Here is a 57671-nt window from a genome sequence, read left to right as displayed (position 1 = left end):
GCTACGCAATTGCTAAAGGCTTTCTCAACGCTGGAGCGAACGTAGTACTGAATGGTAGAACATTCTCAAAGCTCGAAATTGCAGCCCAGAAACTGAATCAGGTGGATCGCGTCCAGGTTATCGCAGGTGACATAACCGAGCCTGCATTTGCGTCTGAGCTTGTTGCTAAGACCGTTGCTAGATTTGGTAGAGTCGATGTCCTGGTTAATAATGCAGGTATATTCGCCAGCAAGCACTTTACTGACTATACGATCGATGAACTCGATCAATTCCTGACCTACGTTCGTGGCACCTATGCACTGACTCAGGAAACCGTCAAACAGATGCGATTAGCGCAAAGCGCAACTCCGAAGGAACCGCAAGGTGAGGGGGGAGCCATTATCAACATCAGTACCATTCTTGCTTTCAATGGAATCAAGGCTCTGCCTTCTTCTGCACCAATCATGGCGAAAGCAGCAATCACAGCGATGGTCAAAAACTTAGCGATCGAGCTAGCCGCAGACAATATCCGAATCAATGCTGTCGCTCCTGGCATTGTTCTGACTCCCTTATTGGGTGATGTGGATGATGCAGCACTGGCTCGCTTGAAACAGCAACAACCGCTTGGAAGGGTGGGCACACCCAAAGATATTGCTGATGCCGTCTTATATCTAGCGAATGCGAACTGGGTGACTGGCGTAGTTCTTCCGGTTGATGGTGGCGTTGCTGCGGGTGGTGATGGAACTAGCAACCTTAAGCTTGTCACAAGACTTGACACAGCCCACAATGCTCTTTCGCCTGAATCAATGCTTTCGAGTTTACGCAGTTAGAAATGAGGCGTTTTGTTGATTACCCAAGCGCCTGCCATAAATTCTTTACGCACAGGAGAAAAACAATGTATCGATCGAGAAAGTTTTTTGCTCTCGGTGGCTCTGCTATTACCGCATCCATCTTAGCGATCACAGTCGCATCTAGTGCTGCTCCCGCTACCAAGACGTACAAGAATGTTTCAACCGGATTCTGTCTGGATAGCAATACAAATCGTCGAGTTTACACAAATGCTTGCGGCCCTAACAATAATTTTCAGAAGTGGCGTTGACACAAGCATCTGTGGTGGACGAAGTAGGTCAATTTGCGAATGTTGGCATTTTTTGAAAGAAGGAGAAAATCAATGGCTGCATCTAATCCTAATCAACTAACATTTGGCGATAAATTTAATGCTTTTAAGGCTTGGAAGAACGGGCTTTCGCTCTGCCTACTTCTCAGTCTGACGCTGCTTGAAACGACACCAGCCGCGAGAGCCGACTCAGCAGCCTGTAACCGCCCATTCGCAGACATCCCCCGCGAAGTGCTTTACAAGGGTAATGGGCGAGACCACAACTATCCCGCTCGTCTGCATGGGAAAACAGTTCGCCTCATCAACGGAGCGCGCTTTCACCAATCTTACGCACTTGTAGAGCGACCGAGCAAAGGTGATATTGTCTCTATTGACCGCACTACTGACCCGGACAAGCTCAACACCAAGCAAAAGTGGTGGGATGGCTCCAAAATCCGTAATTGGGAGTTTTGCCAGTCAAAAGTGACGATTAATAATGCACCTCGGTGGACTTCTCCAACAATATATAATTTGCATGTGCCCGTGCGCGTTTGTTTGCGGCATAATGGTGCGCTTCAGTGTGCTAATACGTGGTACGCCGATCTATCCTGACGTGATTAGGTTACAGGCTGTTCAACAAAGGCGAAACTCTACCGCAGGCAACCGCATTTTAGTTTCGATTTTGTAGGAAGAATTTGAAGCAAATGAATGAAATTATCACTCATCTTTAGCTATTGAGGTGAAACTATGTTCAGAATCGTCTTTTGTTCAATGCAACAAGGCTTAGGAGTACAGATTGCGTTTCTGAGTCTACTACTGGGAGCGATCTCAATTCCGAATGCTGCGGCTGAACTGCCACAAGATGCGATTAGCGCAGAGCGCAAGTCCGAAAGAATCGCAGTAACACTGATGGATGGTAGAACCGCTTTCACAAATCCCCCTTCTTTAGTCAAGGCTTCAGCAAGTTATTCTCAGCAGGCGATGCCATCTCAATACACCTTCACCATCCGCATCTCCGCGAATGCAGGCGCTCCTTTACAAGCAGTCAAGCTGTCTTCAGATGATCAGATTCCGGTTCAGTTTGATGTCAACAGTATTCACGCTTATGCAGGAGATCGAGCGAAAGGGCAAGCACTAACACTGGCAAAAGTTGGAGGAAACCAGGCTGCGAATGCTAAAGATACTGTGGTTGCCTTTGATCCACCGATTCAGCCAGGAAACACAGTGACGATCGCGATCGATGTTCCCCGCAATCCCAGCCAAGGTATTTACCTCATCGGTGTTACCGCCTATCCGACTGGAAGTAATCCGATGGGACAGTTTCTAGGATTTGGTCGCTTCAGCTTCTACTCGAATCAGTGAAATGTTCTGGACAAAACTCGATGTCGATCGACATCGCCTGAACCTAGAATAGATCAACGCTCTAGAGTCGGTGACGCAGGAGGTAAAACTGACATGAATGACAATCTTCTTCGCAAGGCATACAGCAGATTTCTAGTTAGTGAAGCACAGTTAAATTGGCAAGAGATCCTGTTCCCCGAAAGTTTCAATCACTTGTTTTTGTACTTCATCTATTTGCAAGGTGCTGTATCAAGCCTTTAACACTCGTGATATTGATACCGTTCTAGCTGTTCTGCATCCGGATGTTGCCTGGGCAAATGGCATGGAAGGTGGGTATGTGCATGGACATGCTGAAGTGCGTGATTACTGGAATCGTCAGTGAAGTTTGATTGATCCACACATTGAGCCGCGACGCTTCACGGCCGATGAGACAGGGCAAACGGTGGTTGATGTTCATCAAGTGGTGTGTGATTTGGACGGCAATGTGATTGTGGATCAAAGGGTTCAGCATGTGTATGTGATCGAACAGGGTTTAATCAAGCGCATGGAAATCCAGTCAATTGACCAGTAGATTGAGTGGCGAACTTGCAGCTTAACAAAAGGCAAAAGGAACCAAGTTGATTTAGTACAATTGCACTGCTATTATATGATCGTCTCCCAGCCAAGCTGAATTAAAGTACCGCTCTAAATCTAATCTGCCCGCTTTCAAATCAACTTATGGAGGGTTCAGACATGGACAACAATCCCAGTATTCTCTCCCACGTTTCGCTCGGCACCAACGACTTTGAACGAGCGATCGCGTTTTACGATGCTGTTTTGTCCCCACTCGGTTGCAAGCGACTGATGGAACATCCAGGTGCGATTGCGTATGGCAAACAATACCCCGAATTTTGGGTGGGAACCCCGTTTGATGGACAGCCCGCAACCGTTGGCAATGGCACTCATATCGGCTTCATCGCTCCCACGAAAGAAGCTGTCCATGCCTTCTACGAAGCAGCACTCGCAGCAGGTGGCAGAGACGAAGGTGCGCCCGGTAGCAGACCCGACTACAGTGAGCCATACTACGGTTGCTTTGTGCGCGATCCAGATGGACATAAGGTAGAAGCTGCTTTTTGGGATGAACAACTTGAGCAAGAACTGAACTCCAGCAAATCTGCGTAAGCTGAACCACTAAACAATTCCATTCAACTTGTAAAAGAGGAATTAACTATGACCAAATTCATTCCTGATGGTTTTCATACCGTGACTCCTTATCTCACCGTCCAAGGCGCGAATCAACTGCTTGAATTTATGAAGACTGCCTTTGATGCTGAGGAAATTCTCTGCATGAAACAACCGGATGGCACGATCAGACATGCAGCAGTGAAGATCGGTGATTCGATGATTGAACTATCCGAGGCAAAGGCAGAATGGACACCGATGCCTGGAGCGATCCACCTTTATGTAAGCGACACTGATGCGGTTTATCAGCGCTCACTTCGAGCAGGTGCAACTTCACTACAAGAACCAACGGATATGTACTACGGTGAGCGGGGCGCTGCTGTGAAAGATGCTGTCGGCAATCACTGGTATATTGCCACTCATTTGGAAGATTTATCTTCAGAGGAATTGGCAAGGCGAGAAGCAGTTTTCGCACATCAGTCACACTAAACTCTTTTCGTCATTTCAGTCAGTCTTGGAGGTTGTATGTCTGACGTTCCCAACATTATCCACATGAACGCTCTGGAATGGAAGGAGGAAAATTACTCTGAACATTACACGGGTTGGTCAAAGCGACTATCTTCGCCTGCGATGGATCGCGATCGAGGTCACATTGGGGTGAGAGTCGATCGGCTGCGTCCTAAAACGCTCTCCTGTCCTTTTCATTACCATATGCACGAAGACGAATTTTGTCTAATTCTCAAAGGCAAAGCGACACTTCGGTATGGTGATCGAACGATCGAAGTCAAAGAAGGGGATGCGATTTCATTTCCACGCGGAGAACGAGTGGCTCATCAGTTCTACAATCACACCGATGAGCCTGTAGACATTCTTATGGTGGGCGAAAATCTGCCGCACGAGGTGTGTTATTACCCAGACTCGGACAAATGGATGGTGAGTTCGATCGAGAAAGTCGGCAAGTTCGAGAACACCGACTACTGGACGGATGAACCTGATCCCCCTATCTTGAAATCTCAGCCATGACTGTTCAACGAAGTATGGCAACGGTGTCACTTGAAGCGTGGATCGATGACTAATTTTTTTATCTTTTCGCTGCTGCTAGTCGCGAGGATTTTTGGAGAAGAAAAGATGTTAGTCGAAGAATTAGAAGGGTACGAAGCGTACAAAACCAAAGTGAAGTGTAGACTTCTTCCTCTAGTCTGGTAATTCGATCGAGCATCAAGGGAACTGTGACTGACTCTACTCAAAACATGGTAGACAAAATTGTTGGAGAATGATCAACGTGACAAACCCAAACGCTTTCATCTTACGAGCCGAGCAAATTGCTGCCGATCAACAAAGCTTTTCTCACCCCTGGAACTCCAACTCTGAACTATCAGGAACTCAACTGGGGCATAAAGTCGGGCTACAGCGCACAGGAGTCAATTTCATCCGAGTGCCGCCTGGTAAAGAATCGTTTATCTATCATTCCCATCATCGCGAAGAAGAATGGATTTTCATACTGTCAGGAAATGGCATCGCGGAAATTGACGAAGCAGAGTTCGAGGTCGGTGCAGGCGATTTTATGGGATTTCCAACGCCCTCCGTGGCTCATTATCTAAGAAACACAGGCAGCGAAGATTTAGTGTATTTAGCAGGAGGAGAAAATCTGGATGTCGAAATTGCTGATTTTCCTCGGCTGAAAAAACGAATGCTTCGACAGGGAGAAACCGTCGAAATTTATGATTTCTCCGATGCGAAACCCTTTGAACCAATAGAAACATAACCCCAGAATGCAGGGAGCCTGCGACCTTTTGTGATAGCTAATCTGTTTCTAGGGTGCATTGCTATGTTGATCGTTTGGCAAGGCAGAGCAACTCATAAAGTGGTTGGGCGAACACCCTTCGCGTGAGCCGCAGGCACCGATGCAAAGTTGATTTATCTGTACCCAGTTGCATCCGCAGGTTTGCCCATTGCTTCTACTTCTTGGATATAGCGCCATGCATCCGGCTGAGAGCCATCAATGTCAGTAAAGTCATAAACCTGCGCCAGTTGACCACTGGAAAGCGCTTGTTCATTCCAGCGATCGACCCTTGGATCACCTGCGAGATGGGCAACCGCCCGCCCAATATAATGCGGCGTTTCCGAAATCACAAAATGCGGTTCCTTTGCGGTTGCCTCCTGCCAATTCGCTTCACTCACGCCAAAATGGTCGAGCATCAGTTCCGATCGTAGCCATCCTGGTGTTAACGCCACTGCCGTACCCTGATAGGGTCGAAGTTCTTGCGATAATCCCCATGCCATCCGAATAATCGAAGTTTTGGCAAGATCATAGAACAGCGATAGCCGATAGTTCTGCTGGTTATAGTCTGCCGTTCCGTCTGTTACTTCAACCACCAAGCCGCCAGGCTTCTGGATTAAGAGCGGCAGAGCAAAATGACTTGTGATCAAATGGGTGTCGATCGCGGTTTTTAGCAGGCGCAATCCCTTCTCTAGAGAAAGCTCCCACATGGGCTGGTTAAACTCTGTCCAATGTTCTCCACCAATATCGTTCACGAGAATGTCGAGACAACCTTGTTCTTGTTCGATGCGTGTAATGAGCGATCGCACTTGTTCAGGGTCGAGATGATCCACCTGAATTGCGATTCCTGTTCCACCTGCCTGATTCACCAACTCTGCGGTTTCTTCAATGGTTTCAGGGCGATTATATTCCGATCGCTGTGTGGAGGTGCTGCGTCCGGTAACATAAACGGTTGCTCCGGCTGCACCGAGTTCTACCGCAATACCTCGACCTGCGCCGCGAGTGCCACCAGCGACGATCGCAATCTTATCTTTTAATGGTTGCATAATGCCTCCTCAAAATTGTTCTGGACAATGACACTTGCTTGTCCGCTGATACTGACAGCATAAAGGTCATTTCATGACACCCTTTGTCATATTTCAGCAATAGAGTAGAAAGTAGTTGCGAGCGTTTGGAGAATTGTGATGCGCGCCGATCGACTCCTCTCTATCTTGATGTTGCTGCAAGTTCATTCTCGGTTAACCACACGCGAACTAGCAGAACGATTGGAAGTGTCTGAGCGCACTATTCACCGGGATATGGATGCGCTCAGCAGTTCGGGGGTTCCAGTGGTAGCAGAACGCGGCAAGAGCGGAGGTTGGGGCTTGATGGAACACTATCAAACTACATTAACCGGACTCAACCTGGCAGAAATTCAGGCGTTGTTTTTGCCGAAACCCACACATTTATTAGCCGATTTAGGCTGGAGTCAGGCGTTTGAAGCCGCATTACTCAAACTTCTAGCCGCATTGCCTGCCGCTAATCGTCAGCAAGCAGAAGTGGTGAGCCAACGGATTCATGTTGACCCAACCGGATGGCATCACTGGGAAGAAGAGATGTCAGCCTTTCCGGTTCTGCAATCTGCAATTTGGCAAGAACGACAAGTTTACTTGAGCTATGAGCGCGGCAATGGTAAGCAAGTTGAACGATTAGTCAATCCTCTTGGATTAGTTGCCAAAGGGAGCATCTGGTATTTAGTCGCAGCGGTAGAGGAAGAAGTGCGCTCTTACCGGATTTCACGAGTGCAAAATGCTGCCTTGACAGACTTTCACTGTGTACGTCCAACAGAATTCAATTTAGCCGACTATTGGCAGCGATCGATGGTGGAATTCCAGGCAAATCTTCCTGCCTACCGTGTGACAGTGCGGGTTGCTCCAGAAGCAATGTCTTGGTTGCGGTATGGGGGTTACTTTGCTCGAATTGAACGGATTGATGCTCCCGATGCTGAAGGCTGGATTCCTGTCTTGCTGCGGTTTGATATCGAAAAAGCAGCTTGTGCGTATGTATTGGGGTTTGGCGCACAAATGGAAGTGATCGAACCTTTAGAGTTACGCGATCGCGTTTTGCAAGCCGCTAAGGAAGCGATCGCGTTCTACACCGAACGTTGAATCAACTCGGATCAATGATGCTATCTGTTTGCAAGATTGGCATAGAATTTAAGCAGACGAACACGTACCCGTGTAGCAAAGCGATCGAGCATCAAGGGAACGATGACTGACTCTGCTCAAAACAAGCTACCTCTCGTTCTTCCTCAGCCGCCAATTCTGGCAAGTGATGGCGCGAACTGGAAAAACATTCAATTCGCCCATTTTCGGCAATCTCCTTGTCAGGTGCCGGAGCAGGTGTTGCCTTTTCATGTCATTTGTATGAATGCGGGTAAACCCGTTCGACTGGAACAAGCCGTCGATGGACAAAAAGAAACCGTTGACTCAGTGCTAGGAGATTTAGCGATTTATCCAGCTTATGCAACTCAGGCGTTCGGCTGGGACACAGAAACTGAGTTTTTCAATCTGTTTTTAGAGCCAACATTCCTGACTCAAGTTGGGTATGACGTATTTGGGAACGATCGCATCGAACTCATTCCTCACCTCGCAGCATTGTTCGATCCATTTCTTCAACAAATGGGGTTTGCGTTAAAAACATCTTTGGAAATTGACGGAGAAAACAGCAATCTTTATGCTGATTCAATGGCACAGGCACTCGTTGTTCATCTTTTATGCCGATATTCAAGCAGTTCCCGTCAAATCAAACCCATCATAGGTGGCTTTACTCAGCAGCAATGGAGGCAAATTTCTAGTTTTATTGATGCAAACCTGGATCAGAATATTAGCCTAACTGAGTTAGCTGCGATCGTACAGTTAAGTCCTTATCATTTCGCGCATTTGTTTAAGAAATCAACCCATACATCGCCTCATCAATATTTGATTCAGCAACGAATCGAACGAGCTAAACAATTGATGCAGATGGGAGATTTATCACTTGCAATGATTGCTCAGACGGTTGGTTTTGCCAGTCAAGGACATTTCACCTACCACTTCAAACGTTTGATGGGCATTACTCCTAAAGTGTTTCGACAGCAAGAACGTTGAAAACGATCGCAAGAACCTTGAAGAAAAGCATTGGTACATTGCCGCATACTGGCTGCATAAGCAGATTTCAAGGTTCACTGATGCAACACATTCTTCACATTGACGCTAGCTACAGCGGTGAACGATCAATATCACGAGTTTTGTCTCATGACTTCATTACGACCTGGAAGAAGTTCCACCCTGAAGCTGCCGTTCTCTACCGAGATTTAGGGCGTTTTCCAGTTCCCTACATTAACGAAGCCTGGATTGCCGCCACTCATTCGTCACCCGAAATTTGTACACCAGAGATGATTGCAGCTTTGGAGGTGTCTAATCCACTGCTAGAAGAGTTTTTGTCGGTTGATGGTTATGTTTTTGGAGTGCCAATGTATGGCTTTACAATTCCGGCAACTTTAAAAGCCTACTTTGAACATTTGATTCGGCTTGGACGAACTTATGAGGTCACTAAAGCAGGGGTTAAAGGGCTGGTGCATGGAAAGAAGGCGCTGTTTATTACAAGCTGCGCTGGTAATTATGCTCCGGGTTCTACTTTTGGTGAGGATCATCAGGAACCGTATCTTCGGACGCTGTTTAAATCGTTTGGAATCAAGGATGTTCAGTTTGTCAATGCAGGTAATCTGATTTTCAAAGATCGAGAACAGTCTATTTCAGCAGCTCAAGCAAGTCTTCAATCCCTTGCAACTCAATGGTAAGGAACGACAACATTCTTTAGGCGATCGTGCCTGTTGTAAAACATGACTACTAACACTTGTACGAAAGGAAGGAATTATCATGTCTCATGAGAATATTGAAACCGCTCGTCGTCTATTCAAAGCTGTTGAAACACGCGATGTCGCTGGAGTGCTTGCCACTTATGATCCTGAGATTGTCATCCACGATGCTGCTTCACTCCCGTATGGTGGCATTCATCATGGTTTAGAAGGCGCAAAACAACACGTTGAAGGGGCGGCTCTAGCCTGGAATCATCTCCAACCAGAAGCCGCTAGAAAAATGAATGGTGTGTTTCTGGATGCAGGCGAGTACGTCGTCGTGCTTTGGCGGCTCAAAGGATTAGAAGCGAGTAGCGGCAGAACGCTGGATTCGCCAGTGGTTAGCGTCTATAAAATGCGAGATGCAAAAATCATTGAGTCCCAAATGTTTTACTCGGATACAGTTGCGATTAGCGCTTTTTTGTGCAACTCCGAAGGAACCGCGCAATTTTTAGCAGGCAAACCCTAAATTGGCAGATTGGGAGAGAAGCAGAATTAATCTTTTCTCTCGCAACCTCAGCATCAACTGATTCAACAGTGCCAACTGCTCGCAGTCTTGTTTTCTTCTGGAGTTCTCCAAATTGAATTGAGTCGCGATTGCTCAACACCAATATTAAAGTAGGATGCAATTACAACGGGTAGAAAGATCACGCGATGTGCAACTTTTTCTTAGCCCCCTTTTGAGGGGAGTTGGGGGATCACACCGCCGGAGGCACAGCCAGAGATCCCCCCTCAATCCCCCTTCAAAATTGGGGGACGTTGACTAGAAAGGGCGTTGCTGAATCAGGGGATGAATTGCCCCAAAGCGGCGGGAAACCCAAGGTTCAAAGTCCCCCAAAATTGGGGGATTTAGGGGGCGAAAAGATGGACACTTCCCACAGAATTCATTCCTCCAATCAGCAACGTCCTAGAAAGTTGCCCGTCGCGTAGGATCTTCAAATGATAACGATTCGACTAGCACAACTCATTGATGCGAAGGCTGTATTGACCCTTGCTCAAGGATTAGCGACAACATTTGTGATTGACCCGCAGGCATTTATTTGACCTCACTTTCCCAGACCTTCTCGCTGATCCGTCAAGCTATTTGGCAGTGGCGATCCATGATGCTTCCATTCGCAACAACAGAGCAGGCGAACCACAGGAACCGAGTAGCGTCGCTCCGGAAATTGTGGGCTATGGAATACGGCGTTTGTTGAATCTGACGATAAACGGCTACAAGCGTCTACAGTTAGGAAATTTCTCCAAACAATTTCTGATTGATTTGAGCAGTTTCTGCATAAAAATTTATCGCAGTACCCATTAGATAGATGAGTCGTGCCGACACTATTGGAACGAGAGGAATAAATTGATGAATCATTCAGATAGAAATTGGAACAACCTGTTCGGAGAATATACGACCGATGAGACTGCTTGGTATGGGCAGTGGAATTCGTACTCGCCTGAGCAGGAGTTGATCAAGAGCAAACAGGTAATCAGAAGTTTTCGATCGAATGTAGATAATACGGTCATTACTCACACCAACCGCTATCTGGATGATGATGGAAATGTTGTGGATAAAACAAGCTGGCAAATCGATCGAGAAACCTGTAACCAGCCGAATGGAGTCAGCCATCCTGCCGCATCCTCAATGCGAACGTTGTCATTTGGAGCAGGTGCGACGGCTTGGCTTTCACAGAAACTCAGCCTCGGAAACGCCTGTGGTCTAGAATTTTTCTTTGGAAATCACGACTGGCGATCGAGTGTTGTGATCGTCTATGGAGAAAATGGTCAGCTTGATCGGATTACACACATTCGAGAACACCGGGGCGACTTCTCTGATCAATTCCTGAGCAAAGAGCTATCAGAACTTTCAGGAAATTGGATTGGAAAGAAACGCTGCATGACTCCTGACCTAAGCATTTCATCTGAAGAAGAGACTCAAGTCTCCTTTGATCAAACCAGTGACCCTGACAAAATCATTCGCCTTCCCGGCAACACGATCGTCAAGTTTTCTGAGAGCGTCGATGTGAATCAACCGATTCAGCTTGCAGCAGGTCACCAAATAGCAGACGATCAATTACAGTTTCTTGCGGCTCACTATGATACTACAGGTTCGTTCACGCAGTTGGTTTCTGCAACGTTACAATCTTAGTCTCGACTGAGGTAGCTGGTCTAATAAACTAGCTGCTTGAGTCGTAAAATGTACCCACGAAGCAATTCTGTCGAAACTGTGTAACACACGATAAATTTGTGGGAGAACACAGCCTTGTCTATCCTCAAACCTATTCAGAATTCGTCAACTCCTCAATCTCTCAGCTAACATCGATCGCAGGATTGATACTATCGGTAAACTGAGCGGTTGGCTGGTGATGCTGACGATCGCAGTTGGCTTCTACTTACTCAAACCGCAGCTTGAGTTCCAGATTTCGTCCCAGGGTTGTCCTCCGGTTTCGAGTCCGCACTGGCTGCTGGTGGCTTTGAGAATTAATTCGTTGTTCCAGCGATGTCTCAGTTCTAACGTTAGATTTCCTAACATGGTGTCGCGGCAGGCAAAGCGCAAGCCCGTGGCAGTGGGGGCGCGTAGCGGCGTTCCGGGTAGGTCGGTGGTGCCCGTGAGGGTGACTGTGTACTGGGCGTTTTTTGCCTCCATTTTCCAGTAGCCCCAGGGTTGAATGTCCCAACTGACTTGAGAATTCCAGGGCACAAATTCGTAAAATTTTCCTTTGTGATGAATGCCGATCATCGCCACCGATTCCATCCACCACAATACGCCCCGTCTGCCGCCGCCAGCGGTTAGCGCCAAATCAGACTCATTCTCAAAACTGTTGCAGTTGAGCCAAAACCACTTTTGCGGAAAGGCTCCACCCCAATTCTTTTCACTATACGCCGGGGCGTTCACAAATTCATATCGCTTCCCATTCCAATCAATCCAACCAGTGGCTAATCCATGCGCCATGAGAATTTGCCAGCCCGGTTCAAAGATTTGCAGCGACGACAGAAAACCCGCCGTTGACTGCTGCGGACTGCCCGTACTCGCCCACCCATACACAGGCTGAATTTCATACTGCCATTCCGCAGACTTGCCGTTGGGTTCGTGCAGTTTGCCTTGATGCCAGGTGGCCGTCGCCTGATAGCCTTCCTGAACGTGACGATCGAACCCTTCCCGCTCCAAATATTCAGGCTGACCCAAATCTGTTTTGCCCCAGTGACCCAACCCCAGCGCGTCTTTCCAGGCCCAAAAGCGACTCACATCGGGAAAGGTACGACAGAGGTATTCATCATCAGCACCGAGAATTTGCGCTGCACCGCCACTGTATGGTTGCTTGCCTGTGGGGTCTTCGATCGAATACATAAATGCAAACGTCTGACCCTGTGGCACCGTCACTCGGTAATACCAACCTTCAAAAAAATTGCGGCTGCTTCCATTCCAGTGATAGCCGCTATGAGGGGTCTGTAAAGGATGAAATTGGTTCATAGTAGGTGCATTCTTTGCAAGGGCCAAACGGATTAACAGCACAGCGAATATGAGTCGATCGCGCGTTAAATCGACAGGTAAAGTCTCCAATCAGAGACCCCATGCCTTCAACGTAGCGCTGATCAGAGGGGAGCGCCAAAAGCCGCTGAAGTTGACGGTGTTCCGCCGCTCTCATGGCAGATCGTAGACGAATCTGTGCCCGCGCCTCGGCTCGACGCAAGAAAATAAAAGACATTAAAGGGGGAGCCAGCCCGATCGTCAGAACCAAAATGATCTCAAGCATAAGGCGACTTCCGGCAATGATTTTACTCGTTTAGCGGTCGAATTAAGATGTCCCATTTTAGTAGCTCTAGATTGCGTTCTGATCGCCGCTCAACTTCACGCATTGCTACTTTGGATAGCGAAATGCCTGTTGGATAAGTCTGGGTGTTCAGCATTACTGTCGGGTGAATGCCCTTCCAAGTCATACTTTCTGCCCAAGCGAGCATCGTTTGTACGTCACTCAGTTGCGTTCCATTCCAGTGCTGTTCGAGGATGCCCCAACAGCGTTCAATCGAATTGTACTTGCTATGATAGGGCGGATGCATTGGTTGAAGCGGCTCTGTTGGTTGATGCGGCTGAAAAAGCGCGCAACGGTGCCAACCCTGGCATCACTCCCAAAAGCAACATCTCTCTAACTTTCTCTAGCGACGACGGAACCGCTAACATGGCCGCTACCTTGCCTGTAGATGTCACTGTGGGTGCTGATGGATCGGTGCGTTACCTACCCAAGGACTATCTAGGCGGTGCTTATGCAGTGTTTACCCGGCACCGTCACTGCTACGGCTGCTGTTCCTTTCACTTCGAAGATCGACGCTGCTAGCTCTCTGACCATCACCGCCCTCGATTACCTTGCCCCGTCCCGGTGCTTCAAACAGTCCCCCTAACCCGCCTGCTTGCCACTAAGATATCTTGCAGTTTCTCGTGATCGTCTCTCATAGGGGGATTGCTTCGCTCAGGACGCGATCGCGGATTCTGGGTCGCAGTCCTTTTTCTGTGACAACATCCACCGGATAATTCAGCAGGTCTTATAGTTCCATCAGCAGACCACCGAGGTCAAGCAGGCTACGTTCTGCCTCCATTTCCACCAGAAAATCCACATCGCTGTCTGCGTCAGCTTCGCCCCGTGCCACAGAGCCAAAGACGCGAACATTGTAGGCACCATATTTTGATGCTGTTACTAAAATCACTTCCCGTTTTTCATGCAACTGTGCCCCAATGTTCATAAGCAACTTTCCATTTTGTCTTATTATCCCATCATCGTACTGCGATCGCTGCATTCTTGAAGGCGGCTCAGGCATTGCTATGCCTCGGCTGTAGTTGCTGTAGTAGAGCTTGGGTCAGCAGACGATCAGAGAGCTGGGCGGTTTGCCCTGTCGCAATCGTATGGCGTAAAAAATTCAGGAAGTCTTCCTTATAACAATGGTTCGGACAGTTTTTGGGTGAGGGGATAGACAAGAAAGCTATCGATCCCTTAGGGTGCTGATCAGAAAAAACAAGCACCAAACCGATAGCTGTATGCAAATTGTACAAAGTTTACTGGAGAAAATGGGCGGGTTGAGCAAACCCCAAATCAAGGGACTCACCACGCTGTTCGCCACCGTCCTCATTGTCTGTGGAAAAGTGAACTTTACGAATTTGAGCCGCTACAGTTCGTTGAGCGAAAAGACGTATCGCCGCAGATTCCAGCAGTCGTTCCCGTTTACCCGGTTCAACCTGGAAGTGATTAGAGCAGCAATGCGAGAGGATGGCGCGATGATCGCCCTGATGGATTGCTCGTTCATCGCCAAGAGCGGGAAGCAGACCTTTGGGTTGGATCAGTTTTACAACGGCAGCCACGGTCGAGTCGAAAAAGGGTTAGAGGTGTCGTTGGTGGCGGTGGTGAATGTTGAGACAGAAGTGGGGTACAGCGTACAAGCCGAGCAGACCTTTGAGCAGGCGATGTTTCCTGAACTAACGCGAATGGATTATTACCTGGATCAACTTCAGCGAGTGCGCCCACAGCTACCTGAGCAAATTCGCTATCTTGCGGTCGATGGCGCGTATGCAAATCAACCGTTTATCACCGGAGTCGTGGCGCTGAAGCTGGAGGTGATTAGTCGCCTGCGGCGCGATGCGAACCTGCGCTTTGTGTTTGAGGGGCAGCAGAAGGCACGAGGTGCCAAACGCAAATACGACGGCAAAGTCGATTTAGCAGACTCAACCCGGTTCACCTGGGTGTGCCAACTGCAACCGGGGTTTGACCTCTACACCCAAGTCGTCTGGCACGTCTCGCTCAAGCGTCAAATTCGCCTCGCTTATCTCAAAGACACCCGCAAACCTCACAAGCCCAGCTACGTCGTGCTGTTCTCAGATGGCGAGTCTCAAACGACGGGCACTCAACGACCATTTGCTGAACCTCTTTATCTCAAAGTTAGCGCTGTCCCCAAAAGCGATTAAATCTCATTCTAACTACCAGAGTCTTCGCTCATACGGCGTTATCACTGCCTAATTCTGTCCAGAGTGTTGATCTAAAGCAACAGGTCTATTAGACAAGAAGCCAAAAGAAGAAGTTAAAAGCTTTGCTATTCCTGTGGAAAGCGCAACTGCCACGATGAGTACCAGACAGTCCAGGCAGATTCCAAAGTCGGATACGTTTCTTCTGGAGAGTTTTTTAAGGGCGTGGAGAGATGAGTCCAGAGACAACGAAAATCGCGAAGGTTTGAGCGCCCAAATAGCCAGGGAGCAATGCGATCGATTCTCAAGTCATGAGCATTGCGATTGTCCCGAAACTGAATTCCTGTTACGGTGCTGCCGCCTTGGGGATTGATGCAGACGCTCAGATAAGCTTTATTTTGGTCAGAAAATACTTGGTAGAATCCGATTCCAGGCTGATGACGAATGCTGGAACGATTGTGGGTAGTACTCTTTTGATAGTCTCTGAGATAGTGTTCTACATCGCCATCGGTATCGACTAAGTAGCGAATTTCGACATCAACAATAGATTGATTTTGAGAATACTGATAGACCTTTCCAGCAATGAAGTTACGACGAACGGGATGATCAGCTAGAGAACGGTTGCCTGCTGACTTCCATCCTGGTAAAGCGATCGCATCTGGAAACACAAAAGGCGTTGCGGCGGCTCTGGGTTGATTAGGTTTAAAAATAGACTGACCCAACACAAAAAGAACCCCTCCCAGAAGGGAAATTAATAATCCAGTGCGAAATTTGTCAGTGTTCATCAGATTGCGGGATCAGAAAATTGCAGAATGCGCCAAAACTGAAGACGGCGATCGTTGAAAAAATCAGAGATCCATCGCCCACATGCCAGTATTCAAACGCCGACTGATTGGACAAGGCAACCAAAACAGCCATCAGCGCCACTCGTAACCCATTGATTGTGAAAGCGAGGAAGAGCGCGATCGTGACCAGCCACACTTTTTGATGAAATCGAGTTCGGCACAAAAACAGATAAATCAGCGCCAATCCCAAGAGTTGCAAAATGACAGCGATCCCAGAACAGCCTGCGTAGACTTCGATCGAGCCTCTGGGTAAATGAATCAACAACCCCTGACGCGAAACATCAAACCCCAGACACCACAACACAAATGCCGAAAACCTAGCCGTTAGTGGAGACGGATCGATGAATAGAGAAACGAATCCTGGCGGAATGATAAAGAATGCTAAAAGCGTTAATTCTCGCCAGTAGTGTTTGAGTCGAGACATACCAGAAGCCATCAAACTGATACCGAGAACAGAGACAAAAGGCAACAACCGTAAAAAAATATCGTTTCCGATTAGAAACTTACTTTTGATCAAGACCAGTGACATCAGAAATGCACCCAGACTAATCGAAAAAAGATCACTGCTGAGATTCAATTGAGATCGTTTGAATACGAGAGCAGCGATCGCAAACCAAAATAGAATGCTAGATCCCATGAGGTCAGTATTTTGGCTGTGAGAAACTAGACTGAGATGGAGCGCGATCGTTCCTACCAGCAAACCCAGCAACAGATATTGAATTCCACGCGACTGCTTCATACGGACTGCTTCAGATCAGTGACGGAAGGGGTGAATTTAGAATGAGGCGATCGCTTAACGTTGCTTCCATCGTTTCCAGCCAAAGCGCGACAGGAGTAACAAAACGGCGGCAAGGCTGCCCAAAATTTCTCCAGGTTCCGGGACAGGATCAGCCCCGTTGCCAGTCGGTTGATTCATTCCTTCAGGCGTTTCCACAGGCACCTGTACCGTTTTTCCAGAGTTAGGTTCGACTCGATTTTCTTGACTCACCGCAACGAAAGCTGTGTACTTTGATAGTAATCGGTATTCTAATGCAGTATCTGTGACTGATTTGATTCCAGCTTCTGTTTCCTTCGCGAACATTTGACTGGTTAATTCTTTAATTCGAGCGCGTCCCCAGAGTTGGGCAATGCCACCCGACAGCGGTGACGAAGATGAGTTACCAGTATTCGCAAAATCGACTGGGACAATTTTCTCGTAGCGTTTTCCTCCGATCGCCGTTCCCGTAATTTTGAGGTTACCATCTGAGCGATCGCCCTTGCGCCCAAAAATCACCAAAGGCTGATTGGCAAACAGATCGGCTGTCTTAAGCGGATAGATTTGTGGAGCGGCTCCTGACCCTTCCCACGTGATCTCAATGTTGGTCAAAACGGGATTGTTGATGTGCTGAAAGAACTTCTCGACGATCGGGCCAGCTTTCTCATTGGGCATCACGACTTGAGAAGTTCCTCGTCCGAGTTCGGCGATGCGATCAATTAAGAAACGGTTAGACGCTTCTCCCACCCCAAAACTGTAGAGTCGATTGCCTGGTTTCAAGTTTTTTTGCACTTCAGCGATCACCCGTTCATCATCTCCAATCAAGCCGTCCGTGATCAGTACAATGCTGCGGAGTCGTCCATCTACGGCGGGCGGAAAACTCATCACTTTTTGGATGCCGTTAAACAATTCGCTGCCGCCATTAGCCTCTAGTTTGTTGACGTACTCGATCGCTCGCTGGCGGTTTTCTGGCGTGTTGGGCAACGGTTTGTCTGACAGTTGAGTCGTGACGCTGGCGAAGTCGATAATCGTAAAGGTGTCGTCTGGATTTAAGCCCTTCAAAAAGCGGCGCATTAGTTCTTTAGAAGCCTGAATAGGTTGCCCTCCCTGCGATCCGGAGGTGTCCATCAGAAACACGACATCCTTGGGGACAATCTCATTGGGCTGGTACTGCAAGGCGGGAATTAAATAGGCAGCAAAGTGTCCTCCTCGGCGATCGCTATCCGTTAACACCGTCGATTGAGCCGTGGTATCTGCAACCTGATATTTCAACACCAGATCTTTGTTAGGAATCGTTGTTTCATTCGCTAACTGAATGCGCGTCACTCCATCATCTTGAGCGGTTTTTACCTGATGAGACGGAGAATTCATGCCTTTAATGGGTACACCCGCATCGATCTCAACCGTAACTCTGATGTCTTGCCCCGATCGTGTCTCTGGTGCTTTCGTTGCGGGTAAAATTTTATTCGCGTCTGCAATCACACCACTGGGAACATAGCGTGGCCCAACCACCATCGGAAAATCAAACTCATAGTTTCCTTTCTCAAACTTCAAACTATTGGTATATCGAATCGTAACATCGATCTTTTCGCCAGGTTTAATATTTGCAAGAGACTGTGTAAATACGTTGTCGCGTTCTTGTTCTAGTAATCCTGCGGTTTTGCCGTCCTGTTTCGCCTGATCGTAAATTTGCTTTGCTTCCTGACGTTTTTTGATCAGTCCGCGAATGATACGATTTCCAACTCGAATTTCCATATCATCGACTGCCGCCTCGTCAGGCAATGGGAAGACATACACCGCCTCCAACGGTTTGTTGAATGGATTGGTGAACGTCTGCGTGACTTCGACTCGTGACACATTTCCAGTCACCCGCGCCATCACTTCGGTATGTTGAAGCGGAAAAGCTTGCTGTTTGTCGTCTGTGTTGAGGAAAAGTCCTCCGATCGCCGCAGGCAGGTTCTGCTGAGGTGGACGTTGATAGTCAGGCGCACTGTAAGGCGTTGATACCATTTGCGTAACGGGGAACATCAGCGATCGCGCTCCCGCAACACTAGCAATCAACACAACGCCCGCCGCAAGCCACCGCTTTTTGAACCGACGATGGGGTGCTTTTAAGTCTTTTAGCACTTGGTCAGCCGAAAAATAGCGTCGAGTGGTGCCGCTTTCTAGCAGCTTATTGAGAATTGATTCAAGCTGAGGCGTGATTGTTTTACGCTTTGCGTGAGGTGTTGTCGTCAGGAATCCGTCTGGCGTTCTCGAACGGGTTGCAGATTTTTTGACGTAGTGTTGCCAAACCCATTTATTTTCGCCACTATCGAACAATTCAAAGGGCGACATTTCTGTTAGCAAGTGAATGCACGTGACTCCCAAACTGTAGAGATCGCTGGCGTAGATTGCCTTTCCTCTAACTTGCTCTGGAGCGGTGTAGGCGGCAGATCCGATCATCGTCCCGGTTTTTCCCAGGGTGGTTTCTGACGTGTATTTAGCGGCTCCAAAATCAACGAGAACTAGCTCACGATCGCTCGACCGCCGCACAATATTTTCGGGCTTGATGTCACGGTGAATGACTTGATGAGCGTGAATAAATTGCAAAATCGGCAGAATATCCTGCAACAGTTGACGAATTTGGGCTTCATTAAATGCGCCATGCTCCACCAACTCTTGAGCCAGATTGCGACCGTCGATAAATTCTTGCACCAGATACTGCCGTTGGTCTTCCTCAAAGGATTCCAGCAGTTTGGGAATCTGCGAATGAGTGCCCAGTGCTTCTAGTCGTTGCGCTTCTTGACGAAACAATTCGGCTGCTTTTTCGATGTTGTCCTGCTGCTGCGGAAAAAATTGCTTGACGACACAGTAGGGTTGCGTGAGGGGTGATTCGTCGATGACCAACAGCGTTCGCCCAAACCCACCCTGACCAATCAAGCGAATCGCCCTATAGCGATCGTTGAGCAGCAGTTTTGTTCCACAGTGACGACAGTGTTCAGCGTTAAATTCGTTTTCTGGATGCTGACACTTGGGATTAAAACAATAAGACTGCTTGGGGTTAACTGCTTTTTCGGAGGGAGAAGTTTTCATGGCGATCGCTGGAGTGCAAAAATATTTGGATTGCTAGAAGTAAAGAAACTTGTTAAGAATGGATTGAGCGCGTGAATGGTTAGACAACAGAATTTGTAAGCTATAGTGAATACTTTATTCAACAAAAGAAATCAACGGCAATACAGGAAAGTTAAGGATAGTTCAGCCAGTTTTTGCATTAAAATTCTGACCTTTGGGCAAGTTCGGCTTTGACGCTGCCAAAAAGTGAGTTTTAATGAGGAAAAGTCTTGTCTGCCTGATATGGATGTGGAAACCGCGATCGCGCTGGCTGATCAGTTATTGCTCAAAAAAGCTGGAAAACCGATGAATGACCTGCAACGACTGGTTTTTCGGGGTGCGTGGCAAGGCAAGAGCTTTACAGAAATTCATCAGGACTGTGCGGAGCGGTGCGGATTGGATCATCTGATGCGAAATGTCGGCCCAGAGTTATGGAGACTGCTCTCTGAAGCGATCGGGACAAAGGTAACAAAGAATAATTTGCAGGGGCCGATCGAGCGGTTGCAGACGGTTTTACCCGGTTCTCTTCAAGCTAGTGCGGTTGGGTTCAAAGAGATCGCGGCTGAAGCCGATCGCCGTCCCTATGAGTCGGAGGCGTATCAGGAGATTTTGAAGCCAGGGGCGCTGATTCGGATTAAGGCGGCTCAGGATATGGGAAAAACCTGGCTGATGGAGAAAACTTTGACCCAGGCGAGACAAAAAGGCTACCAAACCCAGGCGTTGAGTTTCGATTTGTGTGACAGTACGATTTTTACGAATTTAAATAAGTTTTCTCAGTGGTTTTGCGCCAGTGTTGCTCAATCTTTAGGCTTACCCAATCAACTAAGCGATCGCTGGAGTGATATTTTTGGCTGCAACTATAACAGCACGTTGTATTTTGAAACCTATTTACTGCCAGCAATCACGACTCCATTCGTTTTAGCGTTGGATAATGTCGATCTCGTGTTTGAACATGCTGCGATCGCTAACGATTTTTGTGCCTTGCTGCGGGGCTGGAATCAACGAGCCACCCAGGGAGACGAGACAGGCACCATCTGGAAAAAGCTGCGGTTAATCGTCGTACATTCTACTGAAGTTTACGGAGCGTTAGACATCAATCACTCTCCTTTAGGCGGCGTTGGATTAGTGATCAAACTACCCGAATTTAGCCTCGATCAAGTTCGAGAATTGACGCAAAAATATCAGCTTGGTTGGAGCGATTTTGAAGTAGAAAAACTGATGGCGATCGTCGGCGGTCATCCCTATCTAATTCAACAAGCGCTCTTTCAAATTGCTCACCACAAACTGACCCTCGACCAGCTATTACAAACCGCCACAACTGAATCGGGAGTCTACAGCGATCATCTGCGTCGTCATTTGATTCACTTGCAGCAGCAGCCCGCTCTTGCTCAGGCATTCAAGACGCTGATTAGGGCCGATCGTCCGCTCCAACTCGACACGCTTCAGTCCTTTAAGCTGGAAAGTATGGGGCTGGTACACCTTCAAGAAAATCAAGTGATTCCTCGCTGTGAATTGTATCGACAGTACTTTCGCGACCGCCTCCCATGATGCATTCTCTCTCTTATCAAGTGGGCGGCAATCTGGCGATCGATGCTCCCACCTATGTTACCCGCAAAGCCGATCGCGACTTGTATGAAGGTCTAAAAGCAGGAGAATTTTGCTACATTCTCAACTCGCGGCAGATGGGAAAATCAAGTTTGCGCGTTCGCACAATGCATCGACTGCAATCTGAAGGAATCGCCTGTGCGGTGATCGATTTGACGACGATCGGGATTGAGCAAATCAGCCCAGAACAGTGGTACGCCAGTCTGATCGGAAGTCTGGTAAATAGTTTTAAGCTGAAAATGGATCTGGTGAGTTGGTGGCGCGATCGTCAATTACTTTCGCCCGTTCAGCGTTGGAGTCATTTTTTAGAAGACGTTCTGCTGAATCAGATTCACAGTCAAATTGTGATCTTTATTGACGAAATTGATAGTGTTCTTAGCCTTCCATTTCCGGTTGAAGATTTTTTTGCGGCAGTTCGCGCCTGCTATAATCACCGTGCCGAAAGTTCATCTTACCAGCGTTTAACATTTTCTCTATTAGGCGTTGCCACTCCGTCTGATTTAATGCAGGATAAGCAGCGGACTCCCTTTAATATTGGGCAAGCGATCGAGCTAACCGGATTTCAACTCCCCGAAGCAGACGTGTTAGCTCAGGGGCTTGGCAACGATCCGATCACGACCCTGAAAGCCATCTTGCACTGGACAGGCGGACAACCCTTTCTGACTCAAAAGCTCTGTCGATTAGCCGTTCAAGAATCCACCACAACCGTCGATCGCCTCGTCCAAACCCACATTCTCGACCACTGGGAATTTCACGACGAGCCAACCCACCTCAAAACCATCCGCGATCGCCTCCTCCACAACAAACAACGCGCCGGACGACTCCTCGGACTCTACCAAAAAATTCTCCACCCAAGCATCCCAAACCCCACTCCTCACTCCTCACCCCTCACTCCTCACCCCTCACCCCTCGGCATTCCCCCCGATGACAGCGCCGAACAAATCGAACTGCGGCTCTCTGGTCTCGTTGTCGAGCGACAAGGCAAACTGACGGTTTCCAATCCGATTTATGCAGCGATTTTTGACCTGGACTGGGTGCAAAAGGCATTAACGGGGCTGTGTCCCTATTCGGAGGCGCTGGCGGGTTGGATCGCAGCCAATCGCGATGAGTCCTGGTTGCTGCGGGGATATGCCCTGCGAGAAGCTCAGAGTTGGGCGGCCGACAAGAGTTTGAGCGATCGCGACTATTGGTTTCTAGATGCCAGTCGCGAGTTAGAAAAGCGAGACGTTGAGAAGGCATTGGCAACCGAGAAACACGCCAAGGAAGTGGCAGAACAGGCGAATCAAATTCTCACTCAGGCTCGACAAAAAGCAGAATTTGCCCTGGAAACCGAACGCCAAGCCAATCAGCGACTCGCCAGAACTCAATGGAAAGCGCGATGGGTAGCTCGACTGGGATTCATCATGCTGGCGCTGTTGGCGATCATTTCGATCACGGTCAGTTTAGATGCGCGTCTTTTGATGCAGCAGGCAGAGGCAAAACGCAGAGCAGCCGAGATTTCTAGCCTCAATGCTTCGAGTCAATTGATGTTGTTGAGGCATGATCAGTTGGGGGCACTGGTGGCGAGTGTGAGAGCAGGTCAGCAGCTTTTGAGTCCCTTATCTAGACGGACTGAGCAAAAAAACAGCGATCGAGGCGTTTCAGCGATCGAGGAACCTTATATCGATCGGCGGTTAGACAAAGATAATCTCACGGCTCAGACCACAGACGCACTGCAACTGGCAACCTATAGTATTCACGAATTGAATCGCCTCCAGGGACACCAGGATAAAATTAATAGTGTGGCGTTTAGTCCCGATGGGCAACAGATTGGATCAGTGAGCGACGACGCAACCGTTAAACTTTGGCAACCAGATGGACGATTGATTAAAACGCTTTCCTGTCGATCGACAATATCAATAATTCAACGCTGCGGCATCATTAATGGGATTAGCTTTAGTTTAGATAATCAATCAATTGTAACGGCTGAACAAACTGGAAAAATTAGAATTTGGAATCGAAACGGTGATTTAGTTCAGACAATTAACGCGCATCGAGAAGCGGTTGAAAGTGTTGCAGTGAGTCCCAATGGTAAAGTGATTGCTTCAGCAAGTTGGGACAATACTGTTAAACTCTGGAATCGGAACGGTGAAGCGATCAAGACAAAGACCGTGATGAAACACCAGAAAGCCATCTACAGCGTTAGTTTTAGTCCTGATAGCGAACGGTTGGCAACGGCCGGACAGCATGGCGACATCAAGCTCTGGGATCTCAACGGAAATTTGGTCAAACAGTGGACAGCCCACCCTCAACAGGTCAATAGTCTCAGCTTTAGTTCTGACAATCAAACGCTGGCATCTGCAAGCAACGATGGCACCGTTAAACTCTGGAAACAGGACACATTACTCAAAACCTTGACCCGCAAAAATGGATCAGTTTACAGCGTTGCTTTTAGTCCTGATGGTCTGAGTTTAGCGGCTGCTTATCAAGACGGCACAATCAAGCTTTGGCGTGTCTCAGATGGCAGTGAGATTGATAGCTTTCAAGGACACAAAGGAGCCGTTTATGGCGTGAGTTTTAGCCCTGATGGTCAAAAGCTGGCAACCGGAAGCTATGACAACTCGGTGAAACTTTGGAGAATTCACAATCCGCTGCGGCAAGATCTCAAGGCTCACACAGCGGAGGTCAACAGCGTCAGTTTTAGCTCAGATGGGCAAATCGCTTCTGCGGGTCAAGATGGCAGCGTCAAACTCTGGAATTTGGCATCCACTGATGCGACCGATTTCACCTTTCTCAAAACGCTGACTCAAGGTTCTAATTGGCTTCAAGCTGTCAGTTTTAGCCCCGATGGGCAAATGGTTGCGATCGCCAGTCGAGATTCAACAATCAAACTTTGGAATCGCAATGGCGCACAAATACAAACGCTAAAAGGACACAAAAATCGAGTCTACGCCGTTAGTTTTAGCCCTGACGGACAAACGATCGCTTCCGCAGGCTATGATGCCACAATCAAACTCTGGAATCGAAATGGAGAACTTCTGAGAACGCTCAAAGGTCACAGTGGTCGAGTCTACAGCGTTCGATTTAGCCCGAATGGACAGCGTTTAGTTTCAGCAGGAGGCGACGAAACGGTGCGCGTGTGGACTCCAAACGGACAGTTGCTCAGTACGCTACGGGGACACAGTGGCAGAGTCTATGGGGTGGCTTTTAGTCCAGATGGGCAGATGATTGCATCCGTGGGCAACGATGGAACGGTGCGATATTGGGAGTTGCCCGATCTGCTGAAGCAGATACCTCTTCGAGGTCGCTTACTCAAAACGTTTCAGGGGGATGAAGGCCCTGTTTACACGGTGAGTTTTAGCCCAAATGGTCAGACGGTTCCTTCGGAGTTGCGCGGAGCGCTAATCGCAACGGGTGGTCAAGATGGCAGCGTCAAATTATGGAGTCGGGATGGCAAGCTAATCAAAACTTTGAGGGGACATCGAGATGTGATCGAGAGCGTGAGTTTTAGCCCGAATGGTCAGATTTTAGCGTCGGCAAGTCGTGACCATACGATCGTTTTGTGGCGTTGGGATCTCAATCTACCGGAGCTATTAGATCAAGGTTGTGACTGGCTCCACGATTACTTGCAAAATAATTCAAATGTGAGTGAGGACGATCGTAGCCTCTGTCAAAAGCGCTCGTAGCGCACCTTCTATTTTTTAGCAAGCGTTCGTATCGTTGAGCAGAAATTGATCCGATCGCACCCGCTACATTTCGAGACGGCAGTACTGCCAAAAATCTCAATCGAATCAGCCAGGCAGTGTTCAAACCAGTTTGTGAAAAATCTGAATCCGCCATCTCCATCACGTTCTCAATTTGGGAGGATGAGATCAAGTGCGCGGATCTTATGCACCGAGAATGATTGGAGCAGAGAAAATAGAAGATGATTGTACGATCGTCGCTACTGTTGATCCTGCATTAAGAGCAAAGATAGAGATAAAGACTTTAGAATATGGCGTTGCATAATGAATGGATTGAAATCAATACCTATCGAAGTTGGCAGAGGTTGAGCATGTCGGAAAGGTGCTGAAAGAATTTGGCGAGAACTATGTAATTAATAGCGATTAGTGGAGACATTAGTGGAGACAATGCAGTAGCGAAAGGACACAAAATTGATCGCCGATCGTCATGGGAATCGCTTCGATTTGACAATTAATCTGAACGCTGCCTAAGTCAATCGTTTCTCGCCCTCTGTAGGGATATCCGGTTTCGTAAACAGTGCAAATTTGGGAATCATTGCAGACAGATTTGTGTTTGGGAATAAAGCCACCGCTCCATGATTGAGTTTGGGTTCTCCACCAGATCCGTAATTTCTTTTCGGGATTGTCGAGTTTGTGTTCGGTGGGTTTGAGTGAGTAACGCCAGACAATCAGTGCAGCGTTGTCAGATCCTTGCTGGATCATTCTCACCAGCGTTGCTAAAAGTGATGTTTGATAGGTTGCTGAAAGTGATCGCGCCGTCTCAAAAGAGATTCCCAAATCATTGAGGCGAGGAATAAAGGACGATCGCGGCATTAACAAATCGGCGGCACCCTGATCACAGAGGCTTTCTTTGCGTTGTTCGCTCCAGGGCAAGGAGTTGGCGATCTCTAAGTGAGCGTCAAACAACAGTTCCATCAATTCGTGTCCTTCGGTAAAGCGCTGTCGAGCGATCGGATCATCTTCTTTGATCAAAATCGTCCCGGTGTTGCTGTCGATGAGAATTCCCTGCTGCTCATCCAGCGGTGCGCGAATGGGACTGGGAATGCCAAAGTGGTTGTAAATCAGAGAGAGATCGATCGCAAGTTCATCGCTTAATCCAGCCGATCGCCGCAAAAAGTCCACGTATAAATAGACATCTTCCTCACGTTGGAGGGCGCCATAACGAGCCAAAAAAGCATGTCCAGGATGGCGATAGTTCATAAATCTGCCCGATCGACGGCGACGGTGAGCGACTCGTTGATTTTATCCTTTTCCCATTGTCACCTTGATCACGCTGTAGAGAAGCTCCCATTTTTCGGGAGTGGTAGGTTGTTGTCCGCGATATTTGAGTCGAGCCAGCATGATCACATCGTCAGGCGGCAGTTTCGCAGATTTGGCAAATTTAGCGAGACTTGGCGGCAATTTTGGCTCTTCTTGTGTCGTCAAATCAGGGGATTCTTCCTTAAGTCCCAAGGTGGCGGAGAGTTTTTCACGAACTTGCCAGGAAAGGTTGGTGGCTTGCCCCCGCTCGATTTGAGATAGATAGTTGCGAGAAATCCCGATCTTTTGGGCGAGGTCTTCCTGGCTGAGGTTTTCTTGGAGGCGACGATCGCGAACTTGTTGTCCAAAGTGATTCATAGCAGTTGTGATAACTATAGTTTGCAAAATTTGTCATCAGACATTGCGTTAGCCACAACATTCTGATAAAGTAGTACATACGAACCGTAAACCGTCGTTCACATTCTACTCCTACTCCAGCAATAAATATCAATTTTAGATACAAATTTTTTACGCGCGATCGCTTACGAGAATTCATCCCAAAAACTATCGTCAAACGAGGATCTGCTATGAATTCCAAACCGATCTGGCAATGCAAAAGTTTAAGTCAAAACTCAAAGCCACGACCACAAAAATCTAGAAAAAAACTCAGCAAATTCTGGCAGCGGTTCACCATGCAGCAGATTGATTGCTCGATCGAATGGCACATCCGCAACTGGAATCTGAGCGGCTATTTGGACGATCTCATGGATGATCGCTAAACCAATCGCCTTCACCTACTCAAAATCGTTAGCTGCACCTGGCTGATTGAGAAATTCTTCGGCAGATTTGCCCGCAGGCAGGGCCGGTGAACTGGTCGTAGAAGGTTCTGTCTTCGTGTCGGGCTTGGTCGCGTCGGGCTTGGTCGCGTCGGACTGGGCAGGCGATGAGGGGACAGCACTGGCAACCGAAGGCGCGATTGGGACTTCAATAATCCGTTGCCAACTCACATCACCCGATGGTTCGATCGTAACCTGAATTTTGTCTGTGGGATTCGCTTTCGCAATCACTTTCCCATCTTTTTCTGATTGTGCAGGCTTCTCTTCGGGTTTGCTGTCTGATTTCTCTTCAGATTTCACATCTACCGTCGAGGCGTTCTCACTTGATTTACCGTCGCGTTTAATCAATTTGCACTCAAAGATTTCACCGGGCTTCGCTGCTTTGTAAACGCCACTGCCACAATCGACCGTTACCTGCCCCACTTCTTTCTGTAACCCTTCCTGAACAGCCGTTTGAATCTTAGCCATGTTCAGCAGTCCCTTGACGCTAGGAACCTCCCACTGAACTTTGCCCTGACCATCTTGCTGAGTCACCGGAATCGCAAATCCGCTATTAGAATCCAAAATGCCCACGCACTCAAACACTTGCCCTTCGGCAGGCTTAATATCTTTGGGACAAATCACAGACGTTAATGAGGTTCCGCCTTGCTTAACAATGCTCTCTTGAATGGAAGCCTCCATCTGAGCCGCATCCAGCGATCTACCACAACCTGTGAGCGCGATCGCACAGCCGACCACTCCCAAAAAACCACGAATAGAAAAACGAATTACGATAGCAAACCTCCTCATAGAAAAAACGATTTAGGGATGCAGTTGAGGAATGCGATCGTACACTGGAGTCATCACCCCTAAATAACTTTCTTTCGTTAGAGTATCAAAATTGAGAATGAGTTTGGTTAATAAAAGGTAATGGTTGGGATAATAGTCGATTAATCTTAAAAAGTCATGGATGGACAAGCGTTCAGTCGGCTCATCTTCGGTTTGTTGGTGACGTTTGCAATTGTTTTGAGCAGTCAACTTGTAGCCTCTATGCACCCTCCTATCGAGCTTCTGAGCGATCCATTTTTGCAGCTTCCAACTGAGTCATCTGTGCGCGTTGTCTGGTTTACGGAGTTTACGGGCCGCCACACGGTTTCTTATGGGACAAACTTTGAGCGACGAGCGATCGCGACGACCACAAAACTCAGCCGCACCCGCGAAGATCAAAATTCTAGAGTCGCAGAACAAACGCAGGATGGACAAAAATATCAACGTCCGATCGACCGTCCGATTTGGCGACACGAAGCTATCGTAGAAGGCTTGAAACCAGGACAGCGCATTCCCTACCGGGTGACGAGCGTGCGCGAAGATGGTCGAGCGATCGCCAGTAAGTCTTTCACTTTAGCGCCCAATCCGACTGTGGGAACTTCTCTAAAAATTTTGCTCACGTCTGACCATCAACTCAAACCAATGGTGCCTGCCAACCTGCAAAAAGTGGTGGACACGATCGGGCGAGTCGATGCCGTTTTTTGTGTCGGTGACTTGATCAATGTGTCCGATCGCGCGTCCGAATGGTTTGATGATAATCGCGGGAATGCCTTCTTTCCTAGCCTGCAAGGTCGGGCAAATTATCAGCTAAATGGTAAGCGGTATCAGGGTGGCGAAATTATTCAACATGCTCCCCTGTATGCAGCGATCGGGAATCATGAAGTGATGGGTCGATGGTCGATGCGGACGAGCTTAAATGAGCAGTTTGACGATGCCATTCCGCGATCGGTAGCTGAGAAATTAGATGGCGCAAAGTTGGATGAATCCTGGCTCAAAAATCATTCTTTTAACACCGATACTTATGAAGAAATTTTCGCCTTTCCAGAAAGTTCTACCGGAAAAAAACGCTACTACGCGACGACCTTTGGTGATGTGAGATTAGTGGTTCTCTATGCGACCAATATGTGGCGAACACCGAGCCTGGAAGCAGACGCAAAAGGCAAATATCGCGAGCGACAATCCGATTTCAATCAGCCCCAAAACTGGGGATATGGTCAGCATATTTTTGAACCGATCGCCCAAGGCAGTCCTCAATATACCTGGCTAGAATCAGAGCTTGAGAGTGCAGCTTTCAAACAGGCGAAATACAAGATTGTCATGTTTCACCATCCGCCCCATTCGCTCGGCGAAAACGTTGTCCCGCCTTATACCGATCCTGTGCCAGTGGTTGCTTCGCAGTTCCCCGAAGGGGTAATCGCCCGCACCAAAGACAAAATCCAATCCATTCGCTATGAGTATCCTCAAGCAGATGATTATTTAATTCGAGATGTCGTACCGCTGTTGGAACGTTCAGGCGTACAGCTAGTTTTCTACGGTCACTCACACTTATGGAATCGATTTGTCAACGCTAAAGGAATCCACTTTTTAGAAACGTCTAACGTAGGAAATAGCTATGGTGCCTATGTGGGAGAGAAACAGCGATCGCTTCCCAAAGATAGTAGAGAAACCTATGCGGCGATCGACAATCCCAATGGATTAAAACCCATCACTCCCACACTCAAACCATTACTAGACGAAACGGGAACGCCAATGCCTTACATCGCCAGCAACGAGATCACAGCCTTCAGTATTTTAGACACCGGAACTGGAATCATCAGCAGCTACCATTTTGACACCAAAGATCCCCAAGCTTCCGTTGTCAAATTTGACGAATTCAAACTCTAAAACGTGAATTTGATGAAGTTTTTTCACTGCATCGTTTTTGGTAACTTCTTTGCTAGAAATCCCTCATCCCTCATTCCTCATCCCTCCACCGCCCCCGGTTGCGCTTCGGGTTTGCGAGTGTACCACCCGGCCCAGGCAATCAGAACCGCTTGCAAAGGCAGTCTCGCCCAATAGAGTGCGGGGATATGAGGAACGTTCTCGATCGCAATCTGATTCACAGCCATATTGATATTCGCGGGAAACACTGCAACAAATAAAGCAATCAATCCCCAAGCGGCCGCCACACTCACAAAAGGAACCAGGAGTCCAATTCCTCCCAAGATCTCAAAGAAACCACTGATGTAGACAAGCGCCAGAGGATACGGAAGTTGGGGTGGCACAATTCTGACATAAGGAATCGGAGTCAAAAAGTGAGTCACTCCCACCACGCTGATCGAAACGGCCAAGATCACTCGCAAAACTTCTTTTCGCCAGCCCGACTGATAACTTGAATTCATAAAATTAAACCTTAAATTAATTCTGAAAATAGCAGTCTGGATGATATCTTTACCTCTACCCGCAGTCAGTAACTTCTCGATCGGGCGTTGCAGATTGGATGTGAGATGTCCTGGAATCAGTGCAAATCTTCTCCTCACAAGACCCTATAGAACTAACCTTCTCCAAAATGATTATGAGAACTGCACAAAAGAAACCGACTCAGAAACGACGGCTGCCAAGGATTAAAATTCTAATTCAAGATGGACGGTTTCAAGTCGTTGGCATGGGAGCCTGGTACTCTTACTGGCGCGACCCTTATCATCTGGTGCTGACGATTCCCTGGATGGGGTTCTTTTGCCTGATCACGCTGACTTATTTGGGCGTTAATTCACTGTTTGCGATCGCCTACCTGTTGGGCGGAGATTGTATTGCTAACGCGACACCGGGATCGTTTCTAGATGCGTTCTTCTTTAGTGTACAAACGCTGGCTTCGATCGGCTATGGAGCCATGTATCCCAAAACGGTGTATTCTAATTCGGTGGTGACCGTTGAAGCGATGTTTGGTCTGGTGGGCATCTCGGTGCTGACCGGGTTGGCGTTTGCCCGCTTCTCAAAGCCAACGGCTCGTGTGGTCTTTAGTCGAGTTGCGGTCATCGCTCCCCACGAAGGTCAACCTGTCTTAATGTTTAGAACGGCTAACAAGCGGCGCAATCAGATTTTAGAAGCACAGATGCGGGTCTACCTGATGCGCGATGAAGTGACCAGCGACGGACAACACATGCGGCGAATTCACGACCTGACGCTGCTAAGAAGTCAAACCCCAGGCTTTAATCTAAGCTGGACAGTAATGCACGCGATCGACGAGTCCAGCCCGCTTTATGGATACGATGCTGACGCATTGGTGAAGATGAATACGTCGATCGTGATTTCTCTAAGCGGCATTGACGAAACGGTGACTCAAGTGGTTCATGCTCGCCATACCTACGCGGCTCAAGATATCTTCTGGAACCACCGCTTTGTTGATATCATTCACTTTACCCAGGAGGGACACCGCTACATTGACTACAACCAGTTTCACGAGGTCACTTCTTTAGAAGCGGTCACAGGCTGAATGGGTTTGACCACAACTCGCCCGTTTTCGACCACGGTGCAGCTTTTGGGAGGGGCTGAATAAGTCCGGCAATCTGGCTGATGGCAATCACTTTGATTTTGATGATGCTGCATTTCAGATTGTTGGTTGAGAACAGAAATGCAGCTACCAACCCCCGCAGACGTAGAGGTAGACATAAAAACTGTATTGAACACTACCTATATTATCGCCCCGATCGCCCTCGTTGTCTCCCATCTTTATGAGGATTTGACGGCTCAATCAGGAAAAAATAGAAGTGATCGTCATTCAATATACCTGTAGAAATTTGACCAGACCTATAATAGGAGCGATCGTGAGAGCGATTGTCCGATTTGGCTGATCAAGCTGAAATTTTTTGAGATTCATGGCGCTACCTTCTCAACTAAAATCCCTGGGAATTCTCAATAAGCTTTCAGCCCTGCGGGGCATTGAGTACCTGATTTTGGATCAGCAGTTCTGTATTTTGGAACATTCTGCTGGCATTTCGCGATTCTCTAAGGTGCCTGTTCAGTCGGGTGAAGACGTGCGATCGAGCTTTCCTGAATTGCGCGGACTTGAAGATCAGCTTGGAGCCGTTTTACACCAGCAGAAACCTGATTTTGAACTCAAAAATATTCCTCGATCGACTCCCCGATCGGCTCCTGTTTATTTCAATCTGACGGTTTTAGAAAATCAAGCCGACGCAGGCTTTGAGAATCAGTTGATCCTTTTAGTCCAAGCGGTAGCCGAGCAGGAGGGAGCAGGGAGCGATCGTCAAACTCAATTACAACTGCAAGCCTCCGAAGCAGAACTTCGTGCCTTATTTGCGGCGATGACGGATGTCGTGATCGTGAGAGACTCTAACGGACTCTGTTTGAAAATCGCCCCCACCAACCTTAGCAACCTTTACAAACCAATCGATCAAATGGTTGGCGCAACGCTACACGAAACGCTGCCACAACTGCAAGCGGACATGATTTTGGCTTACATTCGTCAAGCTCTGGAGGCAAAGCAAACGATTTATGGCGAATACAATATTACCGTTAATCATCAAGAAGTCTATTTTGCTGCAAACTTCTCCCCCATCTCCGAAAATACCGTCATGTTGGTGGCGCGAAATATTACCGCTCGTAAGCAAGCAGAATTTGCTTTAAAGCATCTTTTAGAACAGGAAACCCAACAGCGTCAAGAACTCACCAACAAAAATATCGCTCTAGAAAAAGCAAAGCGAGAAGCCGAAGCCGCCAACCGAACTAAAAGCGAATTTTTGGCAATGATGAGTCACGAAATTCGCACGCCGATGAATGCTGTAATTGGCATGACAGAACTGCTGTTAGACAGTCATTTGACCCCACTACAGCGAGACTTTGTAGAGACGATACGCAACAGTGGTGACTCACTGCTGACCATCATTAACGACATTCTAGATTTTTCTAAAATTGAGTCCGGAAAACTAGCGCTAGAGCGGCGATCGTTCAATTTATTGACCTGTCTCGAAAGAGTTTTTGATCTATTAGCGCCCAGAGCCGCCGAAAAAGGCTTGGAGATGTCTTATCAGATCGATCCCAACACCCCGGATACGATCGTCAGCGATGTGACACGAGTTCGGCAAATTCTTCTCAATCTAGTGGCGAATGCGATTAAATTTACCAACGTGGGCGGGGTGACAGTTTCGGTGACGGTGCGGTCTGCTCCAGCAGATATCTCTTCGAGATCACTTGACCTGAAAACGGCGGATGTGCCCTGTTCTAACGTCATCTGTTTTGCGGTCAAAGATTCAGGAATTGGCATTGCCCCCGATCGCCTCGATCGCTTGTTTCAGCCCTTTAGCCAGGTCGATTCATCCATCACTCGCAACTATGGCGGTACGGGGTTGGGATTGGTCATCAGTCAGCGTTTGACGGAGATGATGGGCGGTGAGATTTGGGTCGAAAGTCAGGTCGGGAAGGGTTCGACGTTTTACTTCTCGATCGTGGTGCCTGCGGTCGCATCAAGTTACCCACCAGCGAATGCAAAAGATTACCCTTCTAATCATCATCAAACTGCGTCAAATACAAAGCTATCGGAACGCTATCCACTCAAAATTCTTATCGCTGAAGATCACGTCGTCAATCAAAAAATGGCACAGCTTTTACTTCAGCATTTGGGATACTGCGCGGATATTGTTAACAACGGGTTAGAAGTGCTAGAGGCGCTCGATCGTCAGGCTTATGATCTGGTTTTGATGGATCTGCAAATGCCCGAAATGGATGGCTTGACCGCGACTCGTCAAATCTGTCAAAAAGCCAGCCGACCCAGAATCATTGCCATGACTGCCAACGCTATGCAGGGCGATCGCGAAGAATGCCTCGCCGCCGGAATGGATGACTACCTCAGTAAACCGATTCGATTAGACACTTTGACGCGAGTGCTCAGTCAAACGCCAACGGTCGAAAGCACCCCACACCTGACAACGCTTTCTTTACCCGCTGCCCTCGATCCAGATGCATTCAGCCTCCTGTGCAACCTGTTTGAGGGCAGCGGCCCCGCTCTGATTGATATCTTTGAGTGCTACCTGAGCGAGGCTCCTCAGCTTGTTTTGACGATCAAACAGTCCCATGTCCAAGCTGATCCGATTTCCCTGGTTCGGGCTGCCCACAGCCTCAAATCGAGCAGTGCTTACCTGGGTGCCAATACGCTTTCTCAACTTTGTGCAGATTTGGAAGCGATCGGTAAAACCAAAACGTTTGAGGCGGCAGAGACTTTAATTGTCCAGCTTGAGAGTGAATACGATCGCGTCAGAATTGCCTTAAAGCGAGCGCTTGAGAAGATTTAGGGAACCGAACTAACGCGCCTCTAGTCAGCTTCTTGAGGATGCTACCTTGATAAGCTAATTTGTTTGCGGTCTGGTAGGCAGAGAATTTGTGAGCATCCTACAATCAATGGGTTGACCTGAATGACTGGCACGGGGCGATAACAGTGAAGCGAAGCGTACGATCGACAAAGACAATTGTGGGAGGGGCGGCGATCGCGTTCCTTTCAATGGCGACACCAGGGTTGGCGGCTGAGAAGCTCAATTTGCGGCTGGGGCCGTTTGAGCAGTCGGTTCGGGTGACTGATTTAGAGAAATTTGCCCAAACGGGAGAGGTTCCTTCAGCGTTGCAGCTTTATTCGCCCGTGTTGACTCCCGAATTGCGAAAAGCGTTGACGAGCCGATTGCAGCTAGACCCCAATTTGGGCAGTCAGGTCGTTGAGGAAATTCTGAAGTCTGCGTCAGGCAAGCGATTGTTAGAAACCTTGCAGCAAGCCTCCCCAGGGCTGACGATCGAGCAGCTTCAAGCCGGATTTTGGCTCGCCGCCAGACAAGCGAATGGACTGGATGCCATCAGTGTGTTGAAGTCAATTCCTCAAGAGACGGTGACGATCGATGTCACGCAAGCGATCGGGGTGGCTTCTCAAGTCAACTTTTCTCTCTGGAAGAGTCAAGCCATTAGTTCGCGATTAGAACGAGATTTGACGCAAAAAGGGGCTGAGTTTCGTCCCACGTTTGACCCCTCGGTTCCGGGTGCGGCAACGGTGCAAAAACAAACGTTCACTTTTAGCGATCAAGCCAGAAATCGCACAATTCCAGTTGATATTTATTCGAGTCAAACGGCTCAAGGGCCGCTGGTTGTCATCGCTCCCGGATTTGAAGCAAACCGGAGTTTTTTGGGATATCTAGCGCGTCATTTAGCGTCTCACGGCTTAACGGTGGCGGCTCTTGAGCACCCTTCTCTCGCCAATCGGGGCATTCCTATTTCTCTCAAATTAGATCAGCTTGTACCTGCAAGTGAGTTTGTCGATCGCCCCAAAGATATTAGTTTTGTTTTGGACGAACTGACGCAACTCAATCAACAATCTGGCACTCTGCAAGGCAAGCTAAATACTCAGCAGGTGTCGGTGATTGGGCATTCTCTCGGCGGCTATGAAGCCCTGGCCCTCGCCGGAGCAGAACTCAATTTGGATGATCTACGCACCTTTTGTCAAAGCGGGAATTTGCTTCAGAGAGTGCCAGCAGATTGGCTCCAGTGTGCGGCATCAGGCTTGCCCAACCGTCAAGTGAATTTACGCGATCGCCGAGTCGTGCAAGCGGTCGCCCTTAATCCTGCGATCGGTCAAATTTTTGGCAAGTCAGGCTTAACTAAAATCGCCACTCCCACTCTAATTTTGACCAGCACAGAAGATACCTTAGCGCCGACCTTTAGCCAACAGCTTCAACCCTTTTCTCAATTGCCCAAACCTAAATATTTGGTAACCGCGATCGGCACGACTCATCTCAGTGTCAGCGATCCGGACAACTTTAGTGGCGCGATCGGTGAAGGAACCTTGGTCAAAGAGCGCAGAGGCCAAGAAGTTGCTCCATTGCGTCAGTTTCTTCAGGGTGTGAGTTTGGCATTTATCAAACAGCAAACACCAGAGGCCAAAACATATGAAACGTTTCTCACCTCTGGCTATGCTCAATCTATTTCTACGCCTGGTTTACCACTGCGACTGAATACAGAAATCCCTGCCAGTCTGTCGCGCTGGTTAAAGTTAGCGTCTATTTTCTAATCAGCTTTTTAAGAAAGCGATCGCTGTCTAATAGACGTAAATTCGATCATGAGACAAGTTGATTAGCACAGTTCAATGAACTCCTTCACTTCAGGTTTGAGAGCATTCCCTAAACCTCCCACAATCACTCCCACAACCACTTCCACAATCAAAGGACTTTAAATCAAAGTAAATCAAAGTTCTATAAGTCCCCCAAATTGGGGGGTTGGGGGGCGAAGATCTCAACAACGAAGCGAATAACTCAATCAAATCCACATGTCTTAGCTTGCGCCAACTCCAGCAGGAAACTTGATCTCGGCAGGAGCCTGTTGACCATCGGGCTTGATAGCCTTACCTTCGACAAAAGAGCGTAGCATCCAGGCCATTTCTTCGTGTCCTTCCATCAATCCGGTGAGGAAGTCAGCCGTTCCTTCATCGTGGAATTCTTCGGAGCATTGGTCAATGTGTTCGCGCAGGTTGCGAATAATTTCTTCGTGATCCTCTACCAGGTTTGTCACCATACCATCCGAGGGAGGCACATCACCTGTGTGTTCTTTGATTGTGGAATACTGCAAAAATCCTTCTGCTGTGCCGACAGGGAAGTTGCCCAGAGTGCGAATCCGTTCTGCGATCGAGTCAATGTTTTCACTCAAAATCTGATATTGCTCGTCCCACAATTGATGCAGTGAACGAAACTCAGGGCCGGTGACATCCCAGTGATATTTTTTGGTTTTGATCACTAACAGGTAGGTGTTTGACAGGTCACGGTTCAAGAGTTCACAGACACCCTGACGCTGTTCATCCGTTAATCCAATATTTAACTTACGCATTTGAATCGCTCTCCAGCATTGCTGTACTTTGACTATTGCAACAAATCGCAACCAATCTGAGCATCAGTCATAAGGAGGAAGGGCAAGGTGAACGCGATCAATTCCCCGCCTCAAAAGGTAGATTTCCTTCTTACACTGAAATGGCACGGTTCAGGAATTTGCGATGTCAGAACGTTTGGATCGACTTGAAGCCATGATGGAAAGTCAGTTTGCCCTCAATGCTGAACTGAGAACAGCGATCGAGATTCTCAACAATACTGCACAAAGCCAACGACAAGAAAGCGCCGAACTGCGAAAAACAGCCGAAGCCTTTTTACAAGTCGTTCAGCGACATCAGCGAGACATTGAGCTTCTCACAACCGATCGTCAACATCGCAGCGATCGACATGGCGCTTAAACAGGACTCACCTTAGCCCGATAGAGTAAGCGATCGCCTTGACGATATCCCGCATAGCGCACTCTGACCAATGCTCCGATTTCTGCGGTGCCGTCCATTAGTTGGTGTTCTCGAGGATTGTAGGGAATCTCAGCAGCTACGGAAGCGATCGCTTCAATTCCCCAGTCTGCCAACAGTCGCTCAACAGGACGCATTAAGGGAAGCAATTTTACAGCAGCTAGCTGCGAATTTTGTTGTGCTGCATAGCTGGCCGCCGACCATTGTAAAATCCACGGCTCTAGCGTTTGTAAACTCACTTGCTGAAATTCTTGCCACAGTTCTTGACGCTGTTGGGTTAAGCGTTCTTGAAGGCGTTGGTATTCCTGTTGATAGTCTTGTTGGGTGGATGAAGCGTTATCATCGACAGACAGTGTGTGAGAAAGTGTATCTTGGGTGAAAGCTGCGAGAAAGTTAGAGAGTGTAATTCCCAAAGTTTCTGCTAGTTTTTGTAACATCTCGACCCGCATCTGTCCGATTTCACCTCGTCGCAAACGCATCACTTGCTTTTCAGAAACACCCGACTTTTGAGACAGTTGTTTAAACGTAGAAATCCCCCCCAACTGCATGAAGTGCTGCAACTGAGGGGTAAAATTTGTCTGACTTGATTGAGTCATCGCGTTACGAGAAGACTGAACACTCTAACTCATAACCCAATTCGGTGAAGTTTTTTCGCTTTGTTATTCAGCACTTTTGCCCCCCAACCCCCCAATTCTGGGGGACTTTCAGACAAGCGTTCTCTAACTCAGGACGAGATTGCAACTTCAGACCGGATTCAGGACAACGAATGCAGAACGACTAGAATTTTTTCATCCCTCATCCCTCATCCCTCATCCCTCCTCGCGAAGCGGAACGAAGTTCTCCCTCGCTCCTACTCCAACAAACTTCTCAACATCCAAGCCGTTTTCTCGTGAGTTTGCAGACGTTGGGTGAGCAGATCGGCCGTGGGTTCGTCGCTGGCAGATTCGGCAATGGGGAAGACCGATCGTGCCGTCCGAGCCACCGCTTCTTGTCCTTGCACCAGGAGACGAATCATCTCTTCGGCTTTGGGGACACCAGGGGTTTCTTCGATCGAGCTAAGTTTCACGTATTCGCTATAGGTGCCAGGAGCCGGAAAGCCCAGCGAGCGAATGCGTTCAGCAATTAAGTCAACGGCCAGCGCCAACTCGGTATACTGCGTCTCAAACATCAGATGGAGCGTGTTAAACATCGGGCCGGTGACGTTCCAATGGAAGTTGTGAGTTTTGAGATACAGCGTGTACGTGTCAGCCAGCAGCCGAGAAAGCCCTTCGGCGATCGCTTTGCGCTGAGATTCTTCGATACCGATGTCGATGACTGGATTGGTCGTTTGAGTTGCCATAGTTTTCTCCTGAATGGTCTTCCAAATAATTGTGAAAAGAGAACGGCAGGCTTAAGTGATTTAACTGCCTTTAAGAAAATAGCCGAAAGCGTCAGATTCTCAAAGTTTCTAAGCAAATCGCCTCACGCTAAATGTCTTTGCAACACCGATCGCGGCGCACGTCTGACCCGGCAGAGAATCGTTTCGTGCCCCAGACGACTACAGGCTTCGTAGCGGTGACAGCCAGAAAAGCCATAAAACTGGCCGTCTACTTCTAACACATCGATCGGTTCTTGTAAGCCAATCTGGGCGATCGACTCCATCAAGGCCGCCACTTTAGTCTGATCGTTTTGCCGAAACAAAGGGCGACGAATTGCTTGAATGGGGATTTCTTGTACCCTAACCATACGCTACTCTTTTGGGTGACTTCTAAATCATACTCGTTATGACTACGGCTTGACAACTTATTTTGCTAGATTCGGTGTGAATGCGCTCAAATTCCTCACTTCGGTTGCGACTTCGGGAAGCCTCCTAAATGCTCCACAAGTGAGGGACTTTGAGCTAGATGTAAACGAGTCCTCTTATCCGAAAGTCCCCCAGAATGGGTAGTTGGGGGGCAGAAGATCCAAACAACGCAGCGAAAAAACTTAATCGACCTCACCGAACTTTAAATGATGCCAACTTCAGACTCAAACCACGATCGCTCAAATCGACATCCCAAATGCTGTTGGATTCTCAGCAAATCTTGTTCAGCGCTGTTGAGGCAGTTGGTAGCGCCTGGAGAAGGCGTAATGTTAAATCGAATGCCGTTTCCAGGGTCGATTTCTGCCTGACCGAGAATCAGTTTTTGCTGCGTTTTGTCGATAAGCTGAGGACGAATTCCCCCCACGCCATGCGCGAATTGTAGATCACTCAACTGTAACGAGGGCACAATTTTTCGAGCATCTTGTAGAAATAGGCGACGCTCAACCAGCGGCACTTCAAACGCCATATTCTTGAAAATGTAGTTACGAATGTCAGGCACTTTTAACAAATCCCACAAAACGCTAACCACTTTTCTATCGAGACGCAGCACTTCCAAATATTCGCCCAACGTCCGCAGGTGATAGCGTTCCAGTAAAGGCAGCGGCAGGGCGGTAGGGCCAAATCGCGTCTTACCGGGCACCGTCACATCAGGGTCGCCATGAATCGCCGCAAAAGGCAGCTTATCGTTTTGCACCGTGTAAACCTTGCCGTTGAGAACCTGGGGCGTAAAGTAAAAATTGCCCGCGATCGGCAAACAAGAATACTCCAATCCGATTCCCATGCGGTGAGCAAACAGTAGGCTGTGTCCCCCCGCTGAGACGACCACAAACCGCGCCATCAACGTGTCCTCAGCCGTCGTGATCCGGTAGTTTTTGCCGACTGGCTCGATCGCTTGCACTTGAGTTCTGAGTCTCAAGTCGATCGTTTTGTCGGTCGTTTGCGCCTGATCGACAAAGGATTGGGCCAGAGTGCCGTAGTTGATGGCGGTGTATTCATTAAGTAGGGCGATCGCGGCTAGAGATTCGGGGCGATCGTGCCCATTGAGATTGACGACATTGGGTTCGACCTCAGCGATTTGAGCTTTCTCTAAAAACTGCATTCCGCTAAAGTGAGGCTGAAATTCTGTATAGCGATGGTGCAAAAGCTCACATTCTAAATCGCCAATTCCCAACACCATTTTAGGAAACTTGTAGATCACCTGGTCTCGAACAGCAGGCGGCAACTGCTCCCCATAGCGCACCAGCATTCGAGCGGCCCGTCTGACTTTTAGCGCTTTTTCTAGCGTGTAGTTAGTCTCAATGTCGCCACAGTGAATCGTCTGACTATTGTTGGTTGCTTTAGAATTGACGGCTGCGATCGTCGGATACTTCTCCAACAGTGCGACTCGTTTTAAGTCAGTAAACTTTGACAACGCATACAGGAGGGCCGTTCCTGTTACCCCACCTCCAATGATCACAACGTCATATTCCGCCATGCTATCCCCTTGAGCGATCGTGCTTATTTTCTCTATTGTGTCGTAAGTGGCTCTCGATCGGGAAGGTACAAATTTAGTTAAGATTCCACTGAGTGCTTTTGAACGGTTCTAGTTTGTGTTGGTTAAACATTCAACTTGGTGTTTCTCTGATAAATGGTTAAGTTTGAAATTAGCATTGACGTTAGCGTTCTAGTTTGACGGTGAATGACTATGAATTGTTCATGAATTGCAGATGAAACTGGGGCGATTGATTTAGGATGAACGAGGTCTAATTTTAATCTATTAGAGAGGCGCGAGGATTGGGCAATTTATCCATCGAAGAGCAAGCATGGCAAGCACTTGAAGAATCCATTGTCTATTATCAAGGACAACCCGTGGGCACGATCGCCGCCCTTGATCCAGAGATTGCGGCATTGAATTATGACCAGTGTTTTATTCGAGATTTTATTTCTTCGGCACTGTTGTTTTTAATGCAGGGCAGACCTGAGATTGTCCGCAATTTTTTAGAAGTCACGCTCAAATTACAGCCCAAAACAGGACAGCTAGACTGCTCAAAACCCAGTCGTGGCTTGATGCCTGCTAGTTTCAAAATTGCGTCATTTAACGGGCAAGAATATATCAAAGCAGACTTTGGCGATCATGCGATCGGTCGAGTGGCTCCCGCGGATGCCTGTTTGTGGTGGGTGATTTTGCTGCGCGCTTATGTGATTGCGACTCAAGACACTGAGCTAGTTGAGCGAGAAGATTTTCAAGAAGGCATTCGTCTAGTTTTAGAACTGTGTTTGGTGACGCGATTTGATATGTATCCGATGGTGCTGGTTCCTGATGCGGCTAGTATGATCGATCGTCGCATGGGCCTATATGGACATCCGCTCGATATTCAATCGCTGTTTTATGGTGCGCTCAAAGCGAGTTTGGAGTTGCTGACTCCCAATCAGACAAACCAGTTTATGATTCGAGCCGTCAAAAACCGTCTTGATCCGTTGCTCAAACAACTACGAGAACACTATTGGCTAGATCCAGAGCGGCTAAATGTGATCTATCGCTTTCAAGTCGAAGAATATGGCGAAGAAGCGCTGAATCAATTCAACATTTATTCTGACTCGATTCCGTTTTATCGGTTGGCTAACTGGCTGCCCGAAGCGGGGGGCTTTTTGGCAGGTAATTTGGGCCCGTCCCAGCTTGATTGCCGCTTCTTTTCGTTGGGCAATTTGATGGCGGTTATCCTGTCACTAACGACTGAACAACAATCGCACAAAATTCTCAACTTGATCGAGCTACGCTGGAGCGATCTAGTGGGTCAGATGCCGATGAAGCTCTGTTATCCCGCCCTCGAAAACTCGGATTGGCAGATCGTCACGGGGGCTGATCCCAAGAATCGTCCCTGGTCATATCACAATGGCGGAAGCTGGCCCGTTCTTTTGTGGATGTTGACAGCGGCGGCCAAAAAAATGGGTCGAGGCGAATTGGCTCACCATGCGATCGCCGTTGCAGAACGTCGGCTCGTCCAAGACCAATGGGCTGAATATTACGATGGCCCAGACGGTCGGCTCATCGGCAAAGAAGCGCGAAAATTTCAGACCTGGACGATCGCGGGTTACTTGTTAGCCAAGGAGTTGATCAAAAATCCCGATCACTTAAAGCTAGTGACCTTCTGGGAAGGGATGAGGGATGAAGGATGAGGGATGAGGGATGAGAGATAAAAGAAGGGATGAGGAATGAAGGGTAAAGATGCCAGAGTTGATAACGTTTGCTTGATTGAGTTTTTTGGCTTCGTTGTTTGGGGCTTCTGCCTCCCAAGCTGCCAGTTTTGGGGGACTTTAAGACAAGATTTGTAGTTCAAAATCTCTGGCTTATAGAAGATTTATAGGCGTTTCAAAATCTACAATTGCGGCATTTCACCACACGTCAATTCTGAGCCGTAAACGATTCATCCCTTATTCCTTCTTTTATCCCTCACTAATCAATCGCAACAGTTCATCTGTGGAGACTTTGCCGCTCATCTCTGTTCCTTCTAATAAACTGTCGGCCAGGTCGCGCTTGTGGTGGTGGAGATTGACGATTTTCTCCTCGATCGTACCCTCCGCCACGAGTCGATAAATGGTGACAGGGCGGTGCTGACCGATGCGATGGGCGCGATCGGAGGCTTGATCTTCTACAGCAGGATTCCACCACGGGTCCATGTGAATTACATAGTCAGCGGCGGTGAGATTGAGTCCAGTTCCTCCAGCTTTGAGGCTGATTAAAAACACATCGCCATTGCCCGATTGAAAGGCATCGACTCGTTTTTTGCGATCGCCCGCCGGGGTACTGCCATCCAGATATTGATAGCGAATATTTTGGCGATCGAGATAGTCGCGAATCAGATGCAAATGATCAACAAACTGACTGAATACCAGCGCTTTGTGGCGGTTGTCTAATAGCTCTGCGAGGACTTCTCCAAACAGTTGTAGTTTGGCACTGGGCAACGTCATATCAGAACTGACTAGCTGTGTATTACAACAGGCGCGACGTAGCTTCATGATTTCTGCTAACACTTGCAGATGTTTTTGTCCCGCGGCCGCATCGCTGTTTGACAGTTTAGAAATGGCTTCTCGGCGCAGCGCTTCATAAAATGCCATTTCCTCAGAACTTAGCTCGACGTTTAGCACGATTTCCGTTCGAGACGGGAGTTCCTCTAGCACCTGATTTTTGGTACGGCGCAAGAGAAAGGGTTGAATTAGTTTTTTGAGTTGGTTGCGGGCTTGTTTGTCGCCATATTTCTCAATCGGTGTAGCAAATCGTTGATTAAAACTTTCTAACGAACCAAGCAAACCGGGATTGATAAAGCGAAAGAGATTCCACAGTTCGCCAAGATGATTTTCGATCGGCGTTCCCGTCGTCAATAGTTTGAATCCGCCCTGCAAATTCATCGCGGCTTGCGATCGCTTGGTTGCAAAATTCTTGATCGATTGGGCTTCGTCTAAGACGATCGTTTGCCAGGAAACTTTAGCCAATTTTTCCGCCAGTTCTTCTTGCTGCAACAAGCCATAGCTGCATACCAACACGTCAAACGGCTGCAAATCATCTAATACTTTTTGGCGATCGCCGCTCCCAAATTGAATCATATTCAGCGTCGGTGCAAATCGTTGGGCCTCGCTCATCCAATTCATACAAACCGATGTAGGCGCGACAATCAGCGTGGCACCCTGGGGCGCACGAGTCAAAATCACCGCCAGCGATTGCAGGGTTTTGCCCAATCCCATATCGTCTGCGAGACAGGCACCGACCCCCCAATGAGCCAGCCGTGCCATCCAGCGAAAGCCGTCGATCTGATAGTCGCGTAGGTCAGCCTGCAAAGTGGAAGGTAATTCTGGTTCCAGGGTTTGCACTTCTTTGAGACGTTGAATGTGAGCTTTCCAGTGTTGATCGACTTTGAGATCGCCCACTTCATCAATCCAGTCTTCGATCGCCAAAGCCGCCAGAGGATGAATTCGTAGCCCTTTTCCCTGTTTGTCCCCATAGGTTCGCAGATCGTCCAACCGTTTGCGAAACTCTTGCGTCAGGGCGACAAATTCACCATTACCAAGCGGAATAAATCGACTCGAACTTTGTCCCACCAATTCCATCAAGCGTTGCATATCGAGAACGCGATCGTCATCCAGCCTCACTTCACCTGTGGTATCAAACCAATCATTTTGACGTTGAATTTTTAGTTTAAAGTCATTCAGTCCAGCATGATGACTGACGCGCAGTTTTTCACCTTGAGGCCATTCTAAAATGACGCGATCGGCTATATTTTGCAGTTCTAAAAGTAACTCTAAACAATCTTCTGGATCTTCAATGAGCCATTCTCCATCGAATTCTTCATAGTGAGACAAAGTGGAACAAGCCTCGATCGCACTCTGGGCCAATTGCTTTTCTTCGCGCAGATTTCGTGTGGTTTGGAGCCGTTTACCTTCGATCTCTGCCAGAACGATCGCCCCACCCGCCCCCGGACGATAATAAGAGCCACCTTGAGCAAACGGACGCACCAACACCGCCACTTTTAGCCCCGTCCCCGCAGGCAATAGGTGAATGTGAGGTTTGGGATCAGAGGGCACTTCTTCGGCAACGACACCGCCCCCAATGTCAGAATGCACCGTCACAATGCTAGAGACCGCCTGAATCGCAGCCAGTACCCGTTCTTTGGCGGCTGTGGGCACTTGTAAGCGATTTTCCTTACCCAAGATTTCTGCAATTCGTCGATGTTCGGCGGTGATTTCGATGACCTTCAGACGAGTCGGAGTTTCCTTGATGGCGAGAATCTTTTTGTCTCCCTTGAGGTCGGGTGAAAACTGTAGCGTTAACTGATCCCCTTTGCCTTTTTTGACCAGGAGTTCGGGTTCTCCTTTGACGACTTCAATTTTCGTCGCTGGCGTTGCGTCCCAAAAAACGAGTGGATGACCGATGAGAGAAACGATCGCTCGTTCGCCAAAGGCATAATCGATCTGACCGTAGTAACCATAGTTGTAGGCTTTGAGGTGAGAGCAGACCTGAACATCCTGCTGCGTCAAATAGCTAAAACTATTGGGATTGGTCAACCGTTTGAGGGCGATATTGCGACCCTTGCCCCATTCTCCTTTGGCGTTGAGGGCTTGCTCACGGGGTTGGAGCAGACAGCCCGACGTTGAGTAGGTGACAAACCAGGCGAGACGTTGATGAGTTTCAGATTTGGCGGCAGGCTGGGGGTCTTTGTGCAGATTGGTCAAGGCAGTCAGGCAGAGTTCCCACGGCTCCTGATGTTGAATCAAACCAGCCAAAGGAACAATGCCGTTTTCTTGACGCACTTTACCTAATGGACTGCGAGGTTTGAGCCGCAACAAAATTTCGCCCGTTTCCAGCATGAGCCAGCGATATTCAGCGGATTCAGCTTTGCGATAAAACGGCTCCAGCAGCTTAGGCAGATGAGTTTTGGCATAGTTGGCATCTACCCACAAAACGCACAGCGCCAGAAACAGAATCTCTAAACTGTGACTGGTTGAGTCGGGAGCCAGGCTAATTACAAACTCTTTTTGCGAGAGATCGCCCTGCTGAAATTGAGCGACTTTTTCTAGCGCCACATAGATCGTACTGAGCCAGTGTTTTGCTTGTCGTCCCAGCCCTGCATAGATTTCGGCTCGTTTGAGACTATCGCCCGATCCCTTTCTGAGCAAGGCTAATACAAAAAACAGTCCACCGACTGAGTGAAAGTAGGCTTTCTTTTTGCCGTGGCCTTTCTGGAGAGCAGTGAGGGCGATCGTATACTCTCCAATTGCCGCGTCATCTTCTCCCCGCAAAAAGTGTAGCCATCCTCTCAAAGCGGCGGTGCTGGTGCGGTAAGGCTCAGAGAAGCGATCGCAGATCTCCTGAGCTTGTGACAACTGACCCCGCAGGAGCAACTGTTCGGTAAGCAGAATGCGCTGCATGTCGGCACTCGACGCTTTCTCACACTCCGATCGCAGCAGCGAAAAGGCTTCAGGTGCAGGAGTCAAATTTAGAAGCGAATCGTTGAGAATGCAAATCAGGGCCGTTTCATACAATTCCTGGGGCAATGTGCAAAACCAATCGGCATCAAAGGGATTGTTGCAAACCCGCGTTAGAATGTCGCCAATTGAAACTTTGTTGAGATGATAGCTATATCTTTCGTAATCTTCTAACTGTTGCTCGATGTATTTAACATCTTTGCGATAGAGTCCAATCCGAACTTCGCGAATCAGTTGTTGTTCATTCTTAAAGTTACGTGGCCCCTGGTCTTTCCAGCGTTGAGGAATGGGTAAAAATCGCTCGATCGCACTCACAAATGCCTCAAACCGTCCCGCCTTTACAGCATCACGAGTGGCAACTTCCACCAATAGCGGATTGCACTGAGGCCCCTGTCCGCCCTGCTGAATAATTAATTGAACTTCGAGTAAGCGATCGAGATAAACCTTCAACGTCGAACTGACAAACGCCTTGTCTCGTGCATCTCGTGTCCCGGTGTGGTTGACGCAGTTTAGAAATGCAGTTCGGCTGACTGGCTCATAGATGACTGAAAGCAACTGAACGATCGCGCGATCGGGAGCCGCCAAGTTTTGATAGTTCTCAATTAGCTGCTGACGAAGCTCTGTTAGATTTGGTTGAGAGTCAGTCATAGCACTTGATGGAGACAAGAGTTGATAACACTAAAAACAATGTTCTCAAGATCTAATTCTAACCATTTAGAAAATCTCCCCGAACACCATTTGGATTAGTGTACCAGACGCTTAATTTTGAGGAGTTGCAAATCTAGGAGAACACTCACCCAAAATGACAGAAAAGGACAGGGAAACTGAATCCCCCATCCTTTTCAATTCAGACTTTTTAATCTAGAACCTTACCGAGTCATGCTGCCGATCAGGTGCCCGAAGTCCAAGAGTTGATGTACTCGGTTTGCGCGGCGCTGAGGGTATCGATCGAGAAGCCCATTGCCTGCAATTTCAAGCGAGCGATCTCTTGATCCAGCTCTTGAGGAATCGAGTAAACGCCAGGGGTCAGCTTGCCCTTGTTTTTGACAAGATATTCAGCCGCCATCGCCTGGTTTGCAAAACTCATATCCATCACCGCACTGGGATGCCCTTCAGCCGCCGCCAAGTTAACCAGACGACCTTCGCCCAAAACGACGATCGACTTGCCACCCTTGAGCTTGTACTCTTCGGTGAAGTTGCGAACGGTTTGCACATCAGTGGTGCGTTCTTTCAGGGCTTCGAGATCGATTTCAATGTCAAAGTGACCAGAGTTGGAAACGATCGCGCCATCTTTCATCACGTCGAAGTGTTCGCCCCGGATCACATGCTTGTTGCCCGTCACGGTAATGAAGATGTCGCCCTTCGTTGCCGCATCCGCCATCGGCATCACCTGAAAACCATCCATCACAGCCTCGATCGCCGCTACAGGGTTGATCTCTGTCACGATTACGTTGGCACCCATGCCTCGCGCCCGCATTGCCGTGCCTTTGCCACACCAGCCATAACCCGCGACGACGATCGTTTTGCCCGCCAAGAGAATGTTGGTCGCCCGAATGATCCCATCCAACGTGGATTGGCCTGTGCCGTAGCGATTGTCAAAGAAATGCTTGGTTTCCGCATCGTTGACGTTCATCGCCGGGAAGGTCAGTACGCCATCGCGGAGCATCGCCTGCAACCGCACAATTCCTGTCGTGGTTTCTTCGGTCGTGCCGATCAGGTCAGCGAGTTGGTGTTTGCGGTGTTGCACCAGGCTGGCTACGACATCACAGCCGTCATCAATGATGATGTTGGGACGGTGATCCAACGCAATCTGAACATGACGATGATAGGTTTCTGCATCTTCACCTCTAAAGGCAAATACAGGAATTTCGTAGTCTGCGACCAGACTGGCTGCCGTATCGTCTTGGGTCGAGAGTGGATTGCTGGCAATGAGAATTGCATCTGCACCACCCGCTTTAAGGGCGATCGCCAGATTTGCGGTCTCGGTCGTGATGTGGCAGCAAGCAGTAATTTTGACTCCAGCAAACGGCTGCTCTTGGGCAAAGCGATCGCGAATCTGTTTGAGGACAGGCATTTCCCGCCCAGCCCATTCAATCCGCTGTTTACCAAGAGGCGCAAGCGAGATGTCTTTGATTTCGTACTTCGCCCGGACGGGAGTTGCAGTCATGAAGTTGTTTCCTCAGAAAAGTCAAATGTGGGTGTGAGGGATTCGTTCCCCTCTTAAAAAGTTAGCCTGCAATCTTCAGAGTGATCTACTCCAGAGTCAGCCACCTTTATTTCTCAGGGTGAATCTAACACAGGTGAGATCGCTTTGAGTGCCCCGCAGGCGATCGTCTTAAATCAGCCGCAAGCGATCGCAATGCCAGTCACAAGGCATTAGACCAGGCGGACAAGAGGCTGCTGAAGCGTGAGTTTGCGTATACGGAGACCATCCCTGAAGAGGCTATGAACCCCGATTTATCCTTCATCAGGTTCCATAGGTAAGTCAAGTCCAGACCAGAAGCTTGTTCTGCGCTTAATGAGCATGGCACAAATCTCTGCTCAATTGTAAAGATTCTTTAAACCTATCAACTGAACCACTCCGTCGTCACACTGTTCAGTACGTGTGTACTATAATAGGAATCAGTTGAGTTGTTTCCCCATCGCAAGCAGGTTTCAGCCTGGTGTAAGCAAACTTTGTCAGCGACCTTTTGGAGTTGACTCAAAGAGATCGCCCTTAGCAAATGCCAACTTTAATCCTCAGTGCTTTTACTTGACCTCTCTCAATCTTAACTGAAGTCGGAAAGCCACCCTTGACGGGTAAAATCCTGCGTCCAGTCGGAGCGTTTGAAGACGGTAATTGCACCACTCAAACCCCAAAATCTGTAGTGAGCATTGGCTACAATATATCTATCAAAAGAGTGCTTCAATCTATGCAAATTGGTCGCTTTTTCTCCTTACAAAGAGGACGAGTTGGGCAATATCTTTCCCCCAGAGTTTTAGTGGTCAGGCTGCCTTTTCAGCTAATCAAGCCCCAAGCATTTTGCTACTTCGGCTTTGAAAACATCACTCAGGCCCAAAAATTTGCCCAACGTTTGACGGTTTCTGGCTACCTTTTTCAGCTACAGAAAAGTCAATTTATCACCCATTTACCTTACGAAATCAAGCTTCTAGGTCACACCGACCTAGCTAAAGCTCTCGCTTACTGGGATCGACAAGACACCAAACAGTTTGGTCTTAACTCCAAGCCCTCTGTTGCCGCTCCTAAAGCCAAACGAGAAGCCGCGATCGCTTCGAGTCACCCGCAAGGAGTCGCCGCCTAATTTCCTGCCTCCCGCCTCTCTTCCCCTTGTCAATCGTTGTGGTCTTGAACTACAATAGTACAAATGATTCAGGTTCTCATGTCATGACCAAACATTACATTCTGCACCTTGACCCCGCCGCCAAGTACGAATGGGATCGTTGCTCTTTGCGTGACCCCATTACCGCCGATCGCCCCGCCATTGCCGAACTGATTGCCGAAGCCGTGGGTGAGCAAGCTGGCTCTTATTTGGTCGCCGTCAAGATCGAAGTCCAAGTTTTAGAAAAAGCGGCTCCTGCCTCCCAGCCAGTTCACACACACGAGTTGCCAACTCGACCCCTTGCGGGTAACTCCGAGAGATCGGCGCTCCCCCAGCTTCAAGAACTCGTGGCTTAAGGGCTGCTTTTTGTCCGTTGTTCGTAGTCCAGCGTTGATTAAACGCTCAGTCCGCTACTGACCACACCCAATCTTCGAGGAATGCCGTCATGAAACTTCGTTTAGGTCAATATCCCGCCGCGATCGCTCAAGCTGCCCAACATGTGAATGAATTGGAGCAACACATCGCTGAAGTCCGTCAACACATCGCTCGATTAGAAGGCAATGCCGATATGGTGGTGGCTTTTGAAACTGCGCTTAAAAACGACAACCAGCGCAAAGCCCGCCGATTTGAAGTGCTGCAAGTCAACCAAGAATACTCCCGCGCCGTCGATGCTCTCAATCGGGCCACCACCGAAAAATCGAATGCCCTGGCTCATTTAGAGCATTTACGCAATGAGTTTAGCGTCGCCAAACTAGAAACCCGTCTTACGATCGCCCAACAGCTAACCGGACTCGAATCCCGCGAATTGGTTGGTCTGTAATCTCAGTCAATGATTTAAGGATAAGCAGTGGAGCAACTCAAGTTCTGCTGCTTTTACGTTTGAGCTTTCACGTTTGGAGCTTTCACGTTTGAAAGTGTGAAACTAACTTCAGTTCGATGAATCGCCTGCAAATTTAGAAACGCTCCTCGATTTCCCCATCCGTGAGGGACGTTAAACCGCAAATTTGTCAGCAACGCAGCAAAAAAGCTTTATCGCGTTCGCAATTAAAAAAATGACCCTCACCGATCGGCGCAGGTCACTCAGTTGATTCAAGTTCTTCAGAAAAGAGTAGTGGAATAGGCAAATTTATGCAAGGACAAGTGGTGGAGGTGATTCGAGAAATGATGAAAACTCAGGGCATGAGTATTCGCAAAATTTCGGCAGAGATCGCCAAAGAGCATGGAGGAAGCGCCCTGGGCTATACGCAACAAATTCACCGCATTTTGAATGATCCTCAGTACGAACCAACCTTTTCGACCGTTGAAAAGATTCTCTCAGCCCTCAAGTGTTCACTTTGGCAAACAAGTCAACCCGACCTCAAAGCGATCGAATGTCGATTAGAGCATTTGAGCAGTGATGTGGCAGATCTCAAGACGATGATCACATCGCTTCAGTTGACAGTGGAGACGATCGTCACTCATCTCAACCCCACTTGAGAAATTCCGACCCATTCCCTTATCCCTTTCGTATCATAAGAACTAGACCCCGAAGCATAATTTCATCGCACCATGACTCTGATTGTTGTCACGCCTCAAGAGCTTGAGTTTTTTCGCTCAGAATTAGCTGACCACCCCGCTGCTCTGGAAGCGTTGAGAGTCATTGAGGACTGTGACGGTGACTTAGAAGATGCAGCAATCTCATTAGCGATTCGAGCGGGGCAAGAACCCGACACCAACGAGCGCTGGATCGAAGGGTTAGCCAAACGCTGGCGACATATTCTCTGTCATACCGAGATTAAAGAAGGGCTAGAAGATGGGCTGTCAGGCGACGTGATGGACGCGATCGCTGCCGATACCGAAATTCCCTCTAATCTGGTCATCCCGGTGGCTATCTACGTTCTCAAGACAGGGGTGCAAACCTTTTGTCAGCCTTTAGAAGAAAAAATCTAAAGAATTGTCAGTATTTTTTTAAGAAAATAGGTATCCTCGCTAGTTTCACCGCTACAATTAACCACTACACAAGGACATCGGGTTTGAGTTCCGGCAGTGGTTGTGGCGAAATTATGAAAAGAGAACTAAAACGAATCGAAGAAACGTTGAATCAGCTAACGGTTAAGGTTCCTGGCTCGACATCCGTGAGTGCTCCCAACGCTTCTGCTCAAAGTGCGACCAAGGCGCTGTCGTTTGAGGTGCAACCCAGAGCTGCGACCAAGCCACCAGCGACCAAGCCCGTCAGAGCCGCCATCGCTCCCGCCAAACTTTCTGCCCCAGAGGAGTCCGCGACTCAAACCGTTACTCTGGACGCAGAAAAAGTCTTTGTTCAGCCTTTCACTGTCGAGCCGTCAGAATCCAAAATTCCTAATCTACCCAGGCTCAAAACGCCCACCTTTAGCAGCCACAAAAATGGGGCCAATCCCTTTCTAGCCAGCAATCTACTTAAAGAACTGCAGACCACCGTCGAGAGTTGGCAGACTGAGCATCACCAAATTTTGCGTCAGATTCAAGATCTCTATCTGGAAGGCCCGATCGTAGACGGTTGGCTAGAGTCGCATTCTCAAGAGCCAGAGGTCGATCCCTCGGTTTTGCGTCACGCCGAAGTCGATCGCTTGTTGGACTACATCGAAGAAATCTGTGCCAGTCCGGATCAGCAAGTGACTTGTGAAACGCCGCGAACAGGCTATCGATTGTGTGGGCTGAATGCAGACGGTCAGCTTTGGTCTTGTCCTTGTCCTCCCGAACAGGTGCCGAGTCTGAGCCTAGCGATCGCCCGTCACCAAAAACTTCGTCAGCTTCTCGGACGCAAACAACACCTCGAAACTCGCCTCAATCAACTTTCAGAAACCCTCGTCGTCATGCACAGCCATCTTAAAGAGTAGGCATCAGGACAAAAACTTTAAGCGCGCTACAGTCCCTGCAAAGTTTAACCAGAATTCTACGGATCTTGATCTTGCCTGTGTGTGTTGTGATGTAGACAACTCCAAGCGTCAAACCCTCTCTGGAAACTGAAACCATGCCCGACCCCCAGGTATCTGCCATCATCTGTACCCACAATCGGGATCACTATTTGGGACTCGCGATCGACAGTCTCCTCTCCCAGTCATTTGCCGATTTTGAAGTGGTGGTGGTGGATAATGCGTCGAGCGATCGTACCCGCGAAGTCGTCGAAGCTCGCTTGAGCGATCCCCGGTTAAAGTACGTCTACGAGCCAATTACCGGACTTTCGGTTGCTCGAAACACGGGGGCAAAAGCGGCAAACAGTGAGATTCTGGCTTATTTGGATGATGACGCGATCGCCACTCCTGACTGGCTAAAACATCTCTACGAAGCCTATCAGCAGAATGAAAAGCTGGCGATCGCAGGCGGCAAGGTAACCTTACTCTGGGTGAATGATATGACTCCTCCGCCCTGGCTCTCTGATGGATTGGCTGGCAACCTGGGTGCTTACGATTTGGGAGATTCGCTAGTGTATGTCGATCGTCCCGGTTTGACTCCTAGAGGCTTAAATTATTCAATTCGACGAACGTTTTTAGAACAAATTGGTGGCTTTGATCCCAATCTCGGCCGCGTCGGCAAAAACCTGCTTTCTAACGAAGAACTGCACATGACGAATCTGGCCTTGCAAACGGGTTGGCAGGTTGCTTATCTACCCGATGCGCTGGTCGCTCACCATGTCGCTCCTGAGCGCGTCAATCAAAGCTGGTTTCTCAGTCGAGGCTGGTGGCAAGGGATTAGTGAATGTTACCGCGAACAACTCGCAGGCGAGGCGGGTCTAGGGCAGTTTCGTCGGGGCGGTGAGCGGTTGATTCGGGGACTGTACAAAGCGGTCAAGTTTGTATCTGATCCTGCACAGCGGTTTGAAAATCTTGTTTACAGCTATGGTCAAATCGGCTACTTGATCAAAGCGACTCAGGGGCTAGTGTCCCCTACAGCGGGAGTTAAGCGATCGTAACGAGAACAATTTTCCACCAAAAGAGTCATCCGTTATAAGCTACAACTTAACCTTAGATAGAAGCACTCCCGTCAAAAGTGCCTCCGTTCTCTCAGCGATCGAGTCATTAAAAGCGCAATTCATCCCTTTAGAGTTTTTTAGCGTAGTTTGACTGATTTCTCAACTAAAATCTACGAAACAGTTTTTAAGCTGATTCCAAGTGTGTTTCTGTTTTTGATGAGTGTTTGATCAGTTTTAGATTGACTATTTAGCTTGACTAGACCGCTTTTTCTTATTAACTCTCGACGCGATTTGCTATGACTGCGATCCAGGTTTCTACTGACCCTGCGCCCCAGACGACCACCTCGATTCGGCTACTCATTCAGGATGCCTATAATCAGGGTGCGACGGCCCTTTACATGCAGATTGGTCGATCGCCGTTCTTTCGCGTCCACGGAAAGCTGATTCCGCAAGACCATCTACCGATCTTGACCCCCGATCGCTTTAGTCATTACGTTCAAGAAGTTTTGACAGCGCCTCAGCTTAAGCAGTATCTAGAGACCCAAAAGCTGGATACCAATGTACAAATTCCTGGCTTTATGCAGGGGCGCGTCAATTGTGGGCCGACGACGCAGGGCGTTCAGGCGATGAGTTTGAGTTCGATTGCCCTCGATCAGCCCAGCAGCGAGATTGAGCAACAGGGCACGATTCGCGGCATGGTCGAAGATGCCTGCAAAAAAGGCGCTTCTGACATTCACCTCCAGGTGGGTGAGGTGCCGCGCTACCGGATTCAAGGACATATCCGCCTGCAAGAAAATTATGGAGTGATTACGCCTCGCCAATTTGAGGAATTTTTGGAGGAGGTGCTGTCTCCAGAACAAAAAGACAACTTTCGCAGTCGGCAAGAACTCGACACCGCCGTTTTTTACAAAGGATTAGTCCGCTGTCGGGTCAACTGCGCTCAGTCGATTATGGGCGGCGTGATGGTGTTGCGGTTGATTTCTTTAGAAGTGCCGACTGTGGGCAAGATGGGGCTGCCTGATGTCCTGTGCAGACTCGCAGAAGAGCGGCAGGGACTCATTCTGGTCACCGGCCCTGTCAACTCTGGAAAATCAACGACGCTGGCCGCCATGTTGCGCCATGTCAACGACACGCTGCCGCGCAAAATTGTGACGATCGAAGACCCGATCGAGTACGTTCATACTTCTAACCAATGTCTGATTACCCAGCGAGAAGTCGGGCTACACACTCAAGAATTTAAAGAAGCGCTGAGAGCTGCTCTGAGACAAGATCCCGACATTATTCTGATTGGGGAGATGCGCGATCGAGAAACCGTAGATACAGCGATTCGGGCTGCGCTAACGGGACACCTGGTACTAGGAACGCTCCATACCAAAGGCACGGTCAACGCCCTTAAGCGCCTACTCAACTTTTACACGCCTGACGAGCAAGACATTGTACGAATGCAAATCGTCGAAGCCATGCAAGCAGTGATCGGTCAAGCCTTGGTGCCAACTGTCAAAGGGGGCCGCACCGCCGCAATGGAAATTATGCTCAACACCGATACGATTCGCGATTACCTGCAAAAGGGCAGTATTGATGAGATTTATCAACTGATGGAAGAAGGTAAAGACGGCTCTCAAACGATGAACCAAGCTCTCTTTGACCTCTATGAAGCGGGCGTTGTGACCCAAAGTGATGCGGTGTCCGTGTCGCTCAACCCTGAAGACCTCAGCTACATGATGAAAAACTACACGCGACGATCGAGTCGATCGGGTCTGATGACGACTGAATATTTCAATAAACCTGCAACCTGACGGGCGTTTTTGCCGGGGATACCGAGAATGGGAGGGGCAAATTTTACTGCCTCTTTTTTTGTGCTGACTGGGGAATGGCTCACAACTCGCTTCGAGTAACCGTTATGGGCAATTGTTAAGTTTTTCCGCTTTACATCTCTTAACAACTAAAATATTAAGGAATGTTACGGAAAGGGTGAACGACCACTTGATTCTAGATTCAGTGATATCAACCCTGCAAAACATAAGTGCATCAAAGATTTCTATGGAAAGCCGATCGAACTTCAAATCAAAAGCGTTGCACAGCTTTACATTTCTTAATGATTTGTGGGTAAGATAGGTCAGTAAGTATAAATCCTCATTGACTTCCGAAACGCCTCTAACCTGGTCTGTCAACCCCTGGGATTTGTGGAAAGTCACCGCCTCACCCTGAGACACCCCGATTACACCGCCACTCCCGCTTCCCCCCTATCGCTCTGAGTCTGGCACTCTACAGGCTTTCCACCTTCGATAACGGGGATACAGATTCAGCAAAGAAGCTTCACAACGAACAGTAAACAGCGTCCTCCCTACAAAATTGTTTAGGTTCTCATCGTGAGTACACACTTCCCCTGGCTAACAACGATCATTCTGCTACCCCTGGTAGCGTCTCTCCTCATTCCGGTCATTCCCGATAAGCAGGGCAAGACGGTTCGCTGGTATTCGCTGGGCGTAGCGCTGACTGATCTCGCCCTGATTGTCTACAGCTTTTGGAACCACTACGACTTCCAGAATTCAGCGTTTCAACTCACTGAGAGCTACGCTTGGGTTCCTCAGTTGGGCATTAATTGGTCTCTCGCAGTAGACGGCATTTCAATGCCCCTGGTCGTTTTGACAGGATTGGTGACCACGCTCTCGATTTTGGCAGCCTGGAGAGTAGACAAAAAGCCCCGCCTATTTCACTTTTTGATGCTGGTGATGTATGCGGCTCAGATTGGAGTGTTTTGTGCCCAGGACATGGTTCAGTTCTTTTTGATGTGGGAAATTGAACTGGTTCCGGTTTACATTCTGATCGCAATCTGGGGTGGCCCAAAACGCATGTATGCAGCGACTAAATTTATTCTCTACACGGCGATCGGTTCTATTTTTATCCTAATTGCTGCCCTGGCGATGGCCTTCTATGGGGATCACGTCACCTTCAACATGCAGGAATTGGGGCTAAAAGAGTACTCCTTAACCTTTGAACTGTGCGTTTACGGAGCGTTGCTGATTGCCTACGGAGTCAAGCTGCCGATTTTCCCATTCCACACTTGGCTGCCCGATGCTCACGGCGAAGCCTCTGCTCCCGTTTCAATGGTGCTGGCGGGCGTGTTGCTCAAAATGGGCGGCTATGCGCTGATTCGCATGAACCTGGAGATGCTGCCTCACGCTCACGTCTACTTTGCTCCGGTGCTGGCTATTTTGGGCATCGTCAACATCGTCTACGGGGCGCTGGCTTCCTTTGCCCAACGTAACTTGAAGCGGCGGATGGCTTACTCCTCGATCTCGCACATGGGCTTTGTGCTGCTGGGATTGGCTTCGTTTAGCGACCTGGGAATGAGTGGGGCGGTGTTGCAAATGGTGTCCCACGGACTGATCGCGGCGGCGCTGTTCTTCTTGGCAGGGGTCACCTACGATCGCACCCACACGCTCGATCTAGATGAGATGGGCGGTTTGGCGAAAAAGATGCCCAGTGTGTTTGCGCTCTTTACGATCGGGTCGATGGCCTCGCTGGCACTGCCTGGGATGAGTGGATTTGTCGGCGAACTAGCGGTCTTCTTAGGATTCACAACCAGTGATGCTTACAGTTCTTCTTTCAAAGCGGTGATTGTGCTGCTTTCGGCGGTGGGTCTGATTGTGACTCCGATTTACCTGCTCTCGATGCTGCGCGAAATGTTTTATGGCGAAGAAGGCAAGGCGATCGCGGGCGCAGTTTTGCTAGATGCCAAGCCCCGTGAGTCTTTTATTGCGGCTTGTCTGCTGCTGCCGATCGTCGCGATTGGTCTCTATCCCAAGCTGATCACGCAAACCTACGATGTGAAGACCGTCCAAATTGCGGCTCATGTCCGAAGTGCGGTTCCGGTTGTGGCTAATCAGCACCTCGAAACTCTCCCTCAGTTCTCCTTTGTGGCACCTGCCATTCAGCAAAACGAGTTGCTGGGTCTGATGAAGTAGTTTCGCCCAAAAGATCTCGGTTGGCCTGGAGGTGTTATGCTTCCGGGCTTTTTTAGTGCCAATTTGAGGCGTTTTTGGGCTTCGTTGTTTACGGCTTCTGCCCCCCAAGCTGCCAATTTTGGGAACTTTTGGACGAGGCCGTCGATTCAGAGTCTCTTACCCATAGGAATTTAGGAAGCAACCCGACTCGGCAATCTAAGCGAACAATCTCATTGAGTTCACATCGCGTTAAGAGAAACGTGAATTCGATGAAATCCCTCGCTGTGGCGATCACTCCAGGCAGCCCCCTA

General features: G+C 48.6%; 57 protein-coding genes (1 of these 57 running past the window's edge). 36 read left to right on the top strand and 21 right to left on the bottom strand.

From position 1 onward, the window contains the following. The 10 genes from ACKFKH_RS21040 to ACKFKH_RS20995 form a co-directional block, all read left to right on the top strand. Window positions 1–809: the 3' portion of an SDR family NAD(P)-dependent oxidoreductase gene (locus ACKFKH_RS21040; RefSeq protein ID WP_446860305.1), read on the top strand. Its footprint begins 46 nt before the window's first position; 809 of the gene's 855 nt are visible here — the last part of the coding sequence; its start codon lies beyond the left edge, outside the window; it ends in the stop codon at window positions 807–809. Between the two features lie 65 nt (window positions 810–874). Further along, window positions 875–1078: a hypothetical protein gene (locus tag ACKFKH_RS21035; protein ID WP_446860304.1), complete on the top strand. Its 204-nt coding sequence runs from the start codon at window positions 875–877 to the stop codon at window positions 1076–1078. Window positions 1079–1150: 72 nt separating this feature from the next. Continuing rightward, complete coding sequence (locus ACKFKH_RS21030) at window positions 1151–1687, top strand: hypothetical protein (protein WP_446860303.1); 537 nt, start codon at window positions 1151–1153, stop codon at window positions 1685–1687. 135 nt (window positions 1688–1822) lie between these two features. Continuing rightward, a complete protein-coding gene (locus tag ACKFKH_RS21025) occupies window positions 1823–2437 on the top strand; it encodes a DUF2808 domain-containing protein (RefSeq protein ID WP_446860302.1) in 615 nt (204 codons plus the stop codon). A gap of 220 nt (window positions 2438–2657) precedes the next feature. After that, window positions 2658–2798, top strand: coding sequence for a nuclear transport factor 2 family protein (locus tag ACKFKH_RS21020; protein WP_446860301.1), 141 nt, complete (start codon window positions 2658–2660; stop codon window positions 2796–2798). Window positions 2799–2801: 3 nt separating this feature from the next. Further along, a complete protein-coding gene (locus ACKFKH_RS21015) occupies window positions 2802–2987 on the top strand; it encodes a hypothetical protein (RefSeq protein WP_446860300.1) in 186 nt (61 codons plus the stop codon). A gap of 161 nt (window positions 2988–3148) precedes the next feature. Beyond that, window positions 3149–3577: a VOC family protein gene (locus ACKFKH_RS21010; RefSeq protein WP_446860299.1), complete on the top strand. Its 429-nt coding sequence runs from the start codon at window positions 3149–3151 to the stop codon at window positions 3575–3577. A 48-nt stretch (window positions 3578–3625) separates the two neighbouring features. Continuing rightward, window positions 3626–4066, top strand: a complete 441-nt coding sequence (locus ACKFKH_RS21005) for a VOC family protein (protein ID WP_446860298.1) — start codon at window positions 3626–3628, stop codon at window positions 4064–4066. A gap of 36 nt (window positions 4067–4102) precedes the next feature. Then, a complete protein-coding gene (locus ACKFKH_RS21000; protein ID WP_446860297.1) occupies window positions 4103–4600 on the top strand; it encodes a cupin domain-containing protein in 498 nt (165 codons plus the stop codon). Window positions 4601–4859: 259 nt separating this feature from the next. Beyond that, window positions 4860–5342, top strand: a complete 483-nt coding sequence (locus tag ACKFKH_RS20995) for a cupin domain-containing protein (RefSeq protein ID WP_446860296.1) — start codon at window positions 4860–4862, stop codon at window positions 5340–5342. Window positions 5343–5494: 152 nt separating this feature from the next. Here the strand turns inward: ACKFKH_RS20995 and ACKFKH_RS20990 are convergent, their stop codons facing one another. After that, window positions 5495–6403 carry an SDR family oxidoreductase gene (locus tag ACKFKH_RS20990; RefSeq protein ID WP_446860295.1) on the bottom strand — a complete coding sequence of 303 codons (909 nt, stop codon included), beginning with the start codon at window positions 6401–6403 and terminating at the stop codon, window positions 5495–5497. Window positions 6404–6541: 138 nt separating this feature from the next. Here ACKFKH_RS20990 and ACKFKH_RS20985 point away from each other — a divergent pair, with 138 nt between their 5' ends. From ACKFKH_RS20985 to ACKFKH_RS20960, 6 genes are all read left to right on the top strand, one after another. Next, window positions 6542–7504 (top strand): helix-turn-helix transcriptional regulator, encoded by a 963-nt coding sequence (locus ACKFKH_RS20985; protein ID WP_446860293.1) that lies wholly within the window; start codon window positions 6542–6544, stop codon window positions 7502–7504. Between the two features lie 102 nt (window positions 7505–7606). Continuing rightward, entirely contained in the window at window positions 7607–8485 is an 879-nt protein-coding gene (locus ACKFKH_RS20980; RefSeq protein ID WP_446860292.1) for a helix-turn-helix transcriptional regulator, read from the top strand. An 80-nt stretch (window positions 8486–8565) separates the two neighbouring features. Next, a complete protein-coding gene (locus ACKFKH_RS20975) occupies window positions 8566–9177 on the top strand; it encodes an FMN-dependent NADH-azoreductase (protein ID WP_446860291.1) in 612 nt (203 codons plus the stop codon). Window positions 9178–9256: 79 nt separating this feature from the next. Next, complete coding sequence (locus ACKFKH_RS20970) at window positions 9257–9703, top strand: nuclear transport factor 2 family protein (protein WP_446860290.1); 447 nt, start codon at window positions 9257–9259, stop codon at window positions 9701–9703. Window positions 9704–10324: 621 nt separating this feature from the next. Then, window positions 10325–10537, top strand: coding sequence for a hypothetical protein (locus tag ACKFKH_RS20965; RefSeq protein WP_446860289.1), 213 nt, complete (start codon window positions 10325–10327; stop codon window positions 10535–10537). 45 nt (window positions 10538–10582) lie between these two features. Continuing rightward, window positions 10583–11365: a DUF3598 family protein gene (locus tag ACKFKH_RS20960; RefSeq protein WP_446860288.1), complete on the top strand. Its 783-nt coding sequence runs from the start codon at window positions 10583–10585 to the stop codon at window positions 11363–11365. 240 nt (window positions 11366–11605) lie between these two features. Here the strand turns inward: ACKFKH_RS20960 and ACKFKH_RS20955 are convergent, their stop codons facing one another. From ACKFKH_RS20955 to ACKFKH_RS20945, 3 genes are read right to left on the bottom strand one after another with little or no spacing between them, the layout of a single operon-like run. Beyond that, window positions 11606–12688 carry a tocopherol cyclase family protein gene (locus ACKFKH_RS20955; RefSeq protein ID WP_446860287.1) on the bottom strand — a complete coding sequence of 361 codons (1083 nt, stop codon included), beginning with the start codon at window positions 12686–12688 and terminating at the stop codon, window positions 11606–11608. Then, window positions 12654–12971: a DUF6464 family protein gene (locus ACKFKH_RS20950; RefSeq protein ID WP_446860286.1), complete on the bottom strand. Its 318-nt coding sequence runs from the start codon at window positions 12969–12971 to the stop codon at window positions 12654–12656. Before ACKFKH_RS20950 ends, ACKFKH_RS20955 begins: the two co-directional genes overlap by 35 nt. Before the next feature lie 22 nt (window positions 12972–12993). Next, entirely contained in the window at window positions 12994–13275 is a 282-nt protein-coding gene (locus tag ACKFKH_RS20945; RefSeq protein ID WP_446860285.1) for an ISAzo13-like element transposase-related protein, read from the bottom strand. On the opposite strand from ACKFKH_RS20945, the gene ACKFKH_RS20940 reads away from it, so the two are divergent. Then, a complete protein-coding gene (locus ACKFKH_RS20940) occupies window positions 13275–13550 on the top strand; it encodes a hypothetical protein (RefSeq protein ID WP_446860284.1) in 276 nt (91 codons plus the stop codon). The genes ACKFKH_RS20945 and ACKFKH_RS20940 overlap by 1 nt on opposite strands. Before the next feature lie 205 nt (window positions 13551–13755). On the opposite strand, the gene ACKFKH_RS20935 is transcribed toward ACKFKH_RS20940, so the two are convergent. Further along, a complete protein-coding gene (locus ACKFKH_RS20935) occupies window positions 13756–14028 on the bottom strand; it encodes a nucleotidyltransferase family protein (RefSeq protein ID WP_446860283.1) in 273 nt (90 codons plus the stop codon). A gap of 217 nt (window positions 14029–14245) precedes the next feature. Here ACKFKH_RS20935 and ACKFKH_RS20930 point away from each other — a divergent pair, with 217 nt between their 5' ends. Next, window positions 14246–15166: a transposase gene (locus ACKFKH_RS20930; protein WP_446860282.1), complete on the top strand. Its 921-nt coding sequence runs from the start codon at window positions 14246–14248 to the stop codon at window positions 15164–15166. Window positions 15167–15291: 125 nt separating this feature from the next. On the opposite strand, the gene ACKFKH_RS20925 is transcribed toward ACKFKH_RS20930, so the two are convergent. From ACKFKH_RS20925 to ACKFKH_RS20915, 3 genes are read right to left on the bottom strand one after another with little or no spacing between them, the layout of a single operon-like run. Next, complete coding sequence (locus ACKFKH_RS20925) at window positions 15292–15948, bottom strand: cyanoexosortase A system-associated protein (protein WP_446860281.1); 657 nt, start codon at window positions 15946–15948, stop codon at window positions 15292–15294. After that, complete coding sequence (gene crtA, locus ACKFKH_RS20920; protein WP_446860280.1) at window positions 15938–16747, bottom strand: cyanoexosortase A; 810 nt, start codon at window positions 16745–16747, stop codon at window positions 15938–15940. Before crtA ends, ACKFKH_RS20925 begins: the two co-directional genes overlap by 11 nt. A gap of 54 nt (window positions 16748–16801) precedes the next feature. Further along, window positions 16802–19837, bottom strand: a complete 3036-nt coding sequence (locus ACKFKH_RS20915; RefSeq protein WP_446860279.1) for a protein kinase domain-containing protein — start codon at window positions 19835–19837, stop codon at window positions 16802–16804. 225 nt (window positions 19838–20062) lie between these two features. On the opposite strand from ACKFKH_RS20915, the gene ACKFKH_RS20910 reads away from it, so the two are divergent. Together ACKFKH_RS20910 and ACKFKH_RS20905 are read left to right on the top strand one after the other, a co-directional pair. Next, window positions 20063–21403 (top strand): AAA-like domain-containing protein, encoded by a 1341-nt coding sequence (locus tag ACKFKH_RS20910; RefSeq protein WP_446860278.1) that lies wholly within the window; start codon window positions 20063–20065, stop codon window positions 21401–21403. Further along, window positions 21400–25125, top strand: coding sequence for a WD40 domain-containing protein (locus ACKFKH_RS20905; RefSeq protein ID WP_446860277.1), 3726 nt, complete (start codon window positions 21400–21402; stop codon window positions 25123–25125). Before ACKFKH_RS20910 ends, ACKFKH_RS20905 begins: the two co-directional genes overlap by 4 nt. A 432-nt stretch (window positions 25126–25557) precedes the next feature. On the opposite strand, the gene ACKFKH_RS20900 is transcribed toward ACKFKH_RS20905, so the two are convergent. Both ACKFKH_RS20900 and ACKFKH_RS20895 read right to left on the bottom strand, forming a co-directional pair. Beyond that, window positions 25558–26382, bottom strand: a complete 825-nt coding sequence (locus tag ACKFKH_RS20900) for an ImmA/IrrE family metallo-endopeptidase (RefSeq protein ID WP_446860276.1) — start codon at window positions 26380–26382, stop codon at window positions 25558–25560. Window positions 26383–26424: 42 nt separating this feature from the next. Beyond that, a complete protein-coding gene (locus ACKFKH_RS20895; protein ID WP_446860275.1) occupies window positions 26425–26799 on the bottom strand; it encodes a helix-turn-helix domain-containing protein in 375 nt (124 codons plus the stop codon). 209 nt (window positions 26800–27008) lie between these two features. Between ACKFKH_RS20895 and ACKFKH_RS20890 the strand changes: the two genes are divergently transcribed. Further along, window positions 27009–27200 carry a hypothetical protein gene (locus ACKFKH_RS20890; RefSeq protein ID WP_446860274.1) on the top strand — a complete coding sequence of 64 codons (192 nt, stop codon included), beginning with the start codon at window positions 27009–27011 and terminating at the stop codon, window positions 27198–27200. Between the two features lie 15 nt (window positions 27201–27215). Here the strand turns inward: ACKFKH_RS20890 and ACKFKH_RS20885 are convergent, their stop codons facing one another. Both ACKFKH_RS20885 and ACKFKH_RS20880 read right to left on the bottom strand, forming a co-directional pair. Then, entirely contained in the window at window positions 27216–28046 is an 831-nt protein-coding gene (locus ACKFKH_RS20885) for a DUF4333 domain-containing protein (RefSeq protein WP_446860273.1), read from the bottom strand. Between the two features lie 12 nt (window positions 28047–28058). Then, window positions 28059–28274, bottom strand: coding sequence for a hypothetical protein (locus ACKFKH_RS20880; RefSeq protein WP_446860272.1), 216 nt, complete (start codon window positions 28272–28274; stop codon window positions 28059–28061). 12 nt (window positions 28275–28286) lie between these two features. Here ACKFKH_RS20880 and ACKFKH_RS20875 point away from each other — a divergent pair, with 12 nt between their 5' ends. Continuing rightward, complete coding sequence (locus tag ACKFKH_RS20875; RefSeq protein WP_446860271.1) at window positions 28287–29948, top strand: metallophosphoesterase; 1662 nt, start codon at window positions 28287–28289, stop codon at window positions 29946–29948. A gap of 77 nt (window positions 29949–30025) precedes the next feature. Here ACKFKH_RS20875 and ACKFKH_RS20870 read toward each other — a convergent pair whose 3' ends face one another. Beyond that, entirely contained in the window at window positions 30026–30445 is a 420-nt protein-coding gene (locus ACKFKH_RS20870) for a DoxX family protein (protein ID WP_446860270.1), read from the bottom strand. A gap of 173 nt (window positions 30446–30618) precedes the next feature. Here ACKFKH_RS20870 and ACKFKH_RS20865 point away from each other — a divergent pair, with 173 nt between their 5' ends. Continuing rightward, the gene (locus ACKFKH_RS20865) at window positions 30619–31536 is read left to right on the top strand and encodes an ion channel (RefSeq protein WP_446860269.1); all 918 of its coding nucleotides are present in this window, start codon (window positions 30619–30621) and stop codon (window positions 31534–31536) included. Here ACKFKH_RS20865 and ACKFKH_RS20860 read toward each other — a convergent pair. Continuing rightward, the gene (locus tag ACKFKH_RS20860; protein WP_446860268.1) at window positions 31500–31712 is read right to left on the bottom strand and encodes a hypothetical protein; all 213 of its coding nucleotides are present in this window, start codon (window positions 31710–31712) and stop codon (window positions 31500–31502) included. The two genes, ACKFKH_RS20865 and ACKFKH_RS20860, sit on opposite strands and share 37 nt — an antisense overlap. Window positions 31713–31918: 206 nt before the next feature. On the opposite strand from ACKFKH_RS20860, the gene ACKFKH_RS20855 reads away from it, so the two are divergent. Together ACKFKH_RS20855 and ACKFKH_RS20850 are read left to right on the top strand one after the other, a co-directional pair. After that, entirely contained in the window at window positions 31919–34348 is a 2430-nt protein-coding gene (locus tag ACKFKH_RS20855; protein ID WP_446860267.1) for a response regulator, read from the top strand. A gap of 143 nt (window positions 34349–34491) precedes the next feature. Further along, window positions 34492–36102, top strand: coding sequence for an alpha/beta hydrolase (locus ACKFKH_RS20850; RefSeq protein WP_446860266.1), 1611 nt, complete (start codon window positions 34492–34494; stop codon window positions 36100–36102). 260 nt (window positions 36103–36362) lie between these two features. On the opposite strand, the gene ACKFKH_RS20845 is transcribed toward ACKFKH_RS20850, so the two are convergent. Next, entirely contained in the window at window positions 36363–36911 is a 549-nt protein-coding gene (locus ACKFKH_RS20845) for a Dps family protein (protein WP_446860265.1), read from the bottom strand. Between the two features lie 163 nt (window positions 36912–37074). Between ACKFKH_RS20845 and ACKFKH_RS20840 the strand changes: the two genes are divergently transcribed. Then, the gene (locus ACKFKH_RS20840) at window positions 37075–37308 is read left to right on the top strand and encodes a hypothetical protein (RefSeq protein WP_446860264.1); all 234 of its coding nucleotides are present in this window, start codon (window positions 37075–37077) and stop codon (window positions 37306–37308) included. Here the strand turns inward: ACKFKH_RS20840 and ACKFKH_RS20835 are convergent. The 4 genes from ACKFKH_RS20835 to ACKFKH_RS20820 form a co-directional block, all read right to left on the bottom strand. Continuing rightward, window positions 37305–37961 (bottom strand): helix-turn-helix domain-containing protein, encoded by a 657-nt coding sequence (locus ACKFKH_RS20835; protein WP_446860263.1) that lies wholly within the window; start codon window positions 37959–37961, stop codon window positions 37305–37307. The two genes, ACKFKH_RS20840 and ACKFKH_RS20835, sit on opposite strands and share 4 nt — an antisense overlap. Window positions 37962–38215: 254 nt before the next feature. Next, complete coding sequence (locus ACKFKH_RS20830; RefSeq protein ID WP_446860262.1) at window positions 38216–38704, bottom strand: Dps family protein; 489 nt, start codon at window positions 38702–38704, stop codon at window positions 38216–38218. Between the two features lie 122 nt (window positions 38705–38826). Next, window positions 38827–39090, bottom strand: a complete 264-nt coding sequence (locus tag ACKFKH_RS20825) for a sulfiredoxin (RefSeq protein ID WP_446860261.1) — start codon at window positions 39088–39090, stop codon at window positions 38827–38829. Between the two features lie 260 nt (window positions 39091–39350). Beyond that, complete coding sequence (locus tag ACKFKH_RS20820; protein WP_446860260.1) at window positions 39351–40682, bottom strand: FAD-dependent oxidoreductase; 1332 nt, start codon at window positions 40680–40682, stop codon at window positions 39351–39353. Between the two features lie 299 nt (window positions 40683–40981). Between ACKFKH_RS20820 and ACKFKH_RS20815 the strand changes: the two genes are divergently transcribed. Continuing rightward, entirely contained in the window at window positions 40982–42364 is a 1383-nt protein-coding gene (locus tag ACKFKH_RS20815) for a glycoside hydrolase 100 family protein (RefSeq protein WP_446860259.1), read from the top strand. A 267-nt stretch (window positions 42365–42631) separates the two neighbouring features. Here the strand turns inward: ACKFKH_RS20815 and ACKFKH_RS20810 are convergent, their stop codons facing one another. Both ACKFKH_RS20810 and ahcY read right to left on the bottom strand, forming a co-directional pair. Next, on the bottom strand, window positions 42632–46813 hold the full coding sequence (locus ACKFKH_RS20810) for a DEAD/DEAH box helicase (RefSeq protein ID WP_446860258.1): 4182 nt from the start codon (window positions 46811–46813) through the stop codon (window positions 42632–42634). 241 nt (window positions 46814–47054) lie between these two features. Beyond that, entirely contained in the window at window positions 47055–48332 is a 1278-nt protein-coding gene (gene ahcY / locus ACKFKH_RS20805; RefSeq protein WP_446860257.1) for an adenosylhomocysteinase, read from the bottom strand. Between the two features lie 625 nt (window positions 48333–48957). Here ahcY and ACKFKH_RS20800 point away from each other — a divergent pair. From ACKFKH_RS20800 to ACKFKH_RS20760, 9 genes are all read left to right on the top strand, one after another. After that, window positions 48958–49467 (top strand): hypothetical protein, encoded by a 510-nt coding sequence (locus ACKFKH_RS20800; protein ID WP_446860256.1) that lies wholly within the window; start codon window positions 48958–48960, stop codon window positions 49465–49467. Window positions 49468–49550: 83 nt separating this feature from the next. Next, the gene (locus tag ACKFKH_RS20795) at window positions 49551–49841 is read left to right on the top strand and encodes a hypothetical protein (RefSeq protein WP_446860255.1); all 291 of its coding nucleotides are present in this window, start codon (window positions 49551–49553) and stop codon (window positions 49839–49841) included. An 89-nt stretch (window positions 49842–49930) separates the two neighbouring features. Continuing rightward, entirely contained in the window at window positions 49931–50305 is a 375-nt protein-coding gene (locus ACKFKH_RS20790) for a hypothetical protein (protein ID WP_446860254.1), read from the top strand. Between the two features lie 308 nt (window positions 50306–50613). Then, on the top strand, window positions 50614–50961 hold the full coding sequence (locus ACKFKH_RS20785; protein WP_446860253.1) for a helix-turn-helix domain-containing protein: 348 nt from the start codon (window positions 50614–50616) through the stop codon (window positions 50959–50961). A gap of 72 nt (window positions 50962–51033) precedes the next feature. After that, entirely contained in the window at window positions 51034–51414 is a 381-nt protein-coding gene (locus ACKFKH_RS20780) for a hypothetical protein (protein ID WP_446860252.1), read from the top strand. A 113-nt stretch (window positions 51415–51527) separates the two neighbouring features. Continuing rightward, a complete protein-coding gene (locus tag ACKFKH_RS20775; RefSeq protein ID WP_446860251.1) occupies window positions 51528–52340 on the top strand; it encodes a hypothetical protein in 813 nt (270 codons plus the stop codon). Window positions 52341–52474: 134 nt separating this feature from the next. Then, a complete protein-coding gene (locus ACKFKH_RS20770; protein WP_446860250.1) occupies window positions 52475–53413 on the top strand; it encodes a glycosyltransferase family 2 protein in 939 nt (312 codons plus the stop codon). A 296-nt stretch (window positions 53414–53709) separates the two neighbouring features. Next, on the top strand, window positions 53710–55209 hold the full coding sequence (locus ACKFKH_RS20765) for a type IV pilus twitching motility protein PilT (RefSeq protein ID WP_446860249.1): 1500 nt from the start codon (window positions 53710–53712) through the stop codon (window positions 55207–55209). 570 nt (window positions 55210–55779) lie between these two features. After that, on the top strand, window positions 55780–57381 hold the full coding sequence (locus ACKFKH_RS20760) for an NAD(P)H-quinone oxidoreductase subunit 4 (RefSeq protein ID WP_446860328.1): 1602 nt from the start codon (window positions 55780–55782) through the stop codon (window positions 57379–57381). Window positions 57382–57671: the final 290 nt, after the last annotated feature.

This window comes from Phormidesmis sp. 146-20, from assembly GCF_052939475.1.
Note: the sequence above shows the minus strand (reverse complement) of the source record. Positions and strands in the feature narration are given on the sequence as shown.

What these genes read in the sequence shown, in the direction of transcription:
- ACKFKH_RS21035 (WP_446860304.1), top strand. Translation starts at nt 875, where the DNA reads ATGTATCGATCGAGAAAGTTTTTTGCTCTCGGTGGCTCTGCTATTACC.
- ACKFKH_RS21030 (WP_446860303.1), top strand. Translation starts at nt 1,151, where the DNA reads ATGGCTGCATCTAATCCTAATCAACTAACATTTGGCGATAAATTTAAT.
- ACKFKH_RS21025 (WP_446860302.1), top strand. Translation starts at nt 1,823, where the DNA reads ATGTTCAGAATCGTCTTTTGTTCAATGCAACAAGGCTTAGGAGTACAG.
- ACKFKH_RS21010 (WP_446860299.1), top strand. Translation starts at nt 3,149, where the DNA reads ATGGACAACAATCCCAGTATTCTCTCCCACGTTTCGCTCGGCACCAAC.
- ACKFKH_RS21005 (WP_446860298.1), top strand. Translation starts at nt 3,626, where the DNA reads ATGACCAAATTCATTCCTGATGGTTTTCATACCGTGACTCCTTATCTC.
- ACKFKH_RS21000 (WP_446860297.1), top strand. Translation starts at nt 4,103, where the DNA reads ATGTCTGACGTTCCCAACATTATCCACATGAACGCTCTGGAATGGAAG.
- ACKFKH_RS20990 (WP_446860295.1), bottom strand. Translation starts at nt 6,403, where the DNA reads ATGCAACCATTAAAAGATAAGATTGCGATCGTCGCTGGTGGCACTCGC.
- ACKFKH_RS20985 (WP_446860293.1), top strand. Translation starts at nt 6,542, where the DNA reads ATGCGCGCCGATCGACTCCTCTCTATCTTGATGTTGCTGCAAGTTCAT.
- ACKFKH_RS20980 (WP_446860292.1), top strand. Translation starts at nt 7,607, where the DNA reads ATGACTGACTCTGCTCAAAACAAGCTACCTCTCGTTCTTCCTCAGCCG.
- ACKFKH_RS20975 (WP_446860291.1), top strand. Translation starts at nt 8,566, where the DNA reads ATGCAACACATTCTTCACATTGACGCTAGCTACAGCGGTGAACGATCA.
- ACKFKH_RS20970 (WP_446860290.1), top strand. Translation starts at nt 9,257, where the DNA reads ATGTCTCATGAGAATATTGAAACCGCTCGTCGTCTATTCAAAGCTGTT.
- ACKFKH_RS20960 (WP_446860288.1), top strand. Translation starts at nt 10,583, where the DNA reads ATGAATCATTCAGATAGAAATTGGAACAACCTGTTCGGAGAATATACG.
- ACKFKH_RS20955 (WP_446860287.1), bottom strand. Translation starts at nt 12,688, where the DNA reads ATGAACCAATTTCATCCTTTACAGACCCCTCATAGCGGCTATCACTGG.
- ACKFKH_RS20950 (WP_446860286.1), bottom strand. Translation starts at nt 12,971, where the DNA reads ATGCTTGAGATCATTTTGGTTCTGACGATCGGGCTGGCTCCCCCTTTA.
- ACKFKH_RS20945 (WP_446860285.1), bottom strand. Translation starts at nt 13,275, where the DNA reads ATGCATCCGCCCTATCATAGCAAGTACAATTCGATTGAACGCTGTTGG.
- ACKFKH_RS20935 (WP_446860283.1), bottom strand. Translation starts at nt 14,028, where the DNA reads ATGCCTGAGCCGCCTTCAAGAATGCAGCGATCGCAGTACGATGATGGG.
- ACKFKH_RS20930 (WP_446860282.1), top strand. Translation starts at nt 14,246, where the DNA reads ATGCAAATTGTACAAAGTTTACTGGAGAAAATGGGCGGGTTGAGCAAA.
- ACKFKH_RS20925 (WP_446860281.1), bottom strand. Translation starts at nt 15,948, where the DNA reads ATGAACACTGACAAATTTCGCACTGGATTATTAATTTCCCTTCTGGGA.
- crtA (WP_446860280.1), bottom strand. Translation starts at nt 16,747, where the DNA reads ATGAAGCAGTCGCGTGGAATTCAATATCTGTTGCTGGGTTTGCTGGTA.
- ACKFKH_RS20915 (WP_446860279.1), bottom strand. Translation starts at nt 19,837, where the DNA reads ATGAAAACTTCTCCCTCCGAAAAAGCAGTTAACCCCAAGCAGTCTTAT.
- ACKFKH_RS20905 (WP_446860277.1), top strand. Translation starts at nt 21,400, where the DNA reads ATGATGCATTCTCTCTCTTATCAAGTGGGCGGCAATCTGGCGATCGAT.
- ACKFKH_RS20900 (WP_446860276.1), bottom strand. Translation starts at nt 26,382, where the DNA reads ATGAACTATCGCCATCCTGGACATGCTTTTTTGGCTCGTTATGGCGCC.
- ACKFKH_RS20895 (WP_446860275.1), bottom strand. Translation starts at nt 26,799, where the DNA reads ATGAATCACTTTGGACAACAAGTTCGCGATCGTCGCCTCCAAGAAAAC.
- ACKFKH_RS20890 (WP_446860274.1), top strand. Translation starts at nt 27,009, where the DNA reads ATGAATTCCAAACCGATCTGGCAATGCAAAAGTTTAAGTCAAAACTCA.
- ACKFKH_RS20885 (WP_446860273.1), bottom strand. Translation starts at nt 28,046, where the DNA reads ATGAGGAGGTTTGCTATCGTAATTCGTTTTTCTATTCGTGGTTTTTTG.
- ACKFKH_RS20875 (WP_446860271.1), top strand. Translation starts at nt 28,287, where the DNA reads ATGCACCCTCCTATCGAGCTTCTGAGCGATCCATTTTTGCAGCTTCCA.
- ACKFKH_RS20870 (WP_446860270.1), bottom strand. Translation starts at nt 30,445, where the DNA reads ATGAATTCAAGTTATCAGTCGGGCTGGCGAAAAGAAGTTTTGCGAGTG.
- ACKFKH_RS20865 (WP_446860269.1), top strand. Translation starts at nt 30,619, where the DNA reads ATGAGAACTGCACAAAAGAAACCGACTCAGAAACGACGGCTGCCAAGG.
- ACKFKH_RS20860 (WP_446860268.1), bottom strand. Translation starts at nt 31,712, where the DNA reads ATGTCTACCTCTACGTCTGCGGGGGTTGGTAGCTGCATTTCTGTTCTC.
- ACKFKH_RS20855 (WP_446860267.1), top strand. Translation starts at nt 31,919, where the DNA reads ATGGCGCTACCTTCTCAACTAAAATCCCTGGGAATTCTCAATAAGCTT.
- ACKFKH_RS20845 (WP_446860265.1), bottom strand. Translation starts at nt 36,911, where the DNA reads ATGCGTAAGTTAAATATTGGATTAACGGATGAACAGCGTCAGGGTGTC.
- ACKFKH_RS20840 (WP_446860264.1), top strand. Translation starts at nt 37,075, where the DNA reads ATGTCAGAACGTTTGGATCGACTTGAAGCCATGATGGAAAGTCAGTTT.
- ACKFKH_RS20835 (WP_446860263.1), bottom strand. Translation starts at nt 37,961, where the DNA reads ATGACTCAATCAAGTCAGACAAATTTTACCCCTCAGTTGCAGCACTTC.
- ACKFKH_RS20830 (WP_446860262.1), bottom strand. Translation starts at nt 38,704, where the DNA reads ATGGCAACTCAAACGACCAATCCAGTCATCGACATCGGTATCGAAGAA.
- ACKFKH_RS20825 (WP_446860261.1), bottom strand. Translation starts at nt 39,090, where the DNA reads ATGGTTAGGGTACAAGAAATCCCCATTCAAGCAATTCGTCGCCCTTTG.
- ACKFKH_RS20820 (WP_446860260.1), bottom strand. Translation starts at nt 40,682, where the DNA reads ATGGCGGAATATGACGTTGTGATCATTGGAGGTGGGGTAACAGGAACG.
- ACKFKH_RS20810 (WP_446860258.1), bottom strand. Translation starts at nt 46,813, where the DNA reads ATGACTGACTCTCAACCAAATCTAACAGAGCTTCGTCAGCAGCTAATT.
- ahcY (WP_446860257.1), bottom strand. Translation starts at nt 48,332, where the DNA reads ATGACTGCAACTCCCGTCCGGGCGAAGTACGAAATCAAAGACATCTCG.
- ACKFKH_RS20795 (WP_446860255.1), top strand. Translation starts at nt 49,551, where the DNA reads ATGACCAAACATTACATTCTGCACCTTGACCCCGCCGCCAAGTACGAA.
- ACKFKH_RS20790 (WP_446860254.1), top strand. Translation starts at nt 49,931, where the DNA reads ATGAAACTTCGTTTAGGTCAATATCCCGCCGCGATCGCTCAAGCTGCC.
- ACKFKH_RS20785 (WP_446860253.1), top strand. Translation starts at nt 50,614, where the DNA reads ATGCAAGGACAAGTGGTGGAGGTGATTCGAGAAATGATGAAAACTCAG.
- ACKFKH_RS20780 (WP_446860252.1), top strand. Translation starts at nt 51,034, where the DNA reads ATGACTCTGATTGTTGTCACGCCTCAAGAGCTTGAGTTTTTTCGCTCA.
- ACKFKH_RS20775 (WP_446860251.1), top strand. Translation starts at nt 51,528, where the DNA reads ATGAAAAGAGAACTAAAACGAATCGAAGAAACGTTGAATCAGCTAACG.
- ACKFKH_RS20770 (WP_446860250.1), top strand. Translation starts at nt 52,475, where the DNA reads ATGCCCGACCCCCAGGTATCTGCCATCATCTGTACCCACAATCGGGAT.
- ACKFKH_RS20765 (WP_446860249.1), top strand. Translation starts at nt 53,710, where the DNA reads ATGACTGCGATCCAGGTTTCTACTGACCCTGCGCCCCAGACGACCACC.